The sequence below is a fragment of the Actinomadura verrucosospora genome, from assembly GCF_039540335.1.
Taxonomy (GTDB): domain Bacteria; phylum Actinomycetota; class Actinomycetes; order Streptosporangiales; family Streptosporangiaceae; genus Spirillospora; species Spirillospora verrucosospora.
In genome coordinates this window covers 57,672-112,373 of sequence record NZ_BAABEV010000017.1, presented here as the reverse complement: position 1 = coordinate 112,373, position 54,702 = coordinate 57,672, and the positions used below count along the sequence as shown (strand labels likewise).

55 protein-coding genes, 1 tRNA gene and 3 pseudogenes (2 of these 59 running past the window's edge) are annotated in these 54,702 nt (G+C 71.8%); 34 read left to right on the top strand and 25 right to left on the bottom strand.

The window, feature by feature from the left end; genetic code table 11:
- Both ABD944_RS20060 and ABD944_RS20055 read right to left on the bottom strand, forming a co-directional pair.
- On the bottom strand, positions 1-1,167 hold the 5' portion of the coding sequence (locus tag ABD944_RS20060) for an ABC transporter permease (protein ID WP_345178614.1). Its footprint begins 1,134 nt before the window's first position; only the first 1,167 of its 2,301 coding nucleotides appear in the window; its start codon is at positions 1,165-1,167; its stop codon lies beyond the left edge, outside the window.
- Positions 1,164-1,838, bottom strand: coding sequence for an ABC transporter ATP-binding protein (locus ABD944_RS20055; RefSeq protein WP_345178613.1), 675 nt, complete (start codon positions 1,836-1,838; stop codon positions 1,164-1,166). Before ABD944_RS20055 ends, ABD944_RS20060 begins: the two co-directional genes overlap by 4 nt.
- Before the next feature lie 139 nt (positions 1,839-1,977).
- On the opposite strand from ABD944_RS20055, the gene ABD944_RS20050 reads away from it, so the two are divergent.
- The 3 genes from ABD944_RS20050 to ABD944_RS20040 all read left to right on the top strand — a co-directional run bounded on the left by ABD944_RS20050 (position 1,978) and on the right by ABD944_RS20040 (position 4,864).
- Positions 1,978-2,754 (top strand): sensor histidine kinase, encoded by a 777-nt coding sequence (locus ABD944_RS20050; protein ID WP_345178612.1) that lies wholly within the window; start codon positions 1,978-1,980, stop codon positions 2,752-2,754.
- Entirely contained in the window at positions 2,751-3,398 is a 648-nt protein-coding gene (locus ABD944_RS20045) for a response regulator transcription factor (protein ID WP_345178611.1), read from the top strand. Before ABD944_RS20050 ends, ABD944_RS20045 begins: the two co-directional genes overlap by 4 nt.
- Positions 3,399-3,595: 197 nt before the next feature.
- Entirely contained in the window at positions 3,596-4,864 is a 1,269-nt protein-coding gene (locus ABD944_RS20040) for a DUF2716 domain-containing protein (RefSeq protein ID WP_345178609.1), read from the top strand.
- Between the two features lie 114 nt (positions 4,865-4,978).
- On the opposite strand, the pseudogene ABD944_RS20035 reads toward ABD944_RS20040, so the two are convergent.
- The 4 genes and pseudogenes from ABD944_RS20035 to ABD944_RS20020 form a co-directional block, all read right to left on the bottom strand.
- Positions 4,979-5,169 (bottom strand): annotated as a pseudogene (locus ABD944_RS20035) (DUF397 domain-containing protein).
- A 155-nt stretch (positions 5,170-5,324) separates the two neighbouring features.
- A pseudogene (locus tag ABD944_RS42460) lies at positions 5,325-5,432 on the bottom strand (hypothetical protein); the annotation flags it as partial.
- Between the two features lie 197 nt (positions 5,433-5,629).
- The gene (locus ABD944_RS20025; protein ID WP_345178607.1) at positions 5,630-6,175 is read right to left on the bottom strand and encodes a hypothetical protein; all 546 of its coding nucleotides are present in this window, start codon (positions 6,173-6,175) and stop codon (positions 5,630-5,632) included.
- A gap of 410 nt (positions 6,176-6,585) precedes the next feature.
- The gene (locus tag ABD944_RS20020) at positions 6,586-8,142 is read right to left on the bottom strand and encodes an HNH endonuclease signature motif containing protein (protein WP_345178606.1); all 1,557 of its coding nucleotides are present in this window, start codon (positions 8,140-8,142) and stop codon (positions 6,586-6,588) included.
- Between the two features lie 359 nt (positions 8,143-8,501).
- On the opposite strand from ABD944_RS20020, the gene ABD944_RS20015 reads away from it, so the two are divergent.
- Positions 8,502-9,062 carry a hypothetical protein gene (locus ABD944_RS20015; protein WP_345178605.1) on the top strand — a complete coding sequence of 187 codons (561 nt, stop codon included), beginning with the start codon at positions 8,502-8,504 and terminating at the stop codon, positions 9,060-9,062.
- A gap of 441 nt (positions 9,063-9,503) precedes the next feature.
- Here ABD944_RS20015 and ABD944_RS20010 read toward each other — a convergent pair whose 3' ends face one another.
- Genes ABD944_RS20010 through ABD944_RS20000 form a run of 3 tightly spaced genes read right to left on the bottom strand, consistent with a single transcriptional unit; the run spans position 9,504 to position 10,734 of the window.
- Positions 9,504-9,689, bottom strand: coding sequence for a DUF397 domain-containing protein (locus ABD944_RS20010; protein ID WP_345178603.1), 186 nt, complete (start codon positions 9,687-9,689; stop codon positions 9,504-9,506).
- On the bottom strand, positions 9,686-9,883 hold the full coding sequence (locus ABD944_RS20005) for a DUF397 domain-containing protein (RefSeq protein ID WP_345178602.1): 198 nt from the start codon (positions 9,881-9,883) through the stop codon (positions 9,686-9,688). Before ABD944_RS20005 ends, ABD944_RS20010 begins: the two co-directional genes overlap by 4 nt.
- Entirely contained in the window at positions 9,880-10,734 is an 855-nt protein-coding gene (locus ABD944_RS20000) for a helix-turn-helix domain-containing protein (protein ID WP_345178601.1), read from the bottom strand. Before ABD944_RS20000 ends, ABD944_RS20005 begins: the two co-directional genes overlap by 4 nt.
- A 219-nt stretch (positions 10,735-10,953) precedes the next feature.
- Between ABD944_RS20000 and ABD944_RS19995 the strand changes: the two genes are divergently transcribed.
- Positions 10,954-11,445, top strand: a complete 492-nt coding sequence (locus tag ABD944_RS19995; RefSeq protein WP_345178600.1) for an ATP-binding protein — start codon at positions 10,954-10,956, stop codon at positions 11,443-11,445.
- A complete protein-coding gene (locus ABD944_RS19990; protein ID WP_345178598.1) occupies positions 11,442-11,816 on the top strand; it encodes a VOC family protein in 375 nt (124 codons plus the stop codon). Before ABD944_RS19995 ends, ABD944_RS19990 begins: the two co-directional genes overlap by 4 nt.
- Positions 11,817-11,907: 91 nt before the next feature.
- Here the strand turns inward: ABD944_RS19990 and aceE are convergent, their stop codons facing one another.
- Entirely contained in the window at positions 11,908-14,697 is a 2,790-nt protein-coding gene (gene aceE / locus ABD944_RS19985; RefSeq protein WP_345178597.1) for a pyruvate dehydrogenase (acetyl-transferring), homodimeric type, read from the bottom strand.
- A gap of 319 nt (positions 14,698-15,016) precedes the next feature.
- On the opposite strand from aceE, the gene ABD944_RS19980 reads away from it, so the two are divergent.
- The 6 genes from ABD944_RS19980 to ABD944_RS19955 all read left to right on the top strand — a co-directional run bounded on the left by ABD944_RS19980 (position 15,017) and on the right by ABD944_RS19955 (position 18,537).
- Complete coding sequence (locus ABD944_RS19980; protein ID WP_185026219.1) at positions 15,017-15,214, top strand: DUF1918 domain-containing protein; 198 nt, start codon at positions 15,017-15,019, stop codon at positions 15,212-15,214.
- A 73-nt stretch (positions 15,215-15,287) separates the two neighbouring features.
- The gene (locus ABD944_RS19975; RefSeq protein WP_345178594.1) at positions 15,288-15,695 is read left to right on the top strand and encodes a YjbQ family protein; all 408 of its coding nucleotides are present in this window, start codon (positions 15,288-15,290) and stop codon (positions 15,693-15,695) included.
- Positions 15,696-16,024: 329 nt separating this feature from the next.
- Entirely contained in the window at positions 16,025-16,453 is a 429-nt protein-coding gene (locus ABD944_RS19970; protein ID WP_185026216.1) for a DUF3052 domain-containing protein, read from the top strand.
- 19 nt (positions 16,454-16,472) lie between these two features.
- Positions 16,473-16,940 carry a peroxiredoxin gene (locus ABD944_RS19965; RefSeq protein WP_345178593.1) on the top strand — a complete coding sequence of 156 codons (468 nt, stop codon included), beginning with the start codon at positions 16,473-16,475 and terminating at the stop codon, positions 16,938-16,940.
- A gap of 81 nt (positions 16,941-17,021) precedes the next feature.
- Positions 17,022-17,372, top strand: coding sequence for a hypothetical protein (locus ABD944_RS19960; protein ID WP_185026212.1), 351 nt, complete (start codon positions 17,022-17,024; stop codon positions 17,370-17,372).
- Positions 17,373-17,478: 106 nt separating this feature from the next.
- Positions 17,479-18,537: a potassium channel family protein gene (locus tag ABD944_RS19955; RefSeq protein WP_345178591.1), complete on the top strand. Its 1,059-nt coding sequence runs from the start codon at positions 17,479-17,481 to the stop codon at positions 18,535-18,537.
- Positions 18,538-18,699: 162 nt separating this feature from the next.
- Here ABD944_RS19955 and ABD944_RS19950 read toward each other — a convergent pair whose 3' ends face one another.
- On the bottom strand, positions 18,700-19,650 hold the full coding sequence (locus tag ABD944_RS19950; RefSeq protein WP_345178679.1) for a phosphoribulokinase: 951 nt from the start codon (positions 19,648-19,650) through the stop codon (positions 18,700-18,702).
- 180 nt (positions 19,651-19,830) lie between these two features.
- On the opposite strand from ABD944_RS19950, the gene ABD944_RS19945 reads away from it, so the two are divergent.
- Positions 19,831-20,487: a response regulator gene (locus ABD944_RS19945; protein ID WP_185026208.1), complete on the top strand. Its 657-nt coding sequence runs from the start codon at positions 19,831-19,833 to the stop codon at positions 20,485-20,487.
- Positions 20,484-21,632 carry a GAF domain-containing sensor histidine kinase gene (locus ABD944_RS19940; RefSeq protein WP_345178590.1) on the top strand — a complete coding sequence of 383 codons (1,149 nt, stop codon included), beginning with the start codon at positions 20,484-20,486 and terminating at the stop codon, positions 21,630-21,632. Before ABD944_RS19945 ends, ABD944_RS19940 begins: the two co-directional genes overlap by 4 nt.
- A 79-nt stretch (positions 21,633-21,711) precedes the next feature.
- Here the strand turns inward: ABD944_RS19940 and ABD944_RS19935 are convergent, their stop codons facing one another.
- On the bottom strand, positions 21,712-22,890 hold the full coding sequence (locus ABD944_RS19935) for a saccharopine dehydrogenase family protein (protein ID WP_345178589.1): 1,179 nt from the start codon (positions 22,888-22,890) through the stop codon (positions 21,712-21,714).
- A 196-nt stretch (positions 22,891-23,086) separates the two neighbouring features.
- On the opposite strand from ABD944_RS19935, the gene ABD944_RS19930 reads away from it, so the two are divergent.
- A complete protein-coding gene (locus tag ABD944_RS19930) occupies positions 23,087-23,263 on the top strand; it encodes a hypothetical protein (protein WP_345178588.1) in 177 nt (58 codons plus the stop codon).
- 21 nt (positions 23,264-23,284) lie between these two features.
- Here the strand turns inward: ABD944_RS19930 and ABD944_RS19925 are convergent, their stop codons facing one another.
- Positions 23,285-24,169, bottom strand: coding sequence for a LysR substrate-binding domain-containing protein (locus ABD944_RS19925; RefSeq protein WP_345178587.1), 885 nt, complete (start codon positions 24,167-24,169; stop codon positions 23,285-23,287).
- Between the two features lie 210 nt (positions 24,170-24,379).
- Between ABD944_RS19925 and ABD944_RS19920 the strand changes: the two genes are divergently transcribed.
- From ABD944_RS19920 to ABD944_RS19875, 10 genes are all read left to right on the top strand, one after another.
- Entirely contained in the window at positions 24,380-25,813 is a 1,434-nt protein-coding gene (locus ABD944_RS19920) for a form I ribulose bisphosphate carboxylase large subunit (RefSeq protein WP_345178586.1), read from the top strand.
- A gap of 1 nt (position 25,814) precedes the next feature.
- Positions 25,815-26,243 carry a ribulose bisphosphate carboxylase small subunit gene (locus tag ABD944_RS19915; protein ID WP_345178584.1) on the top strand — a complete coding sequence of 143 codons (429 nt, stop codon included), beginning with the start codon at positions 25,815-25,817 and terminating at the stop codon, positions 26,241-26,243.
- Positions 26,240-27,238, top strand: coding sequence for a CbbX protein (cbbX, locus tag ABD944_RS19910; RefSeq protein WP_345178583.1), 999 nt, complete (start codon positions 26,240-26,242; stop codon positions 27,236-27,238). The genes ABD944_RS19915 and cbbX overlap by 4 nt, the downstream gene beginning before the upstream one ends.
- Before the next feature lie 114 nt (positions 27,239-27,352).
- A complete protein-coding gene (locus ABD944_RS19905) occupies positions 27,353-28,261 on the top strand; it encodes a PAC2 family protein (protein WP_345178581.1) in 909 nt (302 codons plus the stop codon).
- A 64-nt stretch (positions 28,262-28,325) separates the two neighbouring features.
- Positions 28,326-28,745: a CBS domain-containing protein gene (locus tag ABD944_RS19900; RefSeq protein WP_345178580.1), complete on the top strand. Its 420-nt coding sequence runs from the start codon at positions 28,326-28,328 to the stop codon at positions 28,743-28,745.
- Entirely contained in the window at positions 28,742-29,377 is a 636-nt protein-coding gene (locus ABD944_RS19895; RefSeq protein ID WP_345178578.1) for a dienelactone hydrolase family protein, read from the top strand. Before ABD944_RS19900 ends, ABD944_RS19895 begins: the two co-directional genes overlap by 4 nt.
- Positions 29,378-29,544: 167 nt before the next feature.
- Positions 29,545-29,937 (top strand): nuclear transport factor 2 family protein, encoded by a 393-nt coding sequence (locus tag ABD944_RS19890; protein WP_345178577.1) that lies wholly within the window; start codon positions 29,545-29,547, stop codon positions 29,935-29,937.
- Between the two features lie 83 nt (positions 29,938-30,020).
- Positions 30,021-30,710 carry a cupin domain-containing protein gene (locus ABD944_RS19885; RefSeq protein WP_345178576.1) on the top strand — a complete coding sequence of 230 codons (690 nt, stop codon included), beginning with the start codon at positions 30,021-30,023 and terminating at the stop codon, positions 30,708-30,710.
- 53 nt (positions 30,711-30,763) lie between these two features.
- Positions 30,764-30,835, top strand: a tRNA-Val gene (locus ABD944_RS19880).
- A 243-nt stretch (positions 30,836-31,078) separates the two neighbouring features.
- Positions 31,079-31,414: a hypothetical protein gene (locus ABD944_RS19875; protein WP_345178680.1), complete on the top strand. Its 336-nt coding sequence runs from the start codon at positions 31,079-31,081 to the stop codon at positions 31,412-31,414.
- Between the two features lie 31 nt (positions 31,415-31,445).
- On the opposite strand, the pseudogene ABD944_RS19870 reads toward ABD944_RS19875, so the two are convergent.
- Positions 31,446-32,040: pseudogene (locus ABD944_RS19870) on the bottom strand (IS110 family transposase); the annotation flags it as partial.
- A 298-nt stretch (positions 32,041-32,338) separates the two neighbouring features.
- Between ABD944_RS19870 and ABD944_RS19865 the strand changes: the two are divergent.
- Positions 32,339-32,824 (top strand): hypothetical protein, encoded by a 486-nt coding sequence (locus ABD944_RS19865; RefSeq protein ID WP_345178575.1) that lies wholly within the window; start codon positions 32,339-32,341, stop codon positions 32,822-32,824.
- A gap of 469 nt (positions 32,825-33,293) precedes the next feature.
- Here ABD944_RS19865 and ABD944_RS19860 read toward each other — a convergent pair whose 3' ends face one another.
- From ABD944_RS19860 to ABD944_RS19850, 3 genes are all read right to left on the bottom strand, one after another.
- Positions 33,294-34,211 carry a hypothetical protein gene (locus ABD944_RS19860; RefSeq protein ID WP_345178573.1) on the bottom strand — a complete coding sequence of 306 codons (918 nt, stop codon included), beginning with the start codon at positions 34,209-34,211 and terminating at the stop codon, positions 33,294-33,296.
- On the bottom strand, positions 34,192-34,383 hold the full coding sequence (locus ABD944_RS19855) for a hypothetical protein (RefSeq protein WP_345178571.1): 192 nt from the start codon (positions 34,381-34,383) through the stop codon (positions 34,192-34,194). The genes ABD944_RS19860 and ABD944_RS19855 overlap by 20 nt, the downstream gene beginning before the upstream one ends.
- Before the next feature lie 202 nt (positions 34,384-34,585).
- Positions 34,586-34,918, bottom strand: a complete 333-nt coding sequence (locus tag ABD944_RS19850; protein ID WP_345178569.1) for a hypothetical protein — start codon at positions 34,916-34,918, stop codon at positions 34,586-34,588.
- Positions 34,919-35,849: 931 nt separating this feature from the next.
- On the opposite strand from ABD944_RS19850, the gene ABD944_RS19845 reads away from it, so the two are divergent.
- The 3 genes from ABD944_RS19845 to ABD944_RS19835 all read left to right on the top strand — a co-directional run bounded on the left by ABD944_RS19845 (position 35,850) and on the right by ABD944_RS19835 (position 37,560).
- On the top strand, positions 35,850-35,972 hold the full coding sequence (locus ABD944_RS19845) for a hypothetical protein (protein ID WP_345178567.1): 123 nt from the start codon (positions 35,850-35,852) through the stop codon (positions 35,970-35,972).
- Between the two features lie 75 nt (positions 35,973-36,047).
- A complete protein-coding gene (locus tag ABD944_RS19840) occupies positions 36,048-36,725 on the top strand; it encodes a DUF8175 domain-containg protein (RefSeq protein WP_345178566.1) in 678 nt (225 codons plus the stop codon).
- A gap of 217 nt (positions 36,726-36,942) precedes the next feature.
- Positions 36,943-37,560 (top strand): SMI1/KNR4 family protein, encoded by a 618-nt coding sequence (locus ABD944_RS19835; protein ID WP_345178565.1) that lies wholly within the window; start codon positions 36,943-36,945, stop codon positions 37,558-37,560.
- Between the two features lie 33 nt (positions 37,561-37,593).
- Here ABD944_RS19835 and ABD944_RS19830 read toward each other — a convergent pair whose 3' ends face one another.
- Entirely contained in the window at positions 37,594-38,556 is a 963-nt protein-coding gene (locus ABD944_RS19830; protein WP_345178564.1) for an esterase/lipase family protein, read from the bottom strand.
- A 385-nt stretch (positions 38,557-38,941) separates the two neighbouring features.
- Between ABD944_RS19830 and ABD944_RS19825 the strand changes: the two genes are divergently transcribed.
- Positions 38,942-39,382 (top strand): hypothetical protein, encoded by a 441-nt coding sequence (locus ABD944_RS19825; protein ID WP_345178563.1) that lies wholly within the window; start codon positions 38,942-38,944, stop codon positions 39,380-39,382.
- 116 nt (positions 39,383-39,498) lie between these two features.
- Here ABD944_RS19825 and ABD944_RS19820 read toward each other — a convergent pair whose 3' ends face one another.
- The 3 genes from ABD944_RS19820 to ABD944_RS19810 all read right to left on the bottom strand — a co-directional run bounded on the left by ABD944_RS19820 (position 39,499) and on the right by ABD944_RS19810 (position 42,358).
- The gene (locus ABD944_RS19820; RefSeq protein ID WP_345178562.1) at positions 39,499-40,083 is read right to left on the bottom strand and encodes a DUF1877 family protein; all 585 of its coding nucleotides are present in this window, start codon (positions 40,081-40,083) and stop codon (positions 39,499-39,501) included.
- 94 nt (positions 40,084-40,177) lie between these two features.
- Entirely contained in the window at positions 40,178-40,864 is a 687-nt protein-coding gene (locus ABD944_RS19815) for a DUF899 domain-containing protein (protein WP_345178560.1), read from the bottom strand.
- Positions 40,865-40,978: 114 nt separating this feature from the next.
- Positions 40,979-42,358, bottom strand: a complete 1,380-nt coding sequence (locus ABD944_RS19810; RefSeq protein ID WP_345178558.1) for an alpha/beta hydrolase family protein — start codon at positions 42,356-42,358, stop codon at positions 40,979-40,981.
- Positions 42,359-42,434: 76 nt separating this feature from the next.
- Here ABD944_RS19810 and ABD944_RS19805 point away from each other — a divergent pair, with 76 nt between their 5' ends.
- On the top strand, positions 42,435-43,394 hold the full coding sequence (locus ABD944_RS19805) for an ArsR/SmtB family transcription factor (RefSeq protein WP_345178557.1): 960 nt from the start codon (positions 42,435-42,437) through the stop codon (positions 43,392-43,394).
- Between the two features lie 44 nt (positions 43,395-43,438).
- Here the strand turns inward: ABD944_RS19805 and ABD944_RS19800 are convergent, their stop codons facing one another.
- Positions 43,439-44,491, bottom strand: coding sequence for a right-handed parallel beta-helix repeat-containing protein (locus ABD944_RS19800; RefSeq protein ID WP_345178556.1), 1,053 nt, complete (start codon positions 44,489-44,491; stop codon positions 43,439-43,441).
- A gap of 422 nt (positions 44,492-44,913) precedes the next feature.
- Between ABD944_RS19800 and glnII the strand changes: the two genes are divergently transcribed.
- Entirely contained in the window at positions 44,914-45,927 is a 1,014-nt protein-coding gene (gene glnII / locus ABD944_RS19795; protein WP_345178555.1) for a glutamine synthetase GlnII, read from the top strand.
- A gap of 162 nt (positions 45,928-46,089) precedes the next feature.
- Complete coding sequence (locus tag ABD944_RS19790; protein WP_345178554.1) at positions 46,090-46,725, top strand: hypothetical protein; 636 nt, start codon at positions 46,090-46,092, stop codon at positions 46,723-46,725.
- Positions 46,726-46,728: 3 nt separating this feature from the next.
- Here the strand turns inward: ABD944_RS19790 and ABD944_RS19785 are convergent, their stop codons facing one another.
- The 3 genes from ABD944_RS19785 to ABD944_RS19775 form a co-directional block, all read right to left on the bottom strand.
- A complete protein-coding gene (locus tag ABD944_RS19785) occupies positions 46,729-47,529 on the bottom strand; it encodes a hypothetical protein (protein WP_345178551.1) in 801 nt (266 codons plus the stop codon).
- Positions 47,530-47,595: 66 nt separating this feature from the next.
- Positions 47,596-48,039, bottom strand: coding sequence for a universal stress protein (locus tag ABD944_RS19780; protein WP_345178550.1), 444 nt, complete (start codon positions 48,037-48,039; stop codon positions 47,596-47,598).
- A 32-nt stretch (positions 48,040-48,071) separates the two neighbouring features.
- Positions 48,072-49,802, bottom strand: coding sequence for a RelA/SpoT family protein (locus ABD944_RS19775; RefSeq protein WP_345178548.1), 1,731 nt, complete (start codon positions 49,800-49,802; stop codon positions 48,072-48,074).
- Positions 49,803-50,078: 276 nt separating this feature from the next.
- Between ABD944_RS19775 and ABD944_RS19770 the strand changes: the two genes are divergently transcribed.
- Positions 50,079-54,702, top strand: partial view of an SDR family oxidoreductase gene (locus tag ABD944_RS19770; RefSeq protein WP_345178547.1) — the 5' portion only. Its footprint extends 2,138 nt past the window's final position; 4,624 of the gene's 6,762 nt are visible here — the first part of the coding sequence; it begins with the start codon at positions 50,079-50,081; its stop codon lies beyond the right edge, outside the window.

Below are 54,702 nucleotides of genomic sequence, written 5' to 3'. Positions count from 1 at the left end.
TGTCCGGGCCAGCGCCCGCTGCACCCGCAGGGCCCGGCCCCGCCGCGTCGCGGCGCCCGCGCTGACCGCGACCGCCGTCGGGATCCGGCCCGCCCGGACGGCGGGCACCAGCGCGGTGACGACGGCGACCGCGAGGACGCCCGTGAAGGCCAGGACGTCCACCCAGGGTGAGACGCCGCTGGCGGTCGGCAGGTCGAACGAATCGCCCAGCGTGGTGGTGACCGTCCCGGCCAGGACGTTGCCCGCGGCGATCCCGATCAGGCTGCCCACCACCCCGGGTATCGCGATCATCACCAGGTAGACGCCGGTGACCTGGGCGGGCGTGAAGCCGAGGGACTTGAGGACGCCGATGTGCCGGAACCCCGACACGACGGCGCCGCTGACCACGTTGGCGATGACGAGCACCGCGACGAGCAGCCCGGCGATCCCGAACGCGACCAGGAACGGGATGACGGTCGTTCCGGCCTCGGTGGCCTGCTGCCGGGAGACGAGATAGCTCTGGCTCGCGGTCGCCGGCAGCCCGGCGGTGACCGTGCTGGCCGGGGCGGCCGGGTCGGCGAGCCGGTAGAGCATCTGCAGGCCGTCCGGGACGGTCAGCTGCCCGGGCGCCACCCACGCCTGGGCGGACCGGGTGATCGACCGGCCGATCCCGACGATGGTGAAGGTCCGCCCGTCGGTGAAGGTCACCTTCTTCCCGATCGGGTCGAACGGGAACCGCGCGTAGTCCGTGCCCAGCACGATCTCGCCGGGGGCGGCGGCCCAGCGGCCGCTCCTGAGCGCCAGCCGGTCGACCGGGTCGTCGTCGCGGACGGTCCGCTCGACGACCGTGAGGGGGCCGGGCGGAAGCAGCCCCGGACGCGCCGGGTCGGTCTCCTCCGGGACGTTCACGACCTGCGAGCGGTACGGGCCGCCCGCCGCCGTCACGCCCGGCCGGGACGCCGATGCCGCGACCTGCGAGGCCGTCGCTTTCGCGGGGTCGTAGGCGACCGTCAGATGGGCGCCGTGCTGCCGCGCGAACGCCTTGTCGTACGGGCCGTCCACGGTGGCGAGCAGGCCCAGCGCGAGCACGACCGTCCCGGTGGAGACCAGCAGCACCAGCGAGATGATGGACGTCTGCAGCTTGCGCCGCCGCACCGCGAACCGCGCGGCCTGCCACACCGCCCTCACCGGGTCACCTCGGCGGCCACGCGGCCGTCCTCGAACGCGACGACCCGGTCGGCGACCCGGGTCGCCAGCCGCTCGTCGTGGGTGACGATGAGCAGGGTCTGGCCGATCTGGTTGAGGTCGAGCAGCAGGTCCATGACCTGTTCACCGGCCCGCGAGTCGAGCGCGCCGGTCGGCTCGTCGGCCAGCAGCAGGGCGGGCCGGTTCATCAGCGCGCGGGCGACGCCGACCCGCTGCCGCTCCCCGCCCGACAGCACCACCGGGTAGGCGTTGCGGCGGTCGGCGATGCCCAGCTCGTCGAGCAGCTCCATCGCCCGGGCCTGGGCCTGCTTGCGCGAAGTGCCGAGCAGCTGCGCGGCCAGCATCACGTTCTCCAGCACCGGCAGATCGTCGAGCAGGTTGAAGAACTGGAAGACCATGCCGATGCGGCGGCGCCGGTACCGGGCCAGTTCGGCCTCTCCCATCGCCGTGATGTCCTCGCCGCGCACCACGACCGTGCCCGCGGTGGGCCGGTCCAGGCCGGCGATCATGTTGAGGAGGGTCGACTTGCCCGACCCCGACGGGCCCATCACCGCGACGGCCTGACCGGCCTGGATGTCGAGGCTCACCCCGGCGAGCGCGGCGGTCTCGCCGTACTCCTTGCGTACGTCCATCAGCTGGACCATCAGTTCCATGCCGGTGACGGTACGAGTCGCGCCCCCGCCCGCGCGTCGGGTCCTGGAGGTAACTCCGGGGCCGGGTCAACCGAGGGATGTACGGCCGTGGACCGCCGGGATGATGCGCTCCGTCCGGGTCTGGCGGCAGGATGGGCGGATGCTGCCTGCGTGGCTCGTGCCCCTCCTCGCCGCGATCCCGTGCACATGGGCCCTGTGGGAGCGGCGCAGGCGCCGCGCCGTGCTCGGGGCGCGGACCTGGCTGCTGGAACGCGAACGCGAGGGCGCCGCGCGCCGGGCCGTCGAAGAGGAGCGGGCCCGGGTGGCCCGGGACCTGCACGACATCGTCAGCCACAGCGTCAGCGTCATGGTCGTGCAGGCGGGCGCGGCCCGGCACGGCGTCGACGGCGAGGCCGAGGAGGCGCTGCTGGCCGTCGAGCGGACCGGCAGAGAGGCGATGACCGAGCTGCGGCACCTGCTCGGCGTCCTCGCGCCCTCCCCGGACGGCGACGGCGAGGCGTTCGCCCCGCAGCCGTCGCTGGCGCACCTGGGGACCCTCGTCGACCGGATCGCGTTCGCGGGCCTGCCGGTCGACGTGCGGGTGACCGGCGAACCGTGCCCGCTCCCCGCCGGGATCGACGCGACCGGCTTCCGCGTCGTCCAGGAGGCGCTCACCAACGCGCTGAAGCACGGCACCTCCGGGGCGACGGCGGAGGTGACGGTGAGCTACGGGACGCGGAGCCTGCGGCTGGAGGTGCTCAACACCGGCCCGAGCGTCCTCACCGGGACGGGCCCCGCCCCGCCCGAGGGCAGCGGCGGCCGGGGGCTGGCCGGACTGCGCGAACGGGTCGCGGTGTACGGCGGCGACCTCGACGCGCGGCGGCGGCTGGGCGGCGGCTACCGGGTGCGTGCGCGGATCCCCCTGGAGCGGCCGTGACGCGGGTGCTGATCGCCGACGACCAGACACTGGTGCGCGGCGGCTTCCGGATGATTCTCAGCAGGTCGGGGATCGAGGTGGTCGGCGAGGCCGCCGACGGGCTGGAGGCGGTCGCCGCCGCGCGGCGCCTGCGCCCGGACGTGGTGCTGATGGACATCCGGATGCCCGGAATGGACGGCCTGGAGGCCACCCGCCGCGTCCTGGCCGACGACCCCGCGTGCCGCGTATTGATCCTGACCACCTTCGACCTCGACCGGTACGTCTACTCCGCGCTCGCCGCCGGAGCCAGTGGGTTCCTGCTAAAGGACGTCACCCCCGAACACCTCGTGGCGTCGGTGCAGCTGGTCGAGACCGGGGACGCGCTGCTCGCCCCCTCCATCACCCGCCGCCTCGTCGAGCGGTTCGCCCGCCCCGCCCCTGAGCCCCAGGGCCTGGACGTCCTGACCCCGCGCGAGAAAGAGGTGCTCCGCCTGGTAGGCGGCGGCCTGTCCAACACCGAACTGGCCGCCCACCTCCACCTCAGCGAGGCGACGGTCAAGACCCACGTCACCCGCATCTTCGCCAAACTAGGCCTGCGCGACCGAGCCCAGGCCGTAGTAGTCGCCTACGAGTCAGGCCTAGTAATCCCCGGCACCCCCAACTGACCTGACAAGCACAGCCTCCGCTCAGGCTTGGTGAACCAGACGGCTGAGGAGACGGCGGAACTTGCATGGCCCAGCAAAGGCGCGCGAACGGTAAGCCGCACGGCGACACCTACAAGCCGTTGTGGAGGGCCTACGGACAACCGAAAGCCGGGCGTTAAGTGATGGTTCCTCGGGCATCGCCCTGCTTGAATGCCAGCGTGGCGTTGGATGTGGGGCGGCTCCGGGCTGAGCATGACAGCACGCTGCGGGGCCACGTTCGAATGCCTCCGCGGATCGGCACCGTCGTAGAGCGGATCGGTCCGCTGAACCTCACGCACTACGGCACCCATTGCGTCGTTGACCATCCCCCCCCAGCCGCGGAGGACTCGGCTTCGGCCGTACGGCTTGCCGAGCAGGTGCAGGTATCCGCGGCCGCACGTGCGGAACCCGTGGAGTGGCGCGTGTTCCACCACGACGTAGCGGCGTCCCACCTGAGCGCCGTGCTCGACACGGCCGGCTTCTCCGCAGGTTGGGAGCGCAGTGTCCTGGTCGGTGAGGTCGCCGAGCTCGACTTCCCCGAGCCGGAACCGGTCGGGGAAGCCGGATCGGTCCGGTGGGACGAACCACAGGCGCAGCAGGCACTCGACCTTGCGGCCCGAACCGGCCCGCATCGGGTCCCCTTGGCGAACTGGCACGCCATGCGTTCCATCCCGTACTGGGACGTCGAGGTCCGTGTGCTGACCCGCCGCGGAATGGTCACCGCGGCCTGCTGGCTAGAGAACGTCTCCGACACCGCCTACGCCGTCATCGGAGGGCTGACCGCAGCCCGCCCCGAACTCCTGGCTCAAATGCCGCTGTGGCGGTTCCGGTCGCCGCCCAAGCAGTTCCTGGTCGCCGACGCCGACGGGGAGGTGCGTGACGTCCTGCTCGCCATCGGATTCCGTGAGGTGACGACCGTGCGATCCCATCACTGGAACCCGCCGGGCGAACCCGCGGCGACACCGCCCGCGAGGCACTCGCTCTACAACGGTGAGGCCGGACAGATCGCGCGCCTCTGCGAGGCACGCGTCGGCTTCGACTATGAGAGCGGCAGAGGACGCTACCGTGCGCCGGCCGACTCGCGCCGCTGGTTCTACGGCCTGCTCGGCGGCCGCGACGACCCGGCGATCGCGGCCGCCGAAAGCGTCATCGAACGCGGCCTGCGTGCCTGTGTCCGCCCCGGCGAATGGGTGTACGAGCACCGTCCCTACCTCAACGGATGGGAGTTCGACCCCCACCGCGTCGGCGGCCCCGGACAACCGTCCTGGCCGGGAAGCGCCATCGCCGACGAGGAGTTCCAGTTCCTCACCACGGCGGACGCCCGCCTGGGCACGTTCGGCCACCACGTCGAACAAACCCTTGTCGTCTTCGGAGACGACCTCCTCGCACAGGTCGCGGAGGATTTGAACCGACTACTCGGCGGCGGGACCTGGGCTTTCGGTTCGTAGACCTCCTACCTGACTGAAGGTTCCAGCGAGCATTAACCCAGGTCAATCAACTATCGAATCGAGCATGGCCTGACGCATCTCCTCGCGGCGTGACGCCAGGTAGGCCCGACCGCCTCATCCACCAGACGGCTGCGATGCCAGATGGGCCAGGAGGCTGGTGAAGTGTCGGCGGGTGAGGGTGAGGTGTTCGGCGGTGGGGTCCTTGCTGTCGCGGATGCCGATGTGGCCGTGAGGTCGGCGATCTCGACGCACTCGCCTTCGTCGCCGCCGCTGTGGCTGCTCGTGCGCCAAGGGGACCGGAGCAGTTCGGAGTGCTCATGATTGCGACGCTGTCTCGTCGATGAGTTTCAGTGAAGCGGTCCGGCTCGGCGCTGCTGAGCGCAACGGTTCGAACGTCTCCCGCCTCCGCGATGATCGGCATGTAGCAAGGCGGGTGCGAACGGTTGAGTACCTGCTGGCGGGCAGCCGGAAGTCGACCAGCATCTTGGCGTTGCGCGCATATTTTGGCAGGGCCGACGGTGATGAGTTCCCGCGTGTACCCGGGGATCTGGAGGAGCCCGGGGACGATGCTGGGCTCGAAGTTACGGATCTCGGCGGTGTCCTCGTCGAGGCCGGCCAGGTCAGGCGCGGCGGTGGAGCGGCGGTGGAGCGGCGGTGGAGCGGCGGTGGAGATGCGGCGCTTGCGTTCCCGTACCTGTGAGGTGGGCTTGTGGGGGCAAGGTGGGGGAGGGACTCGCGGAGGGCGCCGTGATCGATGACGGGGGGTCAGGCTGTCCTCGGGGCGAGGTCGATGTGCTCCCCGTCAAGGCGGGGTGCCGCGATGTCCTGACGTGGATACAGCCGCACGAACGTCTGCTCGTCCCACATCACCATGCAAGGAAGACGCTCTGCGGTGGTCAGTCGGGCGATATCGATGGAGGACACCACTCCCCAATACCATCGGGTCGGCTCGCTTCGTTGGGGGATGTCCAGCTCCAACTCCATGTGCATGATGAGGCGGTTCCTGCGGGTGTTCGCGTTGGGCACCTGATAGTTGACGACACGGGCTGCTCCGCGAACTCCCTGCTCGGCGAAACGCCGGTCGATCTCTGCCTGGACCTTCTTGGCCTCACGGCCGAACAACATGAACCCCGTGAAGGAAAGCACCACGGTGGCGATGATTCCGACTTGGAGTGCGAGCCACCCCGTCTCGGCCGAGACCAGGTCGGTAACCGCAGCTAGCACCGCTGCGCTGATTCCCCCTAGGAACGAGACCACTGCCGCTACAACGACTAGGAGAAGGGGTATATGCGAACTTTTTCTCTGCGTCACGCCCACAGAGATTAGCAGAATGCCCGAATTGGTACCTGGTGTCCCGAATGAAGGGATGGGCGGCTCTGTTCAGAGCCGCCGGGCGCGGGGCCCAAGGGGGGCGAGGGGGCCTTTCCGGCGCCGACCGGAGATCAAGACACCCAGGTGCTGGCGCTGAGCCCGGCGCGAGATCGAGCACCAGGAGTTACTGCCCGCGCCACGTCGTGAGCCGCAAGGCAGTGATCTCGGACCAGGGCAGGAAGGTGTGGTCGGGCGCAGCGTCGATACTGCAGCGCAGCCCATGGCGGACAAGCGCATCGCGACCGCGGGGACGCGCGGCTGGGGGAAGCAAGCACGCCACGACCACGCGCTGCTGCCCGTCCGGTCCGGGGGAGCGGCCTGTCCTGGCCCTGCCGTCTGCGCGCCGCTGGTCAGGCGGCCCAGTCAAGGGCTGTGGGTGGGTCGGCGGTCCGCGGCTCCGTTGTTCGCGGCTCGGTTGCACGTGGCTCGGTTGCGCTGGGGTCGGTTGCACGTGGGTCGGTTGCACGTGGGTCGGTTGCACGTGGGTCGGTTGCACGTGGGTCGGTTGCACGTGGGTCGGTTGCGCGGGGGTCGGTTGTTCGCGGGTCGATTGTTCGCGGGTCGATTGTTCGCGGCTCGGTTGCGCCGGGGTCGGTTGCACGTGAGTCGGTTGTGCGGGGGTCGATTGTTCGCGGCTCGGTTGCACGTGGCTCGGTTGTGCGGGGGTCGGTTGTTCGTGGGTCGGTGAATCGCGGGGTGGTTGCTGGCGTGTCGGGTGGTGGGAGGAGTTGGTAGGTGTGGCGGCCAGTGGGGTCGTGGGTGGTGCGGATCTGTTGGGGGTTGGTGTGTTTGTAGCGGTTGTGCCATCCGCAGCACAGGGCCAGTTTGTCGATGTCGGTGGGGCTATTGCCGAGGGCCCATCCGTTGACGTGATCGACTTCGCATAGGGTGCCGGGGACTTCGCAGCCCTGGACGGCGCAGGTGGGGTAGAGGGCTTCCAGGACCTGGCGTTGGGCTGCGGTGGCGAACCGGACCTTGTGCCCCAAGTACAGGGGCGTGTTGCCAGTGCCCAGTAGGAGGGGTGAGACTCCGGCAGCCAGGGCGAGGCGACGCGCCTGAGCTGCCGGGATCGGGGTGTCGTCGGCGAGGCGGGCGGGTGCCTGGCCGCCGGTGAGGGTGTCCAGGTCGCAGATGAGGGTGACCTTGGTTGCTTTGTGTCCACCGGCCAGGACGCTGCTCAGTGCGGCAGCCGTCCGCTCGGCCGAGTCCCGGTGGTCATCGGGCCCGGCGGGTTTCGTCAGCGGGCCCAGGGTGCCGTCCCAGACGGCGGCGTCCTCGGCGTTCAGCCAGCCGTTGATGTAGCGGCCGCCGTCGAGGGAGCGGGTTCCGGTGATCCAGGACCGCTCATACCCGCGCTGCACGTCATCGGGGGCTGTCTCCTGCCCGTCGCGTTCGGCGATGACCTCGCGGATCCGCCGTCCGAGCACCGCCACCTTCCCCGCCGAGAACCCCTGCCCGACCTTCTCCAGCAGCAGCGTCTCGGCCCTCGCGCAGTCGTCATCATCCAATCGGGCGACGGCGTCGGCCACCGTTGAGGCGTACCCGTAGGACAACTCACCGCTTGAGAGCAGGGCGGACACGGTGGGGAGCCGGTGGAGTTGGCGGGCCAGGTTGACGCGTTCCTTGGCGCGCGCATCGCGCATGCCCAGCCGGGACCGCAGCCACGTCTGCGTGGACGGAAACCCCCACCGGTGCGTCTCGCCGGTCGCGTCGACCTGGGCGACGAACCCGGCCAACGCGGCCTCGTGGGCGTCGGACGCTGCGGCTAGCGTCTCGGCGAGTCTCATGCACGCCGCAGCGGACTCGGGGGCGGGGCGGCTGGCGAGTTCGGCGGCGATCGCGACGGCGGCGTCCACCAGTTCCTGGGTGGACGCCACGCCGAGATCCATATCCGTGACCGAACACATGCACAGAGTATATCGAGCAGGTGTGCTAATAGATGCGAAATTGAAGACCGATTATTGTTACTGCGAGGATAGGCGAAATCCGTAGAAGGTGGAATCTGATGTGCATGCTTATGGAAGTCGGGCATTCCTCTTAATGTGACCAACGCCTGAGGGTTCTGTCGCGCCTACCGGAAACGTTTCCCGATGAGCTCCGCCAACGTCCGCACCCACGCCCGTTCCGTGTCGATGGGGTGGGTAAGACTGGGGACCTCAGCCGAGAAGCCGTACCAGTCCTGCGGATCGCTGTCGTCGTCCTCCGGCTCATGGCGATGGCGTGGAGGGTCGGAGGCGTTCCTGGCGCCAAGCTCGGACGCGGGGCGATGATGGTCTTTGTGCGTGTTGAGGACGACCTGCTCTGGGAGGCCGCCGACCGGAACGGCTGGGGCCTACGGTGGCTCCGCCATGTCGTGGCGGCGGCCGCCCTCGCCGGCTTCGGCGGCCTGCTATGGCTGGGCGGCGAGCCGTTCGTCTCCGTCGCGGCGTTTTGCGGAGCGTCGCTCCACGCGATCTGGAGCACCGCCTACTGGCTGCGGGACCGACGGCGCTTGGTCCGGGTGACCGTCGTCGATGACGGCATGCGCCGCATCCGCTTGCACCGCGCCAACGGGCGGACCGCCGACCACGACCCCCACATGGTGCACACGGTGCACATCACTCACCGAGGTCACGACTACGACCCTGACCATCCGTCGCTACTCGGCCCGGGAGCGGGAACTGCGACACTGCGGCTGCGGATCGCGGGCCGGCAGTTCACCAGCCGTTCGGCCGGGCTCAACTCCGCAGAGCTTGATCGGGTGGAGCAGTCCTGGCGCACCGTCTGTCCGGAGGCCGCCATGGATGGCAAACGCATACCGGGGAAGTTCGCGGGCTACTCCTACTGACCCTTGGCTGCTCAGATCAGTCTCTGCTGAGTAGTCGAGGCCGAACTGCGGGCTACGCCTCCGCCACCGGGTGTCGATAGGCGCTGCCGCTGGTGGACGGGTCGCTGGCAGGGCGGCCGCGGCGCAAGACCTCGCCCCCGGACGTGCCCGGGCCTTCCACGAGCGCGGCCAGCGTGGCGGCACCCGCGGGACGTTGCCGGGCGAACGGGGACCTTCGGTGTGACATTCCGCTGGCGCTGAGCTTCCTGGGCACCGAAGGCCAGACCGCCTACTCCTGCCTGGAGCGTGTCTTCGGGGACGTCTGCAGGACGTCCGGCCGGCGGTGCCGAAAGACGAGGCGAGCACCGTGAGCTCGTCGGTTTCATTCCGGGTGGGCTGAGGTCTTGCCCCTTTCGCGGCGGCCGCGCCTCGGCGTTGCTCCTGCGCAGCGAGTTGTAGTGGTCATGGCCGGGATGCCAGATGGGCCAGGAGGCTGGTGAAGTGTTTGTGGGTGAGGGTGAGGTGTCCGGCGGCGGGCTTCTTGCTGTCGCGGATGCCGATGTGGCCGTTGAGGGCGGCGATCTCGACGCAGTTGCCTTCGTCGCCCCCGCTGCGGCTGCTCTTGCGCCAGTAGGGCGGGGTGGTCATGGCCGGGCGGCGAGGCGAGTGAGGAGGGCGGCGAAGGTCTGGCGTGTGAGGATGATGTGCCCGGCGGACGGGTTCTTGCTGTCGCGGATGCCCACGCGACCGTCAAGAGGGGCAAGCTCGATGCATTCGCCCTCGTCACCGCCGCTGTAGGTGCTCTTGCGCCAGAGGGAGCGGGGCAGCTCAGGAGTGTTCATGATTGCGACGCTATCTCGTCGATGAGTCTCAGCGAAGCGGTCCTGTCCAGAGTGGCCAAAAGCAGCAGCTCAAATGTCTCCACATGCGCTGCGACCTTGTCCTCGGCCTCCACGAAAATGCTCTGGGCAAAATGATCGACCACAGAGACGGTGAGACGGCCGGGCGGACGCAAGGAGATGAGATGGTGGGGGCTGGCAAGCCACAGATACTTGCTGGCACTGCTGGAGAGCACGCGCAGATCCACGTGATCGAGGCGAGCCACTTCGGCCAGCCTCCGAATCTGTGCTCTTTGGATCTCGGGGTTGCTGCTGACCCGGTTGCTCAGGACCGCCTCCGCGATGATCGGTACGTAACGAGGCGGGTCGGGGCGGTTCAGCACCTGCTGGCGTGACACCCGGAAGTCGACAAGCCATTTGGCATTGCGCGGGTGCTTGATAGGTCCTGCGGTAATGAGTTCACGGGTGTAGTCGGGGATCTGGAGGAGCCCGGGGACGATGCAGGGCTGGAAGGTGCGGATCTCTGCGGCGTCCTCTTCCAAGCTGGCCAGGTCGAGGGCAGCGGCGGAGATGCGGCCCTCTCGTTCCCGCACCCACTTACCTGGCGTGTGGGTGGCGAGGTGGAGGAGGGATTCGCGGAGGGGGCCGTCTTCGATCTCGTAGAGGTCGAGTAAGTCGCTGAGTTCTTCGGGGGCGATGGCCTGGAGGCCGTTCTCGACCATGCTCATCCAGCCCTGGGAGCGGCCGAAGCGGCGGGCCACGGTGGCGACGGTCAGGTTGTGGTGGTCGCGGGCTTTGCGGAGCGCCGAGCCGATCCGGCGCTGGCGAACGGTGGGGGCGTTCCCGGAAGGCATCTTTCAAGGGTGTCACCGAGTGTGGCGATCCGTTCACGGAATGACGGCCGATTGAACGTTCAGTCGGAGAACGTTCAGGCGCCAGGACACGAGGGCTTCGGGCGGTGAGTGTGGCGGGCGACTCCGAATCGAAGGGAGGCGCACGATGGGAGCGCCCGAGACGAGAAGGACCCCGCCGAGACGGGAGGCGCCGCCCACTTCGGCCCGGCGTGGAGTGTCGTGGGCGGCAGGGTGATGAGCGGCGAACTCGTCGTGCTCGGCGCGGTGACGCTGCCGGGCGTCCACCGGTCGGTCCGGAACGCGCGGCGATTTCTGCGGGACATGCTGCCCCCTGGGCATCCCGTTCTGGACGATCTGATGACGGTCGGGAGCGAGACCGTCTGCAACGCCATCGCCCACACGGCCTCGGGTGACGGCGGCTGGGTCACGGTGAGCCTGCTGGTGGGGGACGGCGTTCACCGCCTGGAGGTCGCCGACGACGGGGCGGACGGCAGACGCCCCCGCGTGAAGGCGGAGGACGGGTCCGAGAGCGGGCGCGGGATGCGGGTCGTCGAAGCCCTCTCCGACCGCTGGGGGTACCGGGCGGACGGCGACCGCACGGTGGTGTGGGCGGAGTTCCGGTTCGCGAAGTCTTCTGAAAACTCCGACAGGGGGCTGTCGCGGGCCTCTTCCACGCTGAGGGCAGCAGCGTTTGAAGGAGGAGACCAATGACCGTTCCCGCGTTCAACACCGTCACGTGGTTCCAGGTGGGCACCGACGCGCCGGAGGAGGCCCGCCGCTTCTACGGCGACATGTTCGGCTGGAAGTTCGCGCTCGACCCCGACGGCGACGGCTACGACCTGGTCAGCTACCCGGGCTCCGACGTGCCGTCCGGCGGCATCTCCCACGAGCCGGACGCGTCCCGCAACCACGCGATGTTCCTGGTCCTCGTGGAGGACGTCGACGCCGCCTGCGACCAGACCGTGAAGTCCGGCGGCAAGGTCGCCATGCCGCCGCTGAGCACGGGCAACGGCCTCAAGTTCGCGTACCTGCAGGACCCGTCCGGCAACACCTTCGGCGTCTTCACGCCCGCGTCGTCCTGACGCCGGACGCGGAAGGGCCCCGGGGAGCGAACCCAGGGGCCCTTCGCGCGCGAGCCGGTGATCGCGGCCTACACCTCCGCGATCACCGGGCTCAGGCGTCGCCGCCGGTGTTGCTCTCGGCGCTGCCGACGCCGCCCGCGAAGACGTCGCTGACCTCGGCGTTCAGCTGGTAGCGCCGGATCGCCTCCGTCAGGGTCTCCGGCTTGATCTCGCCGTGGCGGGCGAGGCGGGTGAGCACCGCGAGGACGATCGACGCGGCGTCCACGTGGAAGAACCGCCGGGCGGCGGCGCGGGTGTCGGAGAACCCGAACCCGTCCGTGCCGAGCGAGGTGTAGTCGCCGTGCACCCACGGCGCGATCTGGTCGGGCACGGCGCGCATGTAGTCCGACACCGCGACGATCGGCCCGGCGACGTTGTCGAGGACCCGGCTGACGTACGGGACGCGCTGGTCGGCGTCGGGGTTCAGCAGGTTCCAGTCGTCGCACTCGCGGGCCTCGCGGGCCAGCTCGTTCCACGACGTGGCCGACCACACGTCCGCGGCGACGCCCCAGTCCTCGGCGAGCAGCCGCTGCGCTTCGAGGGCCCACCGGCCGCCGACGCCGGAGGCGAGGATCTGCGCCCGGGGCGCCTCGCCGTTCCCGGAGGCGACCTCCGGGGCCGCCTTGTGCCGGTACAGGCCCTTGAGGAGCCCGTCGACGTCGAGGTTCTCGGGCTCGGCGGGCTGCTGATAGGGCTCGTTGTAGACGGTGAGGTAGTAGAAGATGTCCTCGCCGTGGGGGTGCTCCTCGGACGACCCGTACATGCGCCGCAGCGCGTCCTTCACGATGTGGGCCAGCTCGAACGCCCACGTCGGGTCGTAGTGGACGCACGCGGGGTTGGACGCCGCGAGCAGCGGGGAGTGGCCGTCGGCGTGCTGGAGGCCCTCACCGGTGAGCGTCGTGCGGCCGGCGGTGGCGCCGAGCAGGAACCCCCGGCCCATCTGGTCGCCGAGCGCCCACATCTGGTCGCCGGTCCGCTGGAACCCGAACATCGAGTAGAAGATGTAGACCGGGATCATGTGCTCGCCGTGGGTGGCGTAGGCGGTGGCCGCCGCGATGGTGGAGGCCATCGACCCCGCCTCGCTGATGCCCTCGTGGAGCATCTGGCCGCTTTCGGCCTCCTTGTACGACAGCAGCAGCTTGCGGTCCACGGCGTCGTAGGTCTGCCCGTGCGGCGAGTAGATCTTGGACGTGGGGAAGAGCGAGTCCATGCCGAACGTGCGGTACTCGTCCGGCGCGATCGGTACGAACCGGGCGCCGATGTTCTCGTCCTTGATCAGGTCCTTGAGCAGCCGGACGAACGCCATGGTCGTCGCGATGTTCTGCTTGCCGGACCCCTTCCTCAGCTCGCTGTAGACGGGGTCGCCCGGCAGCTTGAGCGTCTTGGCCCGCACGACCCGCTTCGGCAGGAACCCGCCGAGGGCCGCGCGGCGCTCGCGCATGTACTGGATCTCTTCGGAGTCCTCGCCGGGGTGGTAGTACGGCGGCAGCGGCTGCTCCAGCGCCGAGTCGGGGATGTCCAGGTAGAGGCGGTCCCGGAACTCCTTCAGCTCGGCCTTGGTGAGCTTCTTCATCTGGTGGGTGGCGTTGCGGGCCTCGAAGTCCGAGCCGAGCGTCCAGCCCTTGATGGTGTGCGCGAGGATCACGGTCGGCTGCCCGACGTGCTCGCGGGCCGACTTGAACGCCGCGTACACCTTGCGGTAGTCGTGCCCGCCGCGCGACAGCTTGCGCAGGTCGTCGTCCGACAGATGCTGGACGATCTTGCGCAGCCGCGGGTCGTCGCCGAAGAACTTCTCCCGGATGTACTCGCCGGACTCGACGGAGAACGTCTGGAACTGGCCGTCGGGCGTCGTGTTCATCTGGTTGACCAGGACGCCGTCGACGTCCTGCGCGAGCAGCGGGTCCCAGTCGCGGCCCCAGATGACCTTGATGACGTTCCAGCCGGCGCCGCGGAAGAACGACTCCAGCTCCTGGATGATCTTCCCGTTGCCGCGCACCGGGCCGTCGAGCTGCTGGAGGTTGCAGTTGACGACGAAGGTGAGGTTGTCGAGCTCCTCGCGGGCGGCCAGGCCGATCGCGCCGAGCGACTCCGGCTCGCCCATCTCGCCGTCGCCGAGGAACGCCCACACGTGCGAGCGGGACGTGTCCTTGATCTTGCGGTTGTACAGGTACCGGTTGAACCGGGCCTGGTACACCGAGTCGATCGCGGTCAGGCCCATGGACACCGTGGGGAACTCCCAGAAGTCCGGCATGAGCCGCGGGTGCGGGTAGGACGACAGGCCGCCGCCGGGGTGCGAGTGCTCCTGCCGGAACCCGTCGAGCTTCTCCTCGGGCAGCCGTCCTTCGAGGAACGCGCGCGCGTAGATGCCGGGAGCGGCGTGGCCCTGGATGAACACCTGGTCGCCGGACTCGCCGTGGTCCTTGCCGCGGAAGAAGTGGTTGAACCCGACCTCGTAGAGCGAGGCGGCGGAGGCGTAGGTCGCGATGTGGCCGCCGACGCCGAGTTCGGGGCGGTTCGCCCGCGACACCATGATCGCGGCGTTCCATCGGATGTAGGCGCGGATGCGCCGCTCCACGTGCTCGTCGCCGGGGAACCAGGGCTCCGACTCCGGCGGGATCGTGTTGATGAAGTCGGTGCTGCGCAGGCCGGGCACCCCGACCTGGAGTTCGCGCGCCCTCTCCAGGAGCCGCAGCATCACGTAGCGCGCCCTGCCGCGGCCCTCGGTCTTGATGACCGTGTCCAGCGACTCCAGCCACTCCCGGGTCTCGTCCGGGTTGATGTCGGGCAGCTGGCTCGGCAGCCCGTCGCTGATGATCGAAAAGCGTTGACGTCCGGAAGCCACGGGGTCCCCTCTGTCCTTACCGTCTGTGCAGGTCAGACCTGGGCCGCCGCGCGGGAGGCCGCCGGTCCCGGCAGACTGTTCGTCGCCTTGGTATGTGATCCATCGTCGCCGGTTATCACGGCTAACGCATCTCTACCAATCAGTAACCATCCTCCCCGGTCAGGACGGGGACCGACCCGGCCGGAACCGCCTTTTTCACTCGGCCGGGAGATTCCCTCCGGCGGAGGGCGGGGAACGTATGAGGCGGGGAGCGAACGAGCGCTCACATGCCCGGCGCGGTCCGTCCCGGCGGCGGGCCGGCGAGCTTGGGGGTGGAAGGATGAACGGAAAGACCGGAGACCGGCTTCACGTGCACGGCAACGTGGTGGGGCAGCCCGACCGGACCGGCGAGATCATCGAGGTGCGGGGCCCGGACGGCGGCCCGCCCTTCCTGGTCCGCTTCGACGACGGCCACGAGGGGCTGGTGTACCCGGGGCCCGACGCGGTCATCGAGCCGCGCGCGAAGGCGTCCCGCTAGGTGCGCGCCGCCGGCCGCGGATCCGTCCGGGCGCGGATGCGTCCGGGGCCGCGGATGGGGTAGACACGGGACCATGGAGAGCACCGTGGTCCGGGTGGCCACCGGTACCGGCGAGGCCGTGCACGACATCACGGCGGAATGCGAGCGCTTCGCCGCCTCGGCGGGCGGCGACGGGCTGCTGCACGTCTTCGTTCCGCACGCCACCGCGGGTGTGGCGATCATCGAGCTGGGCTCCGGCAGCGACGACGACCTGCTGGCGGCCCTGGGCGACCTGCTGCCCGCGGACGACCGCTGGCGGCACGCGCACGGATCGCGGGGGCACGGGCGCTCGCACGTCATGCCCGCGCTCGTGCCGCCGTTCGCGACCCTGCCGGTCGTCGGCGGGCGGCTCGCGCTGGGGACGTGGCAGTCCGTGGCGCTGGTCGACCTCAACGTCGACAACCCCGACAGGCAGGTCAGGTTGTCGTTTCTCAAAGGATGAGCGCAGCGAACCGGGGGTGTGGGGGGTCGTCCCCCCACAAGGAGCAGAGATGAGTAGCGTTGGAGCTGTGGAGGGGCGTCTCCTTCGCAGTGCGGGAATGAGCAGCGCGAACCCTCCGGGGGTCACCGTGGGTGGGCGTCCTGTGACGGGGATCTTCGTAATCGGGCCAATGGGGCCACCAAAAGCCGGGAAGACACTTGCGCAAGGGGCCCACACTTGTGTGGACTGTCCGGCAAACACCGCACAGGTGCGGACGGGCCACCCGTCCCGGGGGGCCGAGAGCCATACGGGCACGGACCGTGCGGACTGACGACAATGGGAGGACTTTCGTGAGCGCGACCGCGGGTCAGGCGCAGTCTGAGCGCAGCCTGGCCGAACGGCTCGGCCTGAAGGCGGGCCAGGTGGTGCAGGAGATCGGCTACGACGAGGACGTCGACGAGGAGCTCCGCCGCTCCGTCGAGGAGCTCACGGGGAACGAGCTGGTCGACGAGGACTACGAGGACGTGGTCGACATCGTGCTGCTGTGGTGGCGCGAGGAGGACGGTGACCTGTTCGAGGGCCTGACCGATGCCATGATCCCGCTGACCGGGGGCGGCAACATCTGGCTGCTGACGCCGAAGGCGGGCCGCGACGGGCACGTCGAGCCGAGCGACATCGGCGAGGCCGCGCAGACCGCCGGCCTCTCGCAGACCAGCAGCGTCAGCGCCGCCAGGGAGTGGTCCGGCACGCGGCTCGTCGCACCCAAGGGCCACAAGTAGAGCCGGGGCTGGAGACGATTTGTCGGTCAACGTAGGCGACGCCGCGCCGGACTTCGAACTGAAGGACCAGCACGGCGCGCCGGTGAAGCTGTCGGACTTCCGCGGCGGCAAGAACGTGATGCTGGTGTTCTATCCGCTGGCGTTCAGCGGCGTCTGCACGGGAGAGCTGTGCGCGCTGCGCGACGAGCTGTCGAGCCTCGTCGCGGGGGCCGGCGCCGACGTGCAGGTGCTCGCGGTCTCGGTCGACTCGATGTTCGCGCTGCGGGCCTGGTCCGACCAGGAGGGCTTCAGCTTCCCGCTGCTGGCCGACTTCTGGCCGCACGGCGGGACGGCGCAGCGCTACGGCGTGTTCGACGAGGCCAAGGGCGTGGCGCTGCGCGGCACCTTCATCATCGACACCGAGGGCGTGGTCCGCTGGAAGGTCGTGAACGCGATCCCGGACGCACGCGACATCGACGAGTACCGCAAGGCGCTCGCCGGGCTCTGAGCTGAACGGACCGGTTCCGGCACACCTCACGGCCCTCGGGACCGGGTGGCCGGAACCGGCCCCCGCACCCCTGGAGGTGTGATGCCCTGCTTCCGCTGCGGGGCGCGGCAGACCGACCCCGTGCGCGGCGCGAGCCCGTGGAAGCGCGGGGTCCGGGCGGACCACCAGGTCCTGATCTGCCCCCGGTGTCAGGCCGTCCACGACTGGGCGGACGCCCTGGACCGCTGCTCGGAGTGCGGCTCGGCCGCGCTGGTGTGCCGGCTCGGCGAGGTGGAGTGCCGCGACTGCGGCCACACCCGTGACGCCGTCCGGGACGAGCCGGGCACGGCCGATCTCGTGCATTCGGGCGCCCAGCCTCCCGCCGACGGCGGCCTCTCCGAGGAGGTCGCGGCGGCGCTGTCGCGCGTCCTGAAACGAGGCCCGGCCGCCTGAGGGGCGCGCCGTCCCGCCGGACGGAGGATCCGACGTGGCCTGACCTGGCCCTTCACCGGGCATATCGGGCTTGACGCGGCATTTTGCCCGATGCCACGCTTCGCGAATGCCGATCGTGCTGATGCGCCTGGTGCACCGGATCACCGGGCGGACGTGGCGCGCGCCCGCGCTCGTCCTCCTCACGGCCTTCGCGGTGGGCTGGCTGCTCATCGCGGTGTTCGAGGAACCGGGCGCCGACATCAAGAAGCCCCACCAGTACATCTGGTACTTCCTGGTCAGCGGCACGACCACCGGCTACGGCGATCTGTCCCCGACCACGGTCGGCGGCCGGGTCGGCGGCGTGCTCATCATGGTCGCCGGGCTCACCGCCGGGCTGGTGATGTTCGCCGAGCTGACGCTCTGGATGGGGAAGGGACGCATGATGAGGGCCAACGGCCAGGCGCGGCTGCACCGGCGGCGGCACATCGTGATCGTCGGTTACGAGCGGGACGGGCTGGTCGCCATCATCCGCCAGCTGCGCGGCGACCCGCAGTTCGCGAAGACGCCGGTCGTGACCGTCTTCTGGCCGGGCGAGCTGGCGGGGGAGAACCCCGACCCGGAGCTGTACGACGTCGTCGCGTTCGACGACACCGCCTTCGAGCGGGCGTGCCTGGAGCAGGCGCGGACGGTCCTGGTGGTCGGCCGCACCGACGACGAGACGGTGCGGGTGATGCTGACCGTCGAGGCCTACCTGCGGCGCAACGGCGACCCGGCCGTCCACCTGCTGGCGGGGGTGCGCGACGGCGGCCGGCGGGCCGAGATCACCGAGGCCCTCCGGCTGGTCGGCGAGAACATCGAGCCGGTCGACATCGACGATCCCGCGGTGACCGCGGTCGCGATCCGCAACCCGGGCATCGCCGCGATCTACCACAACCTGGCCAGCACGCTCGACAGCGACGGCACCCTCTACCGCGTGGACATCCCCGAGGACGCCGGCGAGTGGGCCCGCCTGGACGTGGCGATCTCCCTGCTGCGCCGGGGGAGCACGCTCCTCGCGGTGGGCGACTCGCACCGTCCGGACGCCCGCTTCCGCCTGGCGCCCGCCCCCGACGAGAGGATCCGCGGCGGCCAGTCGCTGGCGGTCGTCGCCACCCACCGCCCCGAGATCCCCTGGCACGAGCTGTAGGGGCCGGGAGGACGCCCCTCGCGCCCGCTGAGGGTGCCCTCCCGGCTGCCGCGGGCGTGCGGCCCGGGGCACAGGTCCAGGCCCCGGGGCCTCCCCGCACGCACGCGGAGTCTCATGTGCGTCTCTTGTGGGGGCGCCCCCCACACCCCTCGTTCGCTGCGCTCATGCTGCTTGGCGCTGGTCGGCGTCCAGCAGGTGGTACAGCAGCAGCAACTGGGTGATGGCGAGCGGGTCGCTGGTGCCGGTGTCGCCGATGCGGCCGAGGGCGTCCGGGTCGGGCAGGGCGGTGCCGGCCCGGGGGCCCAGGCGCTCCCAGATGGCCTTCTTGACCACCTGCGACTCCTCCGGCGAGACGTAGCCGTGGACGTGCAGCGCGTCCACGGGGCGGCCGTCGGTGTCGCGGTGGAGGCGCAGGTGCAGGGCGGTCCCGGTGTCGCCGGGCCCGCTCTCCAGGACGTCGGCGAGCTCGGGGTGGTCGATGGTGGGGCGCAGCAGCAGCTCGGCCGACAGCGGGGTGCCGGGCGGGTCGAGGCGCCCGGCGACGGGCGCGAACCGGACGACGATGTCGGCGTGCTTGCGCTGCGGGCGGATGTAGGCGGCGCTCTCGGGCTCGCGGCGCGCCAGCTCCGCCTTCACCTGCTCGGGGCTGTAGCCGCGCTTGTCGCAGTCGCGCCTGACCTTCCAGGAGTGGCGCAGCGGCTCGGGCGGGTCGAGGTAGACGGTGATGTCGAAGCAGGCCCGCGCGAGCCGCGTGTGCAGCGGGAGCAGCCCCTCGACGATCACGAAGTCGCGGGGCTCGACCAGTTCCGGCCGGACGAGCCCGCCGGTCGCGTGGTCGTAGACCGGCTTCAGGATCGGCTCGCCCATCGACAGCAGCTGGAGGTGCTGCTCCATGATGTCGATGTGGTTGCAGTCGGGGTGCAGGGCCGTGAACGGCTTCCCGGCCCGCTCGGCGCGGTCGTAGCGGTGGTAGTCGTCCACGCAGACCGCCGTCATCCGGTCCGCCCCCAGGCACCGCACAAGCCCCCTGGTCAGGGTGGTCTTGCCCGCCGCGCTGTCCCCCGCGATGGCGAGCATGACGGGGCGGCGGCCCGACCCGCGCGCCCGGAGCATATGCACGATCCGATGGGGCACTGACTCCTCCGTCCTGCGGAATCCGGTTTTCGCTGTGCAGCGTAGGCCGGTCGGCGCGGCGGCTCGTCCCCCATTCAGGGGAGAGCGGGGGTGAAACCGCGGGTGGCCCGTCCCGACAGGGGGCTACTGGTGAGTAGCTTTGGTTGTTATCGTGCCGGGATGGGTGTCCCCGTACGCGTCGTCCTGGTCGACGACCACGAGATGATCCTCGCCGGGCTGACCGCGATGCTGGCCGGGTTCTCCGGCCGGGTGCGCGTCGTCGGGCAGGCGGGGACGGGGGACGAGGCGGCCCGGCTGGTCACCGCGCTGCGCCCGGACGTCGTCCTGCTGGACGTGCGGCTCGGCCCCGAGAGCGGCCTCGACCTGTGCCGCCTTATCACCGGGCGCGTCCCGGAGGCCCGCGTGGTGTTCCTGTCGGTGTACGACGACGAGCAGTACGTCTTCGAGGCGCTGCGCGCGGGGGCGGGCGGCTACCTGCTCAAGCGGGTCGACGGGCCGGAGCTGGTCCGGCGGCTGGAGGAGGTGGCGCAGGGCGAGACGGTCATCGACCCGACGCTCGCCGGTCGGATGGCGGTGACCGCGGCGCGGCTGACCCGGGGCGAGTTCTGGCCGGGCGCCAACCGCGGCCTCACCCAGCGCGAGAGCGAGGTGCTGTCGCTGCTGGTGGGGGGCCTGTCGAACAAGGCGATCGCCGCGCGCCTCGTGCTCAGCGAGGAGACGGTCAAGAGCCACCTGCGCGCCCTGTACCGCAAGCTGGAGGTGGCCGACCGGTCGGCGGCGATCGCCGTCGCGCTGCGCGAGGGGCTGTTCCGGTGACCGGCCCGCGGCCGCTCGAACTGCTCGCCGGGCGCGGGAGCGACCTGCTCGTGCGCGTCGCGGGCGTGGCCTGCTCCGACCGCGAGCTGCCGCAGATGGCCGAGAAGCTGGCCGAACTCGTCGTGCGGTCCGCGCGGGCGCTGACGTTCTGCGACGTGTACGTCCTGGACGACGAGGAGCGCGTCCTGGAATGGCGGGGCGCGCCCGTCCCGCTGGGGGAGGGCGAGGTCGGCCGGGTCGCCGCCCACGGCCGCGCCCGCGCCCACCCGGACGGGCGGGGCGCCGCGATCCCCGTGCACGGCGACGGCATCGTGATCGCCGTCGTGGACGTCCGGTCCGCCGGGCCGTGCCCGCCCGACGACGTCGCGCTCGCCACCGCGCTCGCGGGGCTGTTCGCCCCGGTGCTGTCGTCGTGCCGGCGGCTGCGGACCGCGCGCGAGCGCGAGCACGCGGCCGAGCGGTTCGCCGAGCGGGCCGTGGAGGCGCAGGAGGCCGAGCGGTCGCGGCTGAGCCGGGAGATCCACGACGGCATCGCCCAGCGGCTCGCCAGCCTCGGCTTCCACCTGTCGGCGGCCGAGCGGGCGCTGCCCGAGCACCATCCCGAGGGGCTGGCGCAGATCATGATGGCGCGCCGGCTGTGCGAGCTGGCGGCGGCCGAGACCCGCGCGGCGATCGGGGGGCTGCGCCCGCCCGTCCTGGACGACCTCGGCCTGTCGGCGGCCCTCGCCACCCTGGCCCGGGAGGCCGGGGACGGCTCCGCCGCGCGGGGCGCGCTCGACGTGACGGTGACCGTCGAGGGCGAACTGGAGGACGAGCTGCCCGACCACGTCCAGACCGCGCTGTACCGGATCGCGCAGGAGGCGGTCGGCAACAGCCTGCGGCACGCGTCGGCGAGCCGCGTCGACCTGCTGCTGGAGCACTCCAGCGACCGGGTCCGGCTGGAGGTGGCCGACGACGGGTGCGGCTTCTCGATGCGGGACGTCCTCGCGCGGGGCGGCCGGGGACGCCGCCCCGACTCCTACGGGCTGCGCGGCATGCGGGAGCGGGCCGAACTGCTCGGCGGGCGGGTCGCGGTCACGAGCCGCCCCGGCGTCGGGACGACCGTCGAGGCCGTCATCCCCATCCCCGGCCGCGGCCGTCCCTGAGATCACGCCGTCTCTGGGGCCGCGCCGTCTCTGAGGCCGCGCCGTCTCTGAGGCCGCGCCGTCTCTGAGGGGCCGGTGCTCAGCCCGCGTCGAGGACGCGGAAGGTGATCCCGGCCTTGACGAGCCGGTCGACCAGCGCGTCGCCCATCGCGGCGGCCGTCGTGACCTGCCCGGACGTCGCGGGCAGGTCGTCGTGGGCGAGGCACAGCGCCGACTCGGCGAGCATCTTCGCCGTCTCGGTGTACCCGGGGTCGCCGCCCGCGACCTCGGTCACGACGCGCCTCCCGCCGCCCTCCCCGACGAACTTCACGCTGAACCAGTTGCGGGCGCGCCGCTCCTCGGACGGCCCGTCGCCGGGCGCGCGGAGCCGCAGCAGGAGGCTGCGGGTCGGGGGGAGCGCGGCGAGGGCGAGCAGGGCGCCCGAGCCCGCCGCCATCCCCGCCGCGGTGGCGAGCCGCTTGACCGCGACGTAGTGGCCGTAGGAGAAGTCGGGGCCGTACCGGTCGAGGGCCGCGGCCGACCGGACCACGATCTGCGGGTCGATGGTGGGCAGCGGCAGCGTCCAGCCGCCCCCGACACGGGCCTTCGGCGCCGGGCGCCGCGAGATCCGCACGCTGCGCCCGGCGGGAGGCTCCTCCACCTTGCGGCGCTCGCGCTCGGCGCGCACCATGCCGGCGGCGTCGCCGAAGATGCCGACGGCCGAGTGGAGGGTGCCGCCCGAAGCGTCCCCGCGCACCCGCAGGAACCCCTCGACGTGCAGGGGGACACCCTCCGGGAGCTGCTTGACCGTGAAGTACACGCCGAGGTCGTGCGGGATGGAGTCGAACCCGCAGGCGTGCACGATGCGGGCCCCGCTGCGCACCGCGGCGTCGTGGTACTTCACGTACATCCGGTCGACGAACGTGGGCTCGCCGGTGAGGTCGACGTAGTCCGTCCCGGCGCGCGCGCACGCCGCCACCAGGGGCTCGCCGTACTTCACGTAGGGGCCGACCGTCGTGATGACGACCCGCGCCGACTCCGCGATCTGCTCGATCGACGCCGCGTCTGTGGTGTCGGCGTGCAGCAGCGGCAGCTCGGCGCACGCCGGGTCCAGCTCGGTCAGCCGGTCGCGCACGGCCGCCAGCTTCGCCTGGTTGCGCCCCGCCAGCGCCCAGCGCGTGCCGGGATCGGCGTGCCGGGCGAGGTACTCGGCGGTGAGGGCGCCGGTGAAGCCGGTGGCGCCGAACAGGACGACGTCGTACGGGCGGTCGGCGGTCATGAAGGCCCCTTTCACGGTTCCGAACACGATTCTGACGCGATCGGGGCCGTTCATGCGCGCCGCAGCGCCGATGTGAGGGACCGCACTGTGAGGACGGTGTTGTGAAGACGGTGTGGTGAAGACCGCGTTGTGAAGACCGCACCTGCGAAGGGCCGTGCTCCTCTAGGGTTGCTCCGATGATGCGGATGGTGGGGGTATGACGGGGCTCGCCGTGGCGATGGACGTCGTCGCCGCGGGCTTCCTCCTGAGCTTCGTGGTCCTGCTGACGCGCCGGAGCGCCGCCCCGTCCGGCGAGGGCGGTCGGTCGGCCGCGATGATCCTGATCGCCGTCAGCCTGGCCCTGCTGTCGGTATCCCTGTGGAGTCTGCCGTGATCACTGTGGAGCCTGCCGTGATCACTGGGGGGCCGTAGCCGCAGCGGGCCGCCAGCCGGGCGCCTCCAGCAGGTGCCGGACGAACAGCAGCGTCGTCGCGGTCGGCGCCGCGCCCGCAACCGCGTGCCACGGCCGGTCCAGCGGCATCCCCGGCGCGTCGATCACCACGAGCCGCCCGGTGTCCAGCTCCGCGCCGACGGCGTCCCGCGAGACCAGCGCCGCGCCGAGCCCGGCCGCCGCGCCCGCGATCACGGCGCCGTTGGAGCCGAGCACGAGCCGCGGCGGCGCCGCCTCGCGCTCGGCCAGGTAGGCGTCCGCGCTCGCCCGCGTCCCCGACCCGGGCTCGCGCATCACCCATGGCGTGCGGGCCAGGGCGAACCCCACCGCGAGCTCCGGCGCGCCCACGACGACCAGCTCGTTCGGCCGCCTGGCCAGCACGGTCGCCGCGACGCCGGCGGGCGGGCGGCCCGCCAGCACGAGGTCGGCCTCGTGCGCGGCCAGGCTGCTCCACACCTGGCGGCGCGGCCCCACCTCCAGGGCCAGCTCGACGTCCGGCCAGCGCGCCCGGAACGAGGCCAGCAGCTCGGGCAGGACCTGGTCGGCGGCCGTCGTCACCGCCGCCAGCCGCAGCGGCCCGCGCCCCGGGTCGGCCGCGCCGCGCGCCGCCGCCCGCCCCTCCTCCAGCAGCCCGACCACCGGCCGCGCGTACCCGGCGTAGACCGCGCCCGCGCCGGTCAGCCTGACGCCCCGCCCCTCCCGCGAGACGAGCGGGACGCCGAGCTCCCGGGTCAGCGCCGCGACCGCCGCCGACACCGCCGACTCGGTCACGTACAGCCGCCGCGCCGCCGACCGCACGGACCCGGTGTCGGCGAGCGCGACGAGCGCCCGCAGCCGCGCCTCCGTCACGTCCGGCCTCCTCGTTTAAGCGAATGCTTAAGGGTCACCGTAGAACACTTGATGGACATCGCAAGTGTCGGAAGGCGATTCTCGGACGCGTCACGGTTCCACGTGGCCGGGACGCGGCGCTCCACCCCGATCCCCTGGGACATGCCGTCCTCCACCGGGTCGGCGCGCCGCGTCCCGCCACATCCAGGCTTCGGCTGAAGGAGAGCGGCGATGAGCGCGGGCAGATGGTCGGCGGGCGTGATCCCCTACGCGGAGATGGGCTACTGGCGCCCGGACTACGAGCCGAAGGACAGCGACATCCTCGCCGCCTTCCGCATCACGCCCCAGCAGGGCGTGCCGCCGGAGGAGGCGGGCGCGGCCGTCGCGGGCGAGTCGTCCACCGCGACCTGGACGGTCGTGTGGACCGACCGGCTCACCTCCTACGAGAACTACCAGGGCAAGTGCTACAAGGTGGAGCCCGTCCCCGGGCAGGGCGACCAGTTCATCGCCTCCATCGCCTACGACCTCGACCTGTTCGAGGAGGGCTCGATCGCGAACCTGACGTCGTCGATCATCGGGAACGTCTTCGGGTTCAAGGCGCTGAAGGCGCTGCGCCTGGAGGACATGCGGATCCCGGCCCACTACGTGAAGACGTTCCAGGGCCCGGCGCACGGCATCGTCATGGAACGCGAGCACCTCGGCAAGTTCGGCCGCCCCCTGCTGGGCGCGACCGTCAAGCCGAAGCTCGGCCTGTCGGCCCGCAACTACGGGCGCGTCGTCTACGAGGCCCTCCGCGGCGGCCTCGACTTCACCAAGGACGACGAGAACATCAACTCCCAGCCGTTCATGCGCTGGCGCGACCGCTTCCTGTACTGCATGGAGGGCGTCAACCGGGCGCAGGCCGCGACGGGCGAGGTCAAGGGCCACTACCTCAACGTCACCGCCGCGACGATGGAGGACATGTACGAGCGCGCCGAGTTCGCCAAGGAGCTCGGCAGCGTCATCGTGATGATCGACCTCACGGTCGGCTACACGGCGATCCAGTCGATGGCCAAGTGGGCGCGAAGGAACGGCGTCATCCTGCACCTGCACCGCGCGGGCCACTCCACGTACACGCGGCAGAAGACCCACGGCGTGAACTTCCGCGTCATCGCCAAGTGGATGCGCCTCGCGGGCGTCGACCACATCCACGCCGGGACGGTCGTCGGCAAGCTCGAAGGCGACCCCAACAGCGTCCGCGGCTACTACGACACCCTCCGCCTCGACCGCGTGGAGGCCGACCCGGTGAAGGGCCTGTACTTCGACCAGGAGTGGGCGTCGATGCCGGGCACGATGCCCGTCGCGTCCGGCGGCATCCACGCCGGGCAGATGCACCAGCTCCTGCACTACCTGGGCGAGGACTCGATCCTGCAGTTCGGCGGCGGGACGATCGGCCACCCGATGGGCATCGCCGCCGGGGCCGCCGCCAACCGCGTCGCACTGGAGGCGATGATCAAGGCCCGCAACGAGGGCCGCGACTACCTCGCCGAGGGCCCCGACATCCTGCGCGCCGCCGCAAAGCACAGCCGCGAGCTGGACGTCGCCCTGTCCACCTGGGGCGACATCACCTTCACCTACGAGTCCACCGACACCCCCGACGCCGCCCCGACCCCCGTGAGCGTGTGACATGCGGATCACCCAAGGCACCTTCTCCTCCCTGCCCGACCTCACCGACGACGACATCGCCAAGCAGATCGCCTACGCCCTGGACCAGGGGTGGCCCTGCTCGGTCGAGTTCACCGACGACCCCCACCCGCGCAACTCCTACTGGGAGATGTGGGGCCTGCCGATGTTCGACCTCACCGACCCGGCCGGCGTCCTGTACGAGGTCAACGAGTGCCGCAAGGCCTACCCGGACCGCTACGTCCGGCTCAACGCCTACGACGCCCGCTACGGGCGGCAGACGACGGCGCTGTCGTTCATCGTCCAGCGTCCGGCCGAGGAGCCCGGCTTCCGGCTCGACCGCACCGAGACCTCCGACCGGCGCGTCCGCTACACGCTGCACCCCTACGCCCTCGACCGTCCCGAGGGGGACCGCTACGGGGCGGGACGTTGAGCGAGCGCCCCGGTCCGGAGACGCGGCAGGGCTTCGGGACGCGGCAGGGCTTCGGGATGCGGCAGAACGGCTCCCCGGCGGATCCCCAGGAGGCTCCCGCGGCGGAGCCGCTCCCCGCCGGCGCCCGCGTCGACCTCGCCAAGGAGCGCGCCGACTCCCAGGTCGACGCCGTCCTCACGGCCCTGGACGCCGAACTCGTCGGCCTCGCCCCCGTCAAGACCCGCATCCGGGAGATCGCCGCGCTGCTACTCGTCGACCGCGTCCGGGCCCGGTTCGGCATCGAGTCGGGACGCCCCAACCTGCACATGTGCTTCACCGGCAGCCCAGGGACGGGCAAGACGTCCGTGGCCGTCCGGCTCGCCGAGCTCCTGCACCGCCTCGGCTACGTCCGCCGCGGCCACCTGGTCTCCGTCACCCGCGACGACCTCGTGGGCCAGTACGTCGGCCACACCGCGCCGAAGACCAAGGAGGTCCTCAAGCGCGCCATGGGCGGCGTCCTGTTCATCGACGAGGCGTACTACCTGTACCGGGCCGAGAACGAGCGCGACTACGGGCAGGAGGCCATCGAGATCCTCCTCCAGGTCATGGAGAACCAGCGCGACGACCTGGTGGTCGTCCTCGCCGGCTACAAGGACCGCATGGACTCCTTCTTCGCCTCCAATCCCGGCATGAGCTCCCGCATCGCCCACCACATCGACTTCCCCGACTACGAGCCCGCCGAGCTGGAGGCCATCGGCCGCCTGATGATGGACCGCGAGGGCTACGCCCTCGCCCCCGAGACCGAACCCGTCTTCCGCGACTACCTGGCCCGCCGCCGCGCCCGGCCCCGCTTCGCGAACGCCCGCTCCGTCCGCAACGCGATAGAGCGCGCCCGCCTGCGCCACGCCAACCGCCTCCTGGCCCATCCGGGCGAGGTGGACCGCGAGGCCCTCACCACCCTGCACCCCGAAGACTTCCTGACCAGCCGAGTCTTCGAGGAGGCCCGCCTGCGCTGACGGCCGCCCCACCCGAGCCGTCCACCGCCCGCGCCCGGCGGGTGCCGGAGGCCCCGGCACCCGCCGCACCGCAGTGGATAGTCTGTCTGAGGACATGTAGAGGTGGGGGAGAAGTTGCTTAACCCAGAGGATCTGTACGAGCTCGACTCCGATCTGCCGGAGATGACGGGTCCGGTGCTGCTGCACAGCCTGGACGGCTTCGTGGACGCGGGGTCCACCGGGCAGCTTGTGCGGGAGAACCTCCTGGAGGCGCTGGAGCACCGCGTCATCGCCCGTTTCGACGTCGACTCCCTGATCGACTACCGGGCGCGCCGCCCGCCGATGACGTTCGACCGCGACCACTGGGCCGCCTACGAGGCGCCCGAGCTGGTCGTCCGGTTGCTGCACGACGAGGTCGGCAGCCCGTTCCTGATGCTGTCCGGCCCGGAGCCCGACCGGCTGTGGGAGGGCTTCACCGCGTCCGTCGTGCACCTGGTGGAGCGGCTCGGCGTCGGGCTGGTCGTCGGCTTCCACGGCATCCCGATGGGCGTCCCGCACACCCGCCCCGTCGGCACCACCTCGCACGCCACCCGGCCCGAGCTGATCACCCGCAACTCCTGGTTCGACAAGGTGCAGGTGCCGGGCAGCGCCGCGGGGCTGCTGGAGCTGCGGCTCGGCGAGGCGGGCCACGACGCCGTCGGGTTCGCGGTGCACGTCCCGCACTACCTGGCGCAGTCCGCCTACCCGGCCGCCGCGGTCGCCGCGATGGAGGCCGTCGTCTCCGCGACGGGGCTGGTGCTGCCGGTCGACGGGCTGCGGGAGGCGGCCGCCGCCACCGACGCCGACATCGCCGAGCAGGTCGACGGCAACGACGAGGTCGAGAAGGTCGTGCGGGCGCTGGAGCAGCAGTACGACGCGTTCGCGGGCGCCGCCGAGCGCGACAACCTGCTGGCCGAGTCGCAGGACATGCCGACCGCCGACGAGCTCGGCGCGCAGTTCGAGCGTTTCCTCGCCGAGCGGGAGGGCCCCGACTCGCCCGCCTAGACCTGCCGCGGCCAGACATATCCCGTCCGCCGCTGGGTACGCGAGCCACCGAGGGAGGTCTCGCATGGGCCAGAAGGTGAACGAAGTCATGACGCCCGCGCCCGTGGCGGTGTCCCCGGACACGACCCTGGTCGAGGTCGGGGATCTCATGCGCCGGCACGGCATCGGCGACGTCCTGGTGGTCCACGAGGGGCGGCTCCGCGGCCTGGTCACCGACCGCGACATCGTCGTCCGCGCCGTGGCCGAGCACCGGGACATGTCCCGCACGGCCGTCGCCGAGATCTGCAGCACCAACCTGATCACGGTCGGGCCCGGGGCGGACGCCGACGAGGCCGTGCGGCTGATGCGGGCGCACACCGTCCGCCGGCTCCCGGTCGTCGACGGCGACCGCCCGATCGGCATGGTGTCCATCGGCGACCTCGCCGTCCAGCGCGACGAGCGCTCGGCCCTCGCCGACATCAGCGCCGAGCCGCCCAACACATGATCACGCTGGGGCTGCCCGACGCCGAGCTGGCGGGCGACCTGGACATACCGGACGGCGCGCGGGGCGTCGTCCTTTTCGCGCACGGCAGCGGCAGCTCGCGGCACAGCCCCCGCAACCGCGCGGTCGCCGCCGGCCTCAACGCCGCCGGCCTCGGGACGCTCCTCATCGACCTGCTCACCGAGCCCGAGGAAGAGGCCGACCGGCTCACCGCCGCCCTCCGCTTCGACATCGACCTGCTCACGCGCCGCCTCGTCGGCGCGGTCGACGGCCTCGCCGAAGGGCTCGAATCCGCCCCCCACACGGCGGGCCTCCCCATCGGCCTGTTCGGGGCGAGCACCGGCGCGGCCGCCGCGCTCGGCGCCGCCGCGGCCCGTCCCCGCGTCGCCGCGGTCGTCTCCCGCGGCGGGCGCCCCGACCTGGCGGGCCCGTCCCTCGCGCGGGTCCGGGCCCCCGTCCTGCTGATCGTCGGCGGGCGCGACACCGAGGTCCTGGAGCTGAACGAGCGGGCGCACCGCAGCCTCGCCTCGTCCGAGGTGCACGTGATCTCCGGGGCGGGCCACCTGTTCGAGGAGCCCGGAGCCCTCGAAGAGGTCACCGCGCAGGCCGCCGACTGGTTCGGCCGGCACCTGTGACGCACGACGTCATCGTGGTGGGCGCGGGCCCCGCGGGCTCGCCGGCCGCAAACCACCTCGCCCCGGCGTCCTGACCGGCCGCGACGGACAAGCACTGTTCGGGCAGAGCAAAGAACCACGGCACTCTGAGACGCTGGACTTGCTCCTTGACACCGGGAGGACGGCACATGAGCGAGGCGTACGACATCGTCAAGGCCCACTACGCGGCCTCGGAACGCGGCGACCTGGCCGGCATGGTCGAGAAGTTCGCCGAGAACGTGGCATGGACCGAGATGGCCGGGTTCCCCTACGCGGGCACCTACGTCGGGACGGACGCCATCAAGGCCGGGGTCTTCGGCCGCCTCGGTGCGGACTGGAAGGGCTTCCGCGCCGACCCCGACGAACTGGTCGACGGCGGCGACGGGACCGTCGTCGCGATCGGCCACTACTCGGGCACCCACCGCGCGACCGGCAAGGGGATGCGCGTCCGGTTCGTCCACGTGTGGCGGGTGGAGGACGGGCTGATCACCGGCTTCGAGCAGTTCACCGACACCCACCTCGTCCGCGAGGCCATGACCTGAGCCGCCGCCCCGTCCGGGACCGGCGCGCCCGGCCCGGACGGGGCACCATGTGGACGGCAGAAGCCTGATCTGGGGAAACGCGCATGTCCGCGCTCATCGCGACATCGGACCTCCCGGCCGCCGACCGGTTCGACCACTGGCGGTCCGCCGTGACGGACGCGTTCGTGCCGCTGCGCACGGAGACCTCCCGTCCCGAGCGCTTCGACGGCCGCATGCGCTGCGCCGAGCTGGGCGCGCTCACGGTCACCGACACCGCCCGCCCCTACACGCTGGCGTTCGACGACCCCTACCGGCAGCTCGTCCTCATGCTCCCGCGCCGCCTGCTGCACCTGCCGGAGGAGGCCGTCGCCGGGATCACCGCCACCCGCGTCTCCGGCCGCCGAGGCGTCGGCGCCTTGCTGTCGGCGCTCCTCGTCCAGCTCGCCGGACGCCTCGACGAGATCGGCGATCAAGGCTTCCGGCTCGGCGACAACATCGTCGACCTCCTGGCCACCCTGCTGGCCGAACACCTCGACGCCCCCGCGCCGGACGCGCGGCGCCGCACCCTGACGCTGCGCGTCCGCGCCTACATCGAGCGCCACCTGGACGACCCCGACCTGTCCCCGGACACCATCGCCGCCGCGCATTACGTCTCGTCCCGCCACCTCTACAGCCCGACCCAGCCGCCCCCTGGGGCGGCTTCAAGTCCAGCGGCTGGGGCCGCGAGATGGGGCCCCTACGCCCTGGACGCCTACACCGAACCCGAGGGCGTCTGGATCCACCTGCCCTCCTGACCCTGCCGCTTCGCGATCGCCCCCAAGAACCAGGTACGCTTTCCCGGCAACGCGGGCGCGTAGCTCAGGGGTAGAGCACTCGCCTTACAAGCGAGTGGCCGCAGGTTCGAAACCTGCCGCGCCCACCCACGTCAAGGCCATGATCCGCTCCCGCGGATCATGGCCTTCGGTGCTCTGAGCGACTAATTGAGTGACTACGGCTCCTGACCTCTTGCGGAAGATGGCTACGGGTCGTGCACCACCCGCGGGGGTGCCCCTATGTCTTTGGTCAAGCTCTTTGGGCCTCCGGTCACCCGTGGTTGTGTCGGCGCTGTGCGACAGTTGGTGCCTTCGCAGGCGAATAGGGTTGCCGACTGCAGGGGGTAAGCGTGGAACGGATCACTGATGACCAGGTGGCACGGCTGGTCGGCTTTGTGTCGGCACGCATCCCCGACTCGGCTCCGCTTCAAGGCGAAGCCCGTCGCACGGCCGCAGCCCTGCGCCTGGCCGCACACAAACAGATCGCGGCGGTGATCTTCCACCGAAACTCTCCGGCTGAGCATGCAGGAGAGACGGAGGTGCTTGCTGCCGCCTCGTGGAACCTGCTGGCCGCCTTGGCCGGAATCTGGCGCGACCACCCAGACTTCCCGGCCGACGCCGCCGTAGAGACCTTCGATTTCGACTGCGAGTCGCCCCTCTCAACGACCATTCAGCGCGACTCGTGAGCGATCTCATGCCCTGCGGTAGGTCGCGATTCGTAGAAGGTGTCGTCGGGGCGTAGGCGGCGAGGTGGCCTGCGGTCGGGAAGGTGCTGCCGTCCCCGACCTCGATCAGGATCCGGGCGCCGGTCCTGACGCCCAGCGCGGTGAAGATGTCCTCGACCAGACGATCGGCCATCCGTGGGGGGCCTCCGGCCGTAACAGCGTGACCATCCGCCGCCGTCCGGCCTTGCGAATCGGAGCCGGTGGCCCGAACCGCTCCAGCAGAGCCAGGACGGCCGGGTGCTGCAACCGCCGCCCCAACACCCGCTCCAACAACGGGCGGATCTGTGTCAGCAGCCCGTGGAGCCGGTTCGCGACCCGGGTGGTTTAGCCCAGATAGGCGACCGTACGGCCCATGTCGACGGCGAGCGCCAGCGGCTGGGCCCCGATCGAGGCCGGTTGATCGACCACGACCAGCACCGTTCCGTGCTTGGCCTGGAGTTTTGCGAACAGCTCACGGAGCCTGGGTTCGGTGTTGGGCAGGCGCTTGTCGAACGCCTTCTTGCCGGCCGGGTGACAGCGGTGGCGTGGTGTGCGCCCTTGCCGACGTCCAGGCCGAGGAAGACGTCGATGTCGCCGGTGTCGATCATGTGCAGGCCCCACCATCACGCTTTCGTCCGGCCTTGCCTCGGCATCGAGCTGCCACATCCACGTTACGGAGAGCTCATCCGGCTCGGGTGAAGCCGGTGCTCAAGCCCCTTATCAGCGGTCCGTCGATGCCTCCCGGCCGGTGACACCACCCCCGGGTCATGAACAAGGGGGGGCATGCCGGGCACAAAGGCCGGAGGCCCATTGCGGAGCCACGAAGAAAGTAACGGGGGGTGCCTCTATGTGGTTCGTCAAGGGAATCGGGCTGCGTTCGGGGAACTTGGCGGGCAGCATGGCGGGATGCCGGATCTGTTGTGGGATGACGTCAGGAACTTCTTTGATCCTGGCTTGATGGGTGTTATGCCGGATCTGTCCGTGGCGGGCACCTCGGTGGAGGACTGGCAGGCGCTGTTCGATCTGGTCCGGTTGAGTGGTTGGTCGTGGGAGTACTCGGTGGGCGGTGCTGCTGAGCCGTTGCCTCCTGCTGCGGACGTGCTGGCACGTCCCGTCGATGCTGAGACGGCTGACCTGTGGGTCTGGCCGGTCCCGGGGGTGCTGGTGATTTTCCGTCCGAGGTCCGCCGAGGAGATCGACTTCGATGTCGACCTTCGCGAACTGCAGGGCCAGGAAGGAGTGGACGTCCTGTGCCGGCTTTTGACCGCCATGGGCCGTCGGCTGCGCAAGCCGGTGGTCATGACGGCCGAAGGCGACTACGGAAACCCAGTCCTTGGGTTCGATCCCGCGGCCGACCGCTTGGTGCTCAGGGCGGACCCGCAGCTCAGCTAACCGCCGCGGCCGTTCGGGACTGGTAGCGGTCGCCGGCGCGGTTCCCTGTCTCGGCGGGAGATGGCGGGTGGTGCAGTGGCCTGATGGACGTAATCGATCGCGTGGCCCCTGGGGGGCGCGAGGGCCCTCTGGAACTCGGCGTTGAGGTCCTCGATTTTGAGCGACAGGGGCTCTTCTGCGCGGGTGGCGGTCTTGTACAGCATCGCCACAGCACCTGTTCGCGCAGCGCGTGCCCGTTATTGGCGAGGCGGGTGCGGGGAATGGGGGGTCACCCCAGCGGGTGGGGTTTGCGGCAGGTCGGGCTGGTCTCCAAAACCTGTGGGGCCATCGGAGACGGCAGTCTTCTCTCGCGGGTGGGCTTCCGCCAAAAGTGGAGGGCTCTGTGCGGGTCGTGGTGCTGTACGTCGCGCGGAAAGGGTAAGGCGGGAGGGGATGCCCCTCCCGCCTCTATTCGGTAAATGGTGTGATGTCAGGTGACATCCCCACGTGCCGCCCTCGACCAGATGTCGAGCAGGCGAGCCGCCGACCCGCCGACCGGTCCGATGCTGTCCCGCAGCGTCTCGGACGCCGGAAGCCGAGCATTGGCCACCGCCGATACCGCGAGCGCGGCATCGTCGATGGTGGACGAACAGACCTTGAGCAGATGGTCGGGAACCTTCAGTGCGGGATCTGTGCACCCCACGAGAGGTGTGCCCACGGCGGCGATCAGGGGGAACACCGTTCCCGGAATCCCGATTGTCGCCTCGGCCCGTGCCGAGGCGTTCAGCGACGGAACCTGGCTGATCTCATAGCGGGCCCACAACGCGGGGTTCTCCCTCGGGTGCAGACCGACCATGATCCGCTTACCGGCCGTCCGCAGCTTCTCTGCGGCCGCCAGCAGGAGAGCGGTGCCGGGCGCCGCTTCCCCGGTCGAGTCGGGGCGGGTGACGCTCGTCAGGACCAGTACCAGCCCCGGCTCGGGCACCCGCTCCGGCAGATCGTCGGTCTGCGGGGAACCAACGACGGTCACCGTTCCCCGCGCCGTGCCGAGATAGCCGGCGAACGCATCGGCCGCCGCCGGTGACGCGGCGGTGATCTTTCGCAGCCGCGGGCGCAACTTCTGTGCGCCAACGGCTTGCCGCGGTCCGAGATAGGCGAGCTCGCTGGCGGTCAGGGGCAGCTTCGGGAACCGACCGGCGACCTCCACCGGCCAGTCATCGGCCCCGGCGACCACGAGCAGGTCAGCGGCCGGAGCAGTTCGTGGTGTCGCGGTCGGCACCGGATCCCCGGGCTTGATCCGCGACTTGTCGGGCACCACCTGAGTCAGCTGCCAGCCGCGCCGTTCGGCCTCGGCGAGCAGTGGCCGCACGTGGTAGGTGGCCCAGGGCTCATTCGTCGCTATCAACACCTGAAGCGCTGTGTTCGCCCTGGTACATGGTGATCGTGACATGCTCTTTCCTCTCTTTTGGCAAGGTCGACCCCTCTTGGGCCGCGTCTATAACTGTCAGCGACGTCGCCGGGAACGCCAGAGGGAGAGGAGGAATGCGCGCCATGACCGCCTGAACGGCCGTCGTCTTCACCGTGGCGGGCTCCAGGTCGTGTCTTGCGTCGCTCGGGTGATCGCCCGGCTGCTGCGGCCGTCCGTGCTGGTAGTTCAGGTGGCCCGCACACCGTCATGGCCCATCCGCTTCATGAGGTCGCGCAGCGTCGCTCCGGACTCGGCCGCGAACGTGTCGCCGGTGTGCCGGGTCCTGCAGGTGCAGGTGCAGGTGCAGGTGCAGGTCAGAAGCGTCCTGTGGCCACCGTCTCACCGCACTTGGACGCGCGCCGGAAGTTCGTCCGCCGCAGGACACCGTCCTTATCGAGGGAACGGTGGGCGTGCTGCGCGAGAACGGGGGAGCTGTGAGGCGAGATTTGTGGACAGAGTGCGTGCGCTGTCCCGCCCTGATCTTGGCCGCGTTCTATCCCCTCGCGGTCCTTGTTGGACGCCGCCGGGTGGCCCGCCCCGCCAGCGGCGCCGCTCCGGCCGGTGCCGCAGGCTCCCGCATCCTCGGCGATGACCACCACGAACAGCACGACGAAGACGATGATCGCCAGGATGCCCGACGCTGGCATCCACACGACCTGCGTCGAACCTCGATCGTGGGCACCCCTTAGCTGGCCTGCATTTTGCCCAATTCGGTTATCTGCTGGTCACGAGGTTCCGGCACGCCAATTTACTTGTTGATCACACTTTGCAGCAGATGGGGGAAGTAGTAGATAAAACGTAGTGCCGTGGGGTGTGATGGCCTACCATATCGGCAGTTCTTGATCGGCAGACCTTGGCGGGGGCTGTTCTGGCCGTGCAGGCAGGCAACACCGGAGAGCCGGTTCAAGCGCCTCCACGGCAGCAGGACCCGCCGCCCCCGCACTCCTGGCCTCCGGGCGGTTTGCATGATTTTTCCACGCATTTATTCCACTCCCCGTCAGGGCGGGTGGCCCATTCACGACCTCGGCCCGCTGCTGGCGCTCGGTGGCCCGCCGTGGTGGTTTCTGGGCTGCCGTGGGGGCGCCGGGACGAGCGCGCTGCACGCCGCCGTCCCTGGCGGGATGGACGCGGGCTATTGGGGGCCGGTGTGCACTGCCACGCCCGTTCGCGTCGTCCTGGTGACCCGGTCGTCGGCTCATGGGCTGCGTGCCGCGCAGACCGTGGCCTGGCAATGGACGCAGTCCCCGCAACTGCGGGCGGTGCGACTGCACGGCCCTCGTCGTCGACGCACCGGGCCGACGACCAGAACCGCTGCGAGACCTGCTCGCTCTGGTTGCCGGCGGCGTACCGAAAGTGTGGGATCTGCCCTGGGTGGAAGCGGTCCGGCTCGGCGACCCCCTGGTCAGATCTCTCTCTCCGCCGAATACGCGGCATCGGCCGCAGACCTGCACAGCGTCAACGGAGGAAGCAAATGCTTGATGTCGTCTCCGCGACGGCGGCCGACACTGATCACCTCCAGGCCCTTGTCGGGGCGATCCCGGACCGGGGCAGGGAATGGCCCCGCCCGGGGTCGGGCGGGTGGGGATCTCGCATCGCTGCGGCGAGGGCGGCGAGCACGCCCAGGGCCTGGTCTGGGTGCTCGCCGCGTGCATGCTTGCGGGCTCGGCGTCCACGTTCGTCGGCACGCCGATGAGGGGCTAAGGCGTGACCCAGCCCCCTGACTCGTTCCCTCCCAGCCCTGAGCCCCCTGGAGTGTTCCGGCGGCTGGGGTTGCTGGTGGCTGCCGGGTTCATGGCCGTCATCGTGGTCCTCGGCGTGGTCGTCGCCGTAGCGGGCTCCGGTTCGGAGAGTCTCGACGACTCAGCGCCTCCCGTCCCGGCCTCGCCGCTCGGGGCAGGGGGCGGCAAACCGCTGGGCTGCCGGCCGACCGACACCAGTCAGCAGGTGCCTGTCTCGGCTCCGCTCGGCGTCACCTGGGAGCTGTTCCAGGCGATCGCGCTCCCGACCTCGGCGACCGCCGGTCCGCTCGTCCGGCAGGGCGGGCAGCGCAGCTGCTACGCCCGCACTCCGGTCGGCGCGATGATCGCCTCGTTGCAGATCAGCGCCCGCCTCACCTACTCCGCCCGGTGGAAGGCGTTCCTCGCGCACCAGGTCGTGGACGGCCCCGGAAAGGTCGCGCTGGCGCGCGAGCGCGCCGGTACGGGCGCGAGCCCGCCGCTGCCGGCGGGCGGAGTAGCGCAGGTGGCCGGGTTCAAGTTCATCACCTATGGGCCCGACACCGCGGTGGTGAGCCTCCTGACTCGAGTGGACCCCTCCACGTATGTGGAGGGCACCTTCACCGTCAGGTGGCAGGCGGGCGATTGGCGGTTGGAGCTGCAGCCGGACGGGACTCCCAACGCCGCAGGGCGGAAGCGCTCCTCCCTGTCCGGATACGTCGCCTGGGGTGGTGCGTAAGGTGACCGCTCCCGCGGATCCCAGCGACAGGTGCGGCCTCTTCGACGTCACCTGCAACGCCGAGCAGCAGGTCGGTCCGGCGCCCACCGGGCCTTCGCCACCCGTCGGCCTTATCCCGAGTTGAGTCGGCGAGGTTGCCAGCGAGCTGGTCCTGCGGCCAGCTTGCGGGGGACGCGGCGACGCTCAGTTGTCGGGGGTGTTTGGCAGGGTTCGCGGCGTGATCAGTGCCCCGCTCGTGGAGTCGTTGCATCGGATTGAGGTGTGGCTTGCCGAGCACGCTCCGGCCAGTTATCGGACGCTCAACCCTCCGGCCACCTCCGAGCACATCAGTGACGCCTTCACCCGGATGGGCGTGCCTGTGCCGGTTGACCTGGCGACTCTGCTGCTGCGCCATAACGGGACGACCGACCCGGAGATCGGGCAGGCGAACCGGAAAGGCATCGCCCACTTCCTGCCCATGTGGACAAGACTGCTGTCTCTGGAAGAGATCGAGGACGACTACGACGGTCACATGCAGGTCCTTGGAGACCCTGAGGAAGACGAGGATGACGACGGTCCGGATCCGTGGTGGCATCCCTCGTGGGTGTGCTTCGCCTCCAGCACAGACTCGGGGGTTCACTGGGCCGTCGACCAACGCGCTGGGGGACGAGCGATCCGTGAGTGGGACCGCGTCGAGTCGTCCGAGGGCTTCTCCTCACTTCCGGTGATGATGGCCGCTATTGCCACCAACTTGGAGACCGGGCAGAGCCTCTTTCGGCACCGCAGACACCTACCCCAGGTCTCGGAAGACGGTGTACTCACCTGGGACGTCGGTCCCGCGAAGCTCTCTGGCTGACCGCACTCGCGGGGCGGTCAAGGGAGCCCTGGGTCACCACTTGTTGGACCAGTAGATGGCGTCCATGGCCACGCGGATGGGCGGTGCGCCGTTCCGGATGTGCTTCCAACCGGCGTCGTTGAGGCTGTAGTTCAGCGGGTAGTGGCCCGAGACCTTGTCGCGCAGGTCGCTGTGCCGGAGGCCTGCGATCGGGGCGTAGCGCACCCGGTGCTGGGCTCCGATGGACTGGGGCGCTGCGCTGGAGGAGTTGACCGCCTGGTCCCGGTCGGTGGCGACCAGCGTCCAGTCGGTGCCGCCCTCGGCCTGGGGCAGTCGCGTGCCGATCCAGTTCATGAACGCGTTCGTCCCGCTCATCTCCTGGCACTGCTTGTTCGACGTACAGAACGCCGAGACGATGGCGCCCTGGTGCGGCGTGCCGAGCGTGACCACGTCTTGGATCAGCAGCTTGGGCGGCCAGCCTGGCTCGTGGCGCGCGTAGCCGGCGATCGCGGCGCGGGCGACCAGGCCGCCCATGGAGTGCGCGACGATGTCGACGGTCTGGCCCTTGGACGAGTAGTTCCTGTAGATGTTCTGGGCGAGATTCCTGCCGAGATCCTTGATGGACGTGTCGGTCGACCCCTTGGCGATCCGCACGCAGTTCTTCGGATCGTCGGTCGAGTAGTAGCCGACCCGGTGGAATTTGCCCGTCCAACCCCAGCCGCGCATCGCTTTCACCGCGCTGCTCCACTTGTCGGCGCATCCGGTGTCGGTGACCGTCTGCCGATATCCCCTGATGAGATAGACGGGCGTGTTCGCAGAGTCCCCGCCGACGCGGGTGGCGCCCGCTGCGATCTGCGCGGCGGTCAGGCTCTGGGCCGCCTGGGCGGTCTTGCTGCCCCCGGCGCTCAGCTCGGTCTCCTGAACGGGCGTCGCGTCGCATGACACCAGGGCCAGGCTGGTCGTCATGACGAGGCCGGCGGCGGCGAGGGCGGCCTTGCCCGGGACGGCGATTCCCATTGTTAATCTCCCCTTCGGCAACTCATGGAGAAATTACTCGGCGCGAGTCAGGGGCGTGGAGGGCTGAAGGGCCTCAATGCGTGAAAGAGATTTTGGGGCCCTAGGGCCCTGGTGGTGTGGATCCCGGACTGTTTCGCGGGACCATTCGTGTATTTCCGGATTTGTCGCCAGGTGCCGCGCCTGAGCGTCAGATTCGCATGGAGTCGGAGACGGCCCATGGAACGCCAGGGAAGAAGTCCTCCGGCTGTTCGTTGATCCTGATTACCGGGTTCTCGACAGCCGTCATCTCGGTCTACGGGTTCTTTCGTTCTCGCCCGGCCCCGCAGACGCTGACCCACGGGGGTTGTCCGGCGGGTCGGCGGAAGGACGGTACTCCGGGACACCCGTGATCGCCACGGGTGTCCACGCAAAGGAGACCGATTTCATGAAGCCTCGCTTTCCCCTTGCCGGTGTCGTCCTCGGCGTCTTCGGCGGCGTCACCCTCAGCGGCGTCGTCGGTGGCATCCTCGGGGGCGGTTCGGCCGGTGTCGTCGCCGGCATCGTCGCCGTCGTGATCGGCGTCCTCTTCGCCGACACGACCGCCAGCGACGAGTCGTGGAACGTCATCGGCGGCGTCGCCAGGGGCATCGCCTACACCGTCGCCTGGGGCATCGGCGGCGCCATAGCCGTCGGCGTCGGAAGCCTCCTGACCGGGGGCCTCCTGGGCTTCCTCGGCTTTCTCGGGGGAGTCGTCGGCGGCGTTGCCGGTGGCTTCGTCGGCGGGGGCGCCGGTGGCGTCCTCGTTCGCGGAGCCGTCCTCGGCGTCGTCCGCCTGAAGCGTCACTAGCTCGCCCGCAGGGTGCATGGTGCCCTGCGGGTGTGCAACCGGGGGGTCGGCCTACCCGGCCGGTCCCTGCATCCACTGGTCTCGTGGCCAAGGCCACGGGACCAGGACACTCCCGGTCAGACGATTTCCTTGATGACGGCGTTGCCTGCGGTGGCGGCGCGAGCGTAGAAGTCTCGGACGGTGTCGAAGGTGTTCGCGAGGACGCCGTGTTCCACCATGTCCCAGGATTCGCCGCTCTGCAGCCTTCCCCAGCCCTCGAACGAGTAGGGCTGGGTCTCTCTGAGGAATGCGTGCCGGTCACGGATCAGCGCGTCCCGGTCCAGGCCGCGGAGGAAGGCGTCCACCGCGCGCACCCGGTCGGGGCGCAGGAGCCGCGGGACGTGCAGAAGGGAGCCTTCGCCGGTTTCGTTCATGACGAGGCCGCCCATGACCGCGTCGCGGGCGGGCGGGTCTCCGGAGGCGCGCTCGTAGTCCTCGTTCGGGTGGCCGGTCAGCAGGACGTGCAGGGCGTCCCAGGCTCGGTGGGTGTCTATCTCCTCCAGTTTGCCCAGGGAGCCGGACGGGTCGTAGCCGAGCTCGACGGGCAGGTCGTCCCAGATGGTCCGTAGCCGCCTGAGGCCCGCGTGCAGGCCGTGCGGATGATCGAGCAAGGCCGCGACCTCGGCGCCGTCGTACCTTGTCAGCCACATCCAGTAACCCATGGCCCTCCACTCTCACACGGCGGGTCGTAGGCCTCGGGATCATGCCCCGCCCCGGGCGTCGCGTCGAAGGCTTTTCCCGGGGCGGGCGGTGCTGTCAGGCGTCCTGGCCGTAGCGGGCGGCTATCTCCTCGGAGCTGGGCCAGCGGGAGTAGGCGGGGGACTGGGGCCAGCCTTCGGGGACGTCCTGCCACTCTTCCTGGCGGCCGTAGGGGAGCAGGTCGATCAGGGGGAAGGTGTGGCTGAGCTGTTCGGTGCCCCGGCCGTTGGTGTGCCAGGTGCGGTAGACGGTGTCGCCGTCGCGCAGGAAGACGTTGACCGCGAAGCCGCCGCCGGGAGGCGCGCCCACGTCGGTGCCGAACGGGCTGTTCGCGGTGGAGTACCAGGTCATCTTGTTGCCGACGCGTTGCCGGTAGGCGAGGGCCTCCTTGATCGGGCCCTGGGTGACGACGACGAACCGGGCGTCGTAGGCGTCGAGGAACTCCAGCCGGGTGAACTGGGACGTGAAGCCGGTGCATCCCGGGCACTGCCATTCCTCGCCGGGGAACCACATGTGGTTGTAGACGATGAGCTGGGACCGGCCGTCGAAGATCTCGGCCAGGCTGACCGGGCCGTCCTCGCCTTCCAGCGTGTAGCCGGGCATCTCGACCATCGGCAGGCGGCGGCGCTGGGCGGCGATCGCGTCGAGTTCGCGGGTCACGGCCTTCTCGCGTGCTCGCAGCTCGTCGAGGTGGCGTTGCCAGGTCTCGGCGTCCACGACGGGCGGTAGTGCCTTGGCGGTCATGGCTCCTCCAGGATCTGCAGGGTGTTGGAGTGTGGACTCAGCCGCGTCGCCGAACTCATCGCACAGAGGCCATGGTTCGCCCCCGCGGACCATGGCCTCTGTGGGTGGAGCCCGTTACGGACGCAGGTAGCGGCCCGGGTGGTACTGGATGAAGGACGGAGTCGTGGGCTGCAGGCCGGGCTCGGGGTCTGTGTCGAAGACCGTCTGGGCGTCAGGGGCGAGCGTGGCGGCGAAGCGGTTGAGCGCCGCCGGCCGGGTGTCGGGCCAACGGGCGGTGTCGATCCGGGTGAGGAGCGCTCGCAGGGTCGCGATCTCCTCGGACGCGGTGAAGGAGCAGTGGTAGCCGCGGTCGACGTAGAGCTGCCTCAGGTTCGCCGGGTTGCGCACCTGGGCGGCGTACCGGCGCTGGTTCTCCGGCGGGACGTTGCCGTCGCCCGTGGAGTGGAGGGTGACGACGGGCCAGGGCGTGCGGCCGGACGGGGTGCCGTAGCGGTCGAGGTAGCGGACGGCGGCCGGGTCGGCCGTGATGCGCGGCGCCGCGTTCAAGCGCGCGAGGTCGTCGCGGAGGCTCAGACCGGCCTCACGGTAGGCGCGCTTCACCAGGGACTTCTGGCTGGAGCGGGCGAAGAGCGTCCGGTAGTCCACGCCGGTGTTCCAGGACGGGTTCCCGCCCGCGAGCTTCTCGATGTCGGCGCGGTTGGCGCCCCAGAAGGCCCCCCGGTCGTAGGCGGCGTAGTAGACCTGCTGCTCCACCTGGCCGGCGACCGTGTCCGGTGCGGGCGCCCGGGACGTGTAGCGGCCGGGGATGTCCGCGAGGGCGGCGGCGAGGGCGAGGCGGGCGCGTCCGCCGGGGGTGCCGAGGGCGGTCCCGAGGGCGCGGCGGGCGCCCGAGGTGTTGGCCTGCGGGTCCTTGACGCGCACCAGTTCCAGGTCGGGCGCCAGGAGCGTCTTGATCGCGTAGTTGGTGTCGAGGGCGCTGTTGAAGTGGCCCGTCGTGCCGCCGAGCACCCCGCAGAGGGAGGCCACCCCGGCGAAGCGGCCGGGGTTGCGCTCGGCGAGGAGCACCGAGGTCAGGCCGCCGGCGGACGAGCCGGTGGAGACGGTGCGCCTGGGCTTCCCGACGTTCGCGGTGAACCAGTCGAGCAGGTCGATCTGGTCCCTGAGCCCGGATTCGACCACCCCCCAGCCGCGCGACACGCGGAGCTGGGAGGCCGCCAGCGCGTACCCGTGGTCCAGCAGCCACTGCTTCGTGGCCGGGTGGTTCGTCAGCGAGATCTCCGAAGGCGCGGGGTACTCCAGGCTGTACGCGCCGTGGCTCCACAGCAGGAGCGTCCCGTTCCAGCGGGCGGGGACCTCGACGCGGTAGGGGACTCCGTTGATGTCGCCCTCGCGCACGCTCGTGCCGTCGTCGGCGCGGACGGGGAGGGCGACCGCGGTCAACGCGGCGAGCACCATCAGCGGAACGGTGCGGCAGAACAGGCGGAGTCGATTCATGACCCGCACCTTCCAGTACGTTCCACGGCGAGTGCAATCATTTAAGAAATAGGTTAAATGTCGTATTCTCCGACCCATGCTGCGGCTCTGGCTCGACTATGAGGACCTCACCCGGATCCGCATCACCCCGGGCCTCTCGCCGCTCGCCCAGACCGTTCTCGGCGCGCAGGCCCTGCGCGGGGTCGGCCCGGAGCCGATTCCCGGCCCGTGGCGGTCGCGGACGCGCGCGCGGCTCACCGGCCCGTCCCGCCTGCTGCTCGATCTGGTGCCGCCCGGGCGCTGGGTCCCCGACTTCCTGACGCCGTACACGCTCGTGCCCGGGTTCGAGCCGGAGCTCGACGCCGTCGCCTCGACGCCCGTCCGGCGGATCCGCGAGGAGTTGGAGCGGTCCTACGGTCCGCGGCCGCCGGTCTCGTGGCTGCCCCGCCTGGCCGGCGGCGACGGGGAGACCATGCGGACCCTCGTCCGCGGGCTCCGCGACTTCCACCGGGTCGCGCTGGAGGACTCCTGGTCCGGCCTCAGCGACCACCTGTGCGCCGAGGCGTCCCGGCACGCCAGGACGATGGCCCGCGACGGGATCGGCGGCCTGCTGGCGAGCCTGCATCCCGCCGTCCGCTGGACGTCCCCGGTCCTGGAGATCGAGACGTTGCGCGACGGCGACGTCCGCCTCGGCGGGCGGGGGCTGCTGCTGATGCCCTCGGTGTTCGTCACCGGTCCGCGCGTCCTGGTCGGCGGGGACGGCCCGGCGACCGTGGTGGTCCCCTCGTCCCGGCCGCTCAGCGGGACGGGCGACACCCTGCCGCAGGTGTTCGGCCGGACCCGGGCCGCCGTGATCCGGCTGGTCGGCGCGGACGGGGAGCTCACGACCGGCACGCTGGCGGCCCGGCTCGGCGTCAGCGCGGCGTCCGCGTCCCAGCACGCCACCGCCCTGCGCGGCGCGGGCCTGCTCACCAGCGAGCGCCGGGGCAAGACGGTGCACCACGCGCTGACGCCGCTCGGGGAGCGGTTCCTGCGCGGCGGGGAACCTCCGGAGTGAGAGGACCCCGCTCCCGGACGGGGAGCGGGGTCCTCGCCGGAGCGTCAGCAGAGGCCGCGCGGGTCCGAGGTGCGGCACCTGTTGCCGATGAAGCGGTTGGTCCTGCTGCCACTCCGGTCGACCAGGTCGAAGGGGGCGTTGCCCTTCGCGAGGTTGAACTTGATCAGGTTGTGCCGGGCGGGCTCGCCCTTCGGGCTCGGGAACAGCACGATGCCGCCGGAGTAGGGCAGCCTGCCCCGGTTCCCGAGCACGGCGTTCTTCTCGATCGTGTTGTGGTCGCCGCCGAAGACGAGGACGCCGGTGCCGCCGAGCGGCGGGACGTCCTCGTGCTGCGGGCAGAAGCGGTTGTTCTTCGCGATCTTGTTCTTCCAGAGCTTGGTGTCGCCCTGGCCGCCCTTCTGGTCGTCGTTGACGAGCGCGGCCCCGGTGCAGTTGCCGACGAGCTCGTTCTCCCAGGCCTGGACGTGGCGGGCGTGCCGGACCAGCAGGCCGATCGCGTTGCCCGAGGCGTGGTTGTAGGCGACGACGGTGCCGCGCGCGTTCTGGATGTCGCCGACGTAGAAGCCCGCGTCGGCGGAGTTGTCGATGGCGCGGTTCTTGACGAAGCGGCCGCGGGTGGAGCGGAACTCCGTGATGCCGTACTCGCCGTTGCGCGCCGCGAGGACGCGCTCGACGGTGAGGCGGTCGGTGTACAGGCCGTACACGCCGCTCTGCTTGAAGCCCCGGACGCTCAGGTTCTTGATCGTGACGTCCCTGACCGGGTGCTTGCGGTGGCCGATCACGCAGATGCCCTGGCCCGCCGCGCCGGCTTTGGCGCAGTGGTCCTTGCGGCCCGGGTGCAGGACGGTCCTGTCGCCGTCCCCCTCGATGGTCAGGCGCTTGCGGACGAGGACGCCTCCTTCGTAGGCGCCGGCCTCGAGCCGGATGACGTCGCCGGGCCGCGCGCGGTCGACGGCCTTCTGGATCGAGTGGCCCGGCCGCACGATGTGGATCCGCCTGCCCTTGCCGCCGTCGGCGGCGTGCCCGGCCGGTGCGAAGGACGCCAGCCCCGCCAGCGCGACGGCCGTACCGAGCGAGGCCGCGAGAGTCCGCCTCATCCTTTTTCCCCGTTCTGTTGCCAATGGTGGGGGCGCGCCGGAGTGGCGCGTCCTCGCTCATCTTGAACAGAAGAGATGGCACGACCGGGTGAGCGAGAAGTAAAGAAACATCCGAGGGTTTCGTCAAGTGAGTGGGAAGCGCCTGATAAATGGTGGCACGCCATTTCATGGGATGTTAAATACCGATTTGGGCGGTCGGGGGCGGCGTCCGCGCGGCGTGCCGGCCGGCGTGTCGGGCGGTGTGTCGGGCGGTGGGTCGGACGGAGGGAGCGGCGGTGTGGCGCCGGTGTGAGCAACGTCTCAGCAGGTCGTCTCGCGTGTTACACGCCGTTCACAAACGGGCAACAGACGCGAAATGCCCGGTTGGCACGTTCTGTGAGGCCGAACCCGCAAAGGCCCGGCAGCGAACGAAGGGACCGACGTTGAGCTACAAGGCCGAGTACATCTGGATCGACGGCACCGAGCCGACCGCGCGGCTGCGGTCGAAGACGAGGATTCTCGCCGACGGCGCCGAGCTGCCGGACTGGGGGTTCGACGGGTCCAGCACGAACCAGGCGCCCGGCGACCACTCGGACTGCGTGCTCAAGCCGGTCTTCTCCTGTCCCGACCCGATCCGGGGCGGTGACAACAAGCTGGTGCTGTGCGAGGTGTACCTCGTGGACGGCACGCCCCACGAGACCAACACCCGCGCCAAGCTGCGGCCCGTGGCCGAGCAGTTCGCGGCGCAGGACTCCTGGTACGGCATCGAGCAGGAGTACACCTTCTTCAAGGACGGTCGCCCGCTCGGCTTCCCGGAGCGCGGCTACCCGGCCCCGCAGGGCTTCTACTACTGCGGTGTGGGCTCGGACGAGGTGTTCGGCCGCGACATCGTCGAGCAGCACATGGACGCCTGCCTGGCGGCGGGGCTGAAGATCTCCGGCATCAACGCCGAGGTCATGCCCGGCCAGTGGGAGTTCCAGATCGGCCCGGCGGGGACGATCGAGGTCGGCGACCACCTGTGGATCGCCCGGTGGCTGCTGTACCGCATCGCCGAGGAGCACGACGTGTCCGCCACCCTCGACCCGAAGCCGGTCGAGGGCGACTGGAACGGTGCCGGCGCGCACACCAACTTCTCGACCAAGGCCATGCGCGAGGGCTACGACGCGATCATCGCGGCGTGCGAGGCGCTCGCCGAGAAGGCGCAGGAGCACGTCGCCGGGTACGGCGCCGACATCGAGCGGCGGCTGACCGGCATGCACGAGACCGCCCCGTGGAGCGAGTTCAGCTACGGCGTGTCGAACCGCGGCGCCTCGGTGCGGATCCCGTGGCAGGTCGAGGTGGAGAAGAAGGGCTACATCGAGGACCGCCGCCCGAACGCCAACGTCGACCCGTACGTGGTGACCCGCCTGATCACGGGCACCTGCTGCGCGGCGCTGGAGAAGGCCGGCCTGGTCTGACGATTCCGGCGAAACGGATCCCCGGGAAGCGCGGCTTCCCGGGGATCCGCCGTGTTCTGCCATAAGGGGGAACGCGGCCAAACATCTGCAAAATGGTGAGGTTGGGCGAATTCCTTGCTGCGGCGACGGGTAGCACACCTACGTCGCACCGGGGGAGGGAACATGCCCGACTCATCCTTCGGGCGGAACTCCGGAGGCCTGCCGGGCAGGCACGCCGGCCGCCCAGCGCCACGGCCGTGGGAACGCTCGTTCCGCTGCCCTTCCGCGGCGCGGCGGCGGCCGATGGAGGCGCCGCCCCGACGGTACGAGGACTTCGTCGCGCTGCACGAGGAGATCTCCAGGGAGGGCTCCGGCGCGCCGCTGCGCCCGCTGTGGTGGACGGGCGTCTCCGCCGCGCTGGTCGGCGGGGGCGCGGCGTTCGCGGTGACGATCGGGCTGCGGTCGGCGTTCGGCGTCGAGGTGCCGGTGTTCGCGGGCGGGCACACCGCGGCGGCGCCCGCCGCGACGAGCTACGCGCTGTGCGCCGCGGCGGCGGTGATCCAGGCCACCGCGCTGATGCATCTGCTGCTGTCGTCGGCGGCGCGCCCGGTCCGGGCGTTCGCCTGGATCGGCGGGATCGCGGTCGCGCTGCTGGCGATCCTGCCGCTCACCCTGCACGCCCGCCTCGACGCGGCGCTCGCCACGGCCGCGATCAACCTGGCCGGCGGGTCGGCCGTGGTGGCGCTGCTGTGCGCCGTCGTCGCGGCGACGTCCCGGCAGTCCCCGTGGGACCGCCCGTTCAGACGCGACCGACCGTGATCGTCAGCGGGCCGGGCGCCGCGGTGGAGACGACCCGGACGTGCCGCAGGCGCCGCCGCACCCGGACGTCCACCGGCTCGTCCGGCGCCAGCAGCCGCACCTCGCGGTGCATCCCGGAGAAGCCGAGGCACAGCGAGACGTCCCAGGTCCCGCGCGGCAGCGGGTCGTCGACGAACGCCCGCGTCGCGGGCACCACCGCCCGGTAGCCGAGCCGGTCCGGGCGCTCCTCCAGCATCGCGATGCGTAGACGTGCCGCGAGCGGCGCTCGGTCATGATCAACGTCCCGGAGACCGGCCTGCCGCTCCGCCGCACGTCCAGATGCCCGGCGACGACGATCTCCTCGCGCTCCTCGTTCCAGCTCAGCGTGTCCGCCGCGACGGATCCGGCGACGTGCGAGCGGCCGCCGACGTCGATCGCGAGGGCGCCGCCGGCCCCGAAGTAGGCGATCACCGTGCAGGAGTCGGGCAGGAACCGCCGCAGGGGCGAGGCGTCCAGGCCGGGCGCTCGGCCCGGGCCGAGCGGGACGACGGAGGTCTCCATCGGCGCGCCGACCGACAGGCTCACGTCCCACAGCCCGCCGGGCAGCGGGTTCCCGCCGGCGAGGGTCGCGACGTCGACCTCCGCCTCGAACGCGACGCGCCCGTCCCCCTCGCGGGCCGAGGCGGGCACGCGCAGGAGGCCGTCGCCGTCGCGCTCGCGCAGGAGCAACTCGATCTCGCGGACGGCGCCGCCGGGTTCGAGGGTGCCGGCCAGCCGGAGCGCCGTCCCCGCCCAGCCGATCTCCGTCAGTAGGGGATCCGCCATCGCCGCCTCCGCCCCGGTCGCCGCCGTCCACCCCGCCCTTCCCCGCGAGCCGGGGCCGAACCGGGGTCAGGGCACGACGGTCACCGGCCACCGCCCCGCCTTGACCAGCCGGACGGCGACGGATCCGATGAGCCGGTGCCCGGCCTGCGCCGACGCGCCGACGATCACGGCGTCCGCGCGGGATTCGTCGGCGACGCGGGCGAGCACGGTGTAGGCGTCGCCCAGCTCGGTGACGAGGTCGTAGCGGACCTGCTCGCGCCCGGCGGCGGCCTCCAGCTCGGCGCGGATCTGCGCGGTGACCTCCTCGGCGGTCTCGCGCAGCGCGGCGGCGCCGCCCGGGGTGAGCGTGCCCATCGAGGCGACCGACGTGACGTGCACGACGACGAGCCGGGCGCCGGCGCGGCGCGCGAGGCCCCACGCGTAGGCGCCGGCGCGCAGCGACGTCTCGGAGCCGTCCACTCCGGCCACGATCACCTTCGGTCCGTCGACGCCGTACTCGAACGGTCTCATGTGATCACCACGGGACCAGCGTAATCGGCGGTTCAGGGCCGGACGAACCGGGCCAGAAGGTCGTCGAGGCCGAGGGCGCCGGTGCCGAGCGCGCCGTACATCGCGTCGGCGTCGCCGTAGCCGAGGTCGCGGGCGACGGCCAGGGAGTCGCCGCGCGCCTCGGCGGCGAGCAGGTCGACGCCGCGCTCCGCCAGCGCCCGGACGAGGCGGCGCCGGCCGGTCTCGGCGTCCTCCTCGGCGCGGCGCAGCGCGAGCCGCTGCTGGATGCGGACGCGGGCGGGCACCGAGACGGCGAAGCCGAGCCAGTCCTCGGACGGGGCGCCGGCCGGGTCGGTGAGGATCTGCACGACGTTGCCGCTGCGGATCTGCACCGACATGGGCGCGAGCCGGCCGTTGACGACGGCGCCGATGCAGCGGTCGCCGGTGCCGGGGCCGAGCGCGTAGGCGAAGTCGAGCGCGGTCGCGCCCGCGGGCAGCGGGACGATGTCGCCGCGGGTGGTGAACGCGGCGACGTTGCCGGCGGCGAGGTCGGCGCGGAGCCGGTCCAGGAACTCGCCGGACGGCGCGTCGGACTGCCAGGCCAGCAGCCGGCTCAGCCACACCAGGTCGCGGCGCTCGGCGACGGTGGGACCGGTGTCGCGGCCCGCGTCCCGGATGTGCGCGACGATGCCGTACTCGGCGACCGGGTGCATCGCCTCGCTGCGGATGATCACCTCGAACGGGTCGCCGTCCGGGCTGATCACCCGGGTGTGCAGCGACCGGTACAGGTTGTCCTTCGGCGTCGCGATGAAGTCGCGGACCTGCCCGGCCACGGGGTGCAGCGCGGCGTGCACGGCCCCGAGCGCGATGTAGCAGTCGCTCTCGGCGCCGTCCACCACCAGCAGCAGCCGCGCCGCCTCGCACGGCCGCAGCCCGGCCAGGCCGCCGCCGAACGACTGGTGCACCGCGTACAGGTGCGACGGACGGACCTCCACCCGCGCCCTGACCCGGTGCTCGGCGAGCGAGGGGCGCAGCAGCGCCGTGGCCGGACCGAACGTGTGGCCCGCCCCGCTCAGCGCCGCCCGGACGGCGCGCCGCGTCGCCTCGTGCGCCCCGGGGTCGCGGGCGGCGAAGGCGAGGTCGTCCATCTCCCGCTTGAGGACGTGGATGCCGAGCCGCTCCGCGAACGGGACCAGCAGCTCGTGGGACGCCTGGGCGTAGCGGGCGCGCTTGTGCTCGGGCTGGTGGCGCAGCGTCCGCAGGTTGTGCAGCCGGTCCGCCAGCTTGATCACCAGGACCCGGAGGTCCGCCGCCGCGGCCAGCACGATCTTGCGGAACGTCTCGGCCTCGGCGCGGTCGCCCCAGCGCCGGCCGTCCAGCTTGGTGACGCCGTCCACCAGCACCGCGATCTCGTCGCCGAAGTCGGCGCGGACCTCGCCGAGCGTGTACGGGGTGTCCTCGACGGTGTCGTGCAGGAGCGCGGCGACCAGGGTGGTGGTGTCCAGCCCCATGCCGGCGAGGATCAGCGCGACGGCCAGCGGATGGGTGATGTACGGGGCGCCGGACTTGCGGAGCTGCCCGCGGTGCATGCGCTCGGCCACCGTGTACCCGCGCAGCAGTTCGGCCTCGGCCGCTCCCGGGAGGGCGCCGCCGGGGTGGGCGGCGCGATGGGCCGCGAGCAGGGGGGCGAGGGCGGCCCGCACGGGGTCCGGGCCGCCTCCCGCCGCCTCCCGCCGCCGCGCGGGGAGGCGGAACCGTCCCGTCGCCGGATTCAGCGTCGCCATCGCGCCCCCGCCTGGCCCGTCCGCGGCACACCGCCACGGACTGTGATCGCCATTATGCGCGATGTGGCCGCGGCGGCGGGAGACCCAGGCCGGGGCCACCTCCGGCCCCCGCCGCGCGTCAAGGGACGTTCCAATCTCCTTCGCCGGGCCGCCATCAACGCGCCCCCGGGTGTGTCGTCCCCGTGATCATGCCGTCGCCGACCGTAGTGTGGCGCTCCGTTGTTGCGAGCCGCGCCGGTCACGCGCCGGACCGCGCGGGACGTCGGGGGGCTGTGCATGGCGGGCAGGGGCGGGCGGGACGCAGGCCGGGGCGAGCGGCCCCGGACCGAGATCATCGGGGTCGCCCCGTTCGGCCGGCCCGCGCCCCACCTCGCCGTCGCCGTCGCCCGCGCGGGCGGCACCGGCGTGCTCGACCTCGGCGCCGACCGGGCGCCCGGGCTCGCCGCCCTCGCCGACGTCGGCCGCTGGTGGAAGGGCCCGTTCGGCGTCCGCGTGCCCGCCGGGTGCCGGATCCGGCCCGACGAGGTCCCCGCGGCCGCCGCGACCGTCCTGGTCGACGCGCCCGTGCTGCTCGGCGGGGCAGCGCTGCTCGGCGGGGCAGCGCAGCTCGGCGGGGCAGCGCAGCTCGGCGGGGCAGCGCAGCTCGGCTCGCCCGCGCCGGGGGCGGACGGCGCGCCGGACGTCGCCGGGTTCGCCCGCGGGCGCCGCCTGCTGGTGGAGGTGGTCGACCCGGACGAGGCCGCCGCCGCGATCGCCGCCGCCCGGGAGATCACCGACGACGTGGGGCTGGTCGCGCGGGGCCGCGAGGCGGGCGGGCGCGTCGGCGAGCCGACCGCGTTCGTGCTCCTGCAGCACCTCCTCGCGGGCGCCGGTTCCACGGCGGACGCGGACGTCCCCGTGTACGCGGCCGGCGGGATCGGGCCGCACTCGGCCGCGGCGGCGGTGGCCGGGGGCGCGGCCGGGGTCGTCCTGGACGTCCAGCTCGCGCTGGTCCGGGAGGCGGAGCCGTCCGCCGACATCGTCGCCAGGCTCTCGGCGATGGACGGCACCGGGACGGCGGTCGTCGACGGGCACCGCGTCCACCCGGCGCCCGGCGCGCCCGGGTCCGGGCAGCGTCCGCTGCCCGTCGGGCAGGACGCGCCGCTCGCCGCCTCGCTGGCCGGGCGGCACAGGACCGCCGGGGGAGTGGTGCGGGCCGTCCGGGAGCAGATCGACCTGCACCTGCGGGCCGCCGTGCGCTCCGAGCCCCTCGCGCCGCGCGCCGAACCGGCCGTCGTGCAGGGCCCCATGACGCAGGTCAGCGACACCTCCGCGTTCGCCGGCGCCGTCGCGCAGGACGGCGGCCTGCCGTTCCTCGCGCTCGGCCTGACGGACCCCGACCGGGTGCGGGAACTGCTGCGCGAGACCGCCGACCGGCTCGGCGGGCGTCCCTGGGGCGTCGGCGTTCTCGGGACCGCGCCGCCGGAGCTGCGGGAGGCCCACCTCGCCGCGATCCGCGAGGCCGCCCCGCCCTACGCGATCATCGGGCCCGGCGGCCCGGCGAAGGCCGCGTCACTGGAGGCGGCGTCACTGAAGGCCGCGTCACTGGAGGCCGCGTCACTGGAGGCGGCGTCACTGGAAGCAGAGGGGATCCGCACCTACCTGCACGCCCGGTCGCCGGAGCAGCTGGAGCGGTTCCTGGCCGAGGGCGCGCGCAGATTCGTGTTCGAGGGCGCCGAATGCGGAGGGCACGTCGGACCGCTTGCGAGCTTCCCGCTGTGGGACGCGCAGGTCGAGCGGTTGGAGGCGTTCGGCGGCGACCCGCGCGAGCTGTCGGTCATGTTCGCGGGCGGCGTGCACGACGCGCGGTCCGCCGCGATGGTCGCCGCGCTCGCCGGGCCGCTGGCCGAGCGCGGCGCCGACGTCCGCGTGCTGATGGGCACCGCGTACCTGTTCACCGCCGAGGCGGTCGCGGCCGGCGCGATCCTGCCGGGTTTCCAGGACGTCGCGCTCGGCTGCGGCGGGACGGCCCTGCTGGAGACCGCGCCCGGCCTCGTGACCCGCTGCGCCCGCACCCCCTACGTCCGGACGTTCGAGGAGACCCGCCGCGAGCTGGAGCAGGTCGGCACGCCGCGGCGGGAGGTGTGGCGCCGCCTGGAGAAGCTGAACCTCGGCCGCCTGCGCGTCGCGAGCAAGGGCCTGCGCCGCGGCACCCCGGTGGACGACGGCGTCCAGCGCGCCGACGGCCTCTACATGATCGGGCAGGTCGCCGCGCTGCGGTCGGCCCCGACCCGGATCGCCGACCTGCACGAGCAGGTCACCTCGGGCGCGACCGCCTTCCTGGCCGCCCGCGCGGCCGAGCTGGGCGTCGCCGGACCCGCGGCGAGCGCCGGCGCGGCCCGCCCGGCCGACGTCGCGGTCATCGGCATGGGCTGCGTCTTCCCGGGGGCCCGCGACACCGGGAGCTACTGGGCGAACATCGTCGGCGGCGCCGACGCGGTCACCGAGGTCACCCGCTGGGACCCGCGGATCCACTACTCGCCGTCCGGGGAGGGCGCGACGACGTCGAAGTGGGGCGGCTTCATCCCCGACGTCCCGTTCGACGCGCTCGCCCACGGCATCCCGCCCGGCGCGCTCGGCGGCGTCGACCCGGTCCAGCTCCTGTCGCTGGAGGTGGCGTCCCGCGCGCTGGCGGACGCCGGGTACGCCGACCGCCCGTTCGACCGGGCCCGGACGTCGGTGGTCTTCGGCGCGGCCGGGGGCGGCGACCTCGGCACCGCGTACGCGATGCGCGCGACGCTCCCGTCCTACTACGGCGAGGTGCCCCCGGGCCTGGACGAGCGGCTGCCGCGCCCGACCGCGGACTCCTTCCCCGGCGTCCTCACCGGCGTCATCGCCGGTCGGATCGCGGACCGGCTCGACCTCGGCGGCACGGCCCACACGGTGGACGCCGCGGGAGCCTCGTCGCTGGCCGCCCTCGACGCCGCCTGCAAGGAGCTCGTCGCCGGGACCAGCGACATGGTGCTGTGCGGCGGCGCCGACCTGCGCGCCGGCGTCCAGGACTACCTGCTCTCGGCCTCGGCGGGCGCGCTTTCCCCGTCCGGGCGCTGCGCCGCGTTCGACTCGTCCGCCGACGGCGTCGCGCTCGGCGAGGGCGTCGGGTGCGTGGTCCTCAAGCGCCTCGCCGACGCCGAACGCGACGGCGACCGGATCTACGCCGTGGTCAAGTCGGTCGCCGGGGCCGCGGGCGGGCGCGCCCCCGACCTCGCCTCGCCGGGGTCCGAAGGGCAGCGCCGCGCCCTCGAACGCGCCTACGAGCGCGCGGGCGTGGCACCCGCCTCCGTGGGGCTCGTCGAGGCGCACGGAGCCGGAGCCGAGGCGGACGACAGGACGGAGCTGGCGACCCTCACCTCGGTGTTCGCCGGGGCCGCGCCGGGGAGCGTCACGCTCGGCTCGGTGAAGTCGCAGATCGGGCACACCGGGTGCGCCGCGGGCGTCGCCGGGCTCATCAAGACCGCGTACGCGCTGCACACGGGCGTGCTGCCGGGGACGCTGCACCTCGCCCGGCCGAATCCGGAGTGGGCGCCGGACGGCCCGCTCGCGTTCGGCGGCGCCGCCCGCCCGTGGGCCGCCGAACCGGGCGGGCGGTTCGCGGGGCTCAGCGGCTTCGGCGTCGGCGGCGCGCACTTCCACGCCGTCCTGTCCGGCTACGACGGCGCCCCCGAGCCGGTGTCCGGGCTGGACGAGTGGCCGGCCGAGCTGTTCCTGATCCGCGGCGCCGACCGCTCCGCCGCCCGCGCCGGGATCGACCGGCTCTCGGCGCTGCTGCCCGCCGGGCCCCGGCTGCGCGACCTCGCCAGGACCGCCGCCTCGCTCGAAGGCCCGGTGCAGGCGGCGCTGGTGGCCTCAAGCCTGGAGGACCTCCGGGACAAGCTCGCACTCGCGGCCGCGTTCCGACCGGCGCCGGGCGTCTTCCTGCCCTCCGGGGAGCCGGGGCAGGTGGCGTTCCTGTTCCCCGGCCAGGGCGGCCAGCGGCCCGGGATGCTCGCGGACCTCTTCGTCGCGTTCCCCCGCCTCCAGCGCCTGCTGCGGCACGCCGGCGGACGGTACGCGGCCGCGATGTTCCCGCCCGCGGCGTTCACCCGGTCGGAGTCCCGCCGCCGCCGGGCGGAGATCGCCGACACGCGGGTCGCGCAGCCCGCGCTCGGCATCGCCGGGCTGGCCGTCCACCGGCTGCTGACCGCGGTCGGCGTGCACCCCGACCTCGCCGCCGGGCACGGCTGCGGCGAACTCGTCGCGCTCTGCGCGGCCGGCGTGTTCGACGACGCCGACATGATCGGCCTGAGCGCCGCCCGGGCGGAGGCGGTCCTCGCGGCGGCAGGGCCCGGCGGGGGCGCGGCGGCGACCGTGGGAGCGACGCCGGAGCAGGTGCTGGACGCGTTGGGGGAGACGTTGGGGGAGAGCGGCGACGTCGCCGTGACCCACCACAACGCGCCCCGCCAGGTCGTGATCGCCGGGACTTCCGCGGGGCTGGACCGCGCGCTGCGCGTCCTGGCGGAGGCGGGCCTGCGCGCCGAGCGGATCCCGGCCGCGTGCGCGGCCCACGGCCCGCTCGCCGCCGCCGCGCCGGAGGGCCTGCGCGTGGAGCTGCTCGGCCGCGACCTGCGCTCGCCCGCGTTCCCGGTCTGGTCGAACGCGACGGCGGCGCCCTACGACACCGACCCGTCCGAGCTCGCCGCCGTCCTCGCGGGGCAGCTCGCCGCGCCGGTCCGCTTCGTCGAGCAGATCGAGGCGATGTACGCGGCGGGCGCCCGCACCTTCGTCGAGGCGGGCCCCGGACGGTTCCTCACCGGCCTGGTCGCCGCGATCCTCGGGGACCGGCCGCACACCGCCGTGAGCTGCGACGCGCCCGGCGGCGGCG

Bases quoted from the DNA above. Each gene is read 5' to 3' on its own strand.
- ABD944_RS19975 (WP_345178594.1), top strand. From the start codon at position 15,288: ATGGAGAGCACCGTGGTCCGGGTGGCCACCGGTACCGGCGAGGCCGTG.
- ABD944_RS19890 (WP_345178577.1), top strand. From the start codon at position 29,545: ATGAGCGAGGCGTACGACATCGTCAAGGCCCACTACGCGGCCTCGGAA.
- ABD944_RS20010 (WP_345178603.1), bottom strand. From the start codon at position 9,689: ATGACCACCCCGCCCTACTGGCGCAAGAGCAGCCGCAGCGGGGGCGAC.
- ABD944_RS20050 (WP_345178612.1), top strand. From the start codon at position 1,978: ATGCTGCCTGCGTGGCTCGTGCCCCTCCTCGCCGCGATCCCGTGCACA.
- ABD944_RS19935 (WP_345178589.1), bottom strand. From the start codon at position 22,890: ATGACCGCCGACCGCCCGTACGACGTCGTCCTGTTCGGCGCCACCGGC.
- ABD944_RS19990 (WP_345178598.1), top strand. From the start codon at position 11,442: ATGACCGTTCCCGCGTTCAACACCGTCACGTGGTTCCAGGTGGGCACC.
- ABD944_RS19805 (WP_345178557.1), top strand. From the start codon at position 42,435: ATGCTGCGGCTCTGGCTCGACTATGAGGACCTCACCCGGATCCGCATC.
- ABD944_RS19955 (WP_345178591.1), top strand. From the start codon at position 17,479: ATGCCGATCGTGCTGATGCGCCTGGTGCACCGGATCACCGGGCGGACG.
- ABD944_RS19780 (WP_345178550.1), bottom strand. From the start codon at position 48,039: ATGAGACCGTTCGAGTACGGCGTCGACGGACCGAAGGTGATCGTGGCC.
- ABD944_RS19790 (WP_345178554.1), top strand. From the start codon at position 46,090: ATGCCCGACTCATCCTTCGGGCGGAACTCCGGAGGCCTGCCGGGCAGG.
- ABD944_RS19945 (WP_185026208.1), top strand. From the start codon at position 19,831: ATGGGTGTCCCCGTACGCGTCGTCCTGGTCGACGACCACGAGATGATC.
- ABD944_RS19785 (WP_345178551.1), bottom strand. From the start codon at position 47,529: ATGGCGGATCCCCTACTGACGGAGATCGGCTGGGCGGGGACGGCGCTC.
- ABD944_RS19885 (WP_345178576.1), top strand. From the start codon at position 30,021: ATGTCCGCGCTCATCGCGACATCGGACCTCCCGGCCGCCGACCGGTTC.
- ABD944_RS19920 (WP_345178586.1), top strand. From the start codon at position 24,380: ATGAGCGCGGGCAGATGGTCGGCGGGCGTGATCCCCTACGCGGAGATG.
- ABD944_RS19865 (WP_345178575.1), top strand. From the start codon at position 32,339: ATGCCGGATCTGTTGTGGGATGACGTCAGGAACTTCTTTGATCCTGGC.
- ABD944_RS20020 (WP_345178606.1), bottom strand. From the start codon at position 8,142: ATGTGTTCGGTCACGGATATGGATCTCGGCGTGGCGTCCACCCAGGAA.
- ABD944_RS19815 (WP_345178560.1), bottom strand. From the start codon at position 40,864: ATGACCGCCAAGGCACTACCGCCCGTCGTGGACGCCGAGACCTGGCAA.
- ABD944_RS20015 (WP_345178605.1), top strand. From the start codon at position 8,502: ATGATGGTCTTTGTGCGTGTTGAGGACGACCTGCTCTGGGAGGCCGCC.
- ABD944_RS19810 (WP_345178558.1), bottom strand. From the start codon at position 42,358: ATGAATCGACTCCGCCTGTTCTGCCGCACCGTTCCGCTGATGGTGCTC.
- ABD944_RS20005 (WP_345178602.1), bottom strand. From the start codon at position 9,883: ATGAACACTCCTGAGCTGCCCCGCTCCCTCTGGCGCAAGAGCACCTAC.
- ABD944_RS19850 (WP_345178569.1), bottom strand. From the start codon at position 34,918: ATGCCAGCGTCGGGCATCCTGGCGATCATCGTCTTCGTCGTGCTGTTC.
- ABD944_RS19900 (WP_345178580.1), top strand. From the start codon at position 28,326: ATGGGCCAGAAGGTGAACGAAGTCATGACGCCCGCGCCCGTGGCGGTG.
- ABD944_RS19960 (WP_185026212.1), top strand. From the start codon at position 17,022: ATGCCCTGCTTCCGCTGCGGGGCGCGGCAGACCGACCCCGTGCGCGGC.
- ABD944_RS19980 (WP_185026219.1), top strand. From the start codon at position 15,017: ATGAACGGAAAGACCGGAGACCGGCTTCACGTGCACGGCAACGTGGTG.
- ABD944_RS19820 (WP_345178562.1), bottom strand. From the start codon at position 40,083: ATGGGTTACTGGATGTGGCTGACAAGGTACGACGGCGCCGAGGTCGCG.
- ABD944_RS19915 (WP_345178584.1), top strand. From the start codon at position 25,815: ATGCGGATCACCCAAGGCACCTTCTCCTCCCTGCCCGACCTCACCGAC.
- ABD944_RS19930 (WP_345178588.1), top strand. From the start codon at position 23,087: ATGACGGGGCTCGCCGTGGCGATGGACGTCGTCGCCGCGGGCTTCCTC.
- ABD944_RS19950 (WP_345178679.1), bottom strand. From the start codon at position 19,650: ATGCTCCGGGCGCGCGGGTCGGGCCGCCGCCCCGTCATGCTCGCCATC.
- ABD944_RS19775 (WP_345178548.1), bottom strand. From the start codon at position 49,802: ATGGCGACGCTGAATCCGGCGACGGGACGGTTCCGCCTCCCCGCGCGG.
- ABD944_RS19800 (WP_345178556.1), bottom strand. From the start codon at position 44,491: ATGAGGCGGACTCTCGCGGCCTCGCTCGGTACGGCCGTCGCGCTGGCG.
- ABD944_RS20055 (WP_345178613.1), bottom strand. From the start codon at position 1,838: ATGGAACTGATGGTCCAGCTGATGGACGTACGCAAGGAGTACGGCGAG.
- ABD944_RS19830 (WP_345178564.1), bottom strand. From the start codon at position 38,556: ATGGGAATCGCCGTCCCGGGCAAGGCCGCCCTCGCCGCCGCCGGCCTC.
- ABD944_RS20000 (WP_345178601.1), bottom strand. From the start codon at position 10,734: ATGCCTTCCGGGAACGCCCCCACCGTTCGCCAGCGCCGGATCGGCTCG.
- ABD944_RS19895 (WP_345178578.1), top strand. From the start codon at position 28,742: ATGATCACGCTGGGGCTGCCCGACGCCGAGCTGGCGGGCGACCTGGAC.